We start from the raw sequence: 56709 nt of genomic DNA on the forward strand, positions 1-56709 counted from the left end.
AGGAGCACGGGCGCGGGCACGATCCATTACAGCTACGCGCTGGTGGACAATAACTCGGGCGATGACACCACGGCCCGCGGTGCGGTGGAGGTCAGGGAAGCCGATGGCGATGCGTCGGCGGCCAGCGCTCTGCTGATCGACCGTGTCGACGATGTGCCCGTGGCGCGAGCCGACACCGACAGCCTGGCCGTGGGCCAGTACACGGCCGAGACGGGCAACGTGCTCACGGGCGTGGGCACGACGAACACGAACGCCAGTGGCGTGGACACGCAAGGCGCCGACGGGGCGAAGGTCAGCGCGGTGGCGAGCAGCAACATGCCGGCGCACGCGGCCACGACCGATGCCTCCGGCGCTCTGGTGATAGATGGACAGTACGGGGTGCTGACGATCGGTGCCGATGGAGCCTACAGCTATGCGCGAACGGCGGGCACGACCGGCGGAGTGAAGGATGTCTTCGCTTACACGCTGACAGATGGCGACGGGGATGAGACCGGCGCGACGCTGACGATCGATCTGGGCGTTGCGGCGCCGACGGTCGATACGATTCCGGCGGCGGGTGCGGCCGGCGCGGTGGTGGCCGAGGCGGGGCTGGCTTCCCGGGGTCCCGAAGCGGCGGGCGCGGATGGGGACGCGGACTCGGAGAAGACCTCCGGGACGATCAGCGTTACGGCCGGGGACGGCGTGGGCTCGGTGGGTCTGGGCGGCCACGCGCTGAGCGCGGATGCGGCGCACCCGACGAGCTTTGACGATGGCGCGCAGGGCAAGGTGAGTGCGTACTACGCGTACGACAGGAGCACGGGCGCGGGCACGATCCATTACAGCTACGCGCTGGTGGACAATACCTCGGGCGATGACACCACGGCCCGCTTTGCGGTGGAGGTCAGGGACGCCGATGGCGATGCGTCGGCGGCCAGCGCTCTGGTGATCGACATTGTCGACGATGTGCCCGTGGCGCGTGCCGATACCGACAGCGTGGTTGAAGGAGGGAAAGTCACTGGCAATGTGCTGACCGACGGAACAGCAGATGTGTTCGGTGCCGATGGCAAAGACACCAGTGGCGGCGTGGTGGGCGTACGCGCGGGAAGCGATACGAGTACCGCGGCGGCAGGCGGCCTTGGTGGTACGGGAATCGCGGGTGCCTACGGCACATTGATTCTGAATGCCGACGGCGGCTATACGTACAAGTCCTCGAGCAACGCAGTGACGGCCGATGCGGTCGATACCTTTGTGTATACCATTCGTGACGGCGATGGTGATCTGTCGACGGCGACGCTCAAGATCGATGTGAGTGATGTGACGCTGACAGCCGATACCACGCACAACAAGGGAACGGTCGATGAGGCGGGGCTGGATACAACGACCGATACGGGTGATCTGGGCCATGGAACAGTGACGGGCTCGAATCCGGTCAGCACGGCGGAGACTGTGACGGGTCAGCTGGCGGTCAGCGGGACGGATGTGACGTATACCCCGATGACGCAGACGACGAGCTACGGGATGTTCGAACTGAAGGCCGATGGCAGCTGGACGTATACGCTGACCCATCCGTACAGTACGAATCCGGTGGCCAACGATGGCGCCAATGTGAGCAATGGCGTGGAAAATTTCACCTATACGGCCAAGGACGCCGGCGGGAATACGGTGAATGGCACGGTTCAGATCAGCATCAAGGATGATGTGCCGGTCCATCATCCCAATGCGGTGAGCGAGTTGGACGTTCCTGTCAGTACGGTGAGTGTGGGGGGGCTGGAAGCCGGCTTTGTCAATTGGCAGCTGGCGAACAACGGAACCTTGCGTCAAGCGATCAATAATGACAGCGATCCCGGGATTGATCAGATCATCTGGGGAGGTGGTGCGACGGCGAATACCTCAGGTTATTCCTTTGTGGATAATGAGAATCTTCGTCAGGCGGATACCAATCTTCTGGATACGACCTTCAAGCTGGGGATGTTCACTCACGATAACCATCAGACGTCTAGTCCGCTATTGAAAACGGTCGATCTTCAGGTTTCCATTCACGTAAAGATCGATGGCGTTGATCATGTCGTTCAGCAGACGATCAAACTGAAGCATACGGAGACCCCTGCTCAGCCGGACAACAGTGATGACGATATCATCGAAATCACCAACCTGACGGACGTACAGACCTTTACGGTGGGCGATCAAACCTATCAGCTGAGCATCAAGGGATTCCTGGATTCGAACGGCAATCTGGTTTCAACGATCCATACGAAGGAAAATCAGGCAAACTCGTTTGAGTTGTATGCGTCGGTCTCCTCTGTGGATGCGCTGCCCAAGGTCGAAGGAGAGCTCTTCGACCAGAGTTCCGACGTGACGACATGGCAGTATGGTGCCGATGGCGCCGGATCGGTGGTCTGGGAAAATGGCGTGGCGGGCGCCGGCGGCTCGACAGTGATCACGAACCAGTACGGGACCCTGACGGTTGGCGCCGATGGCCATTATGTGTTCGAGATGAGTCGGGAGGCCCGCGATGAATTCCCGATCGGTCAAAAAACACTGACCTACAACTACACCGTCACGGATTCTGATGGCGATACTCAGGTCGGACATATCGAAATCGACCTGAACGGCTACAAGAATATTCCGACCGTGCCGGTGGTCGAACATGAGGCTGACAACACGCTGCTGGCCAACGAGGCCAATCTGACGACCACCGCGGATACGGGGATCAATGTCAACAAGGATGTGTCCGGCGCCACGATGACCATTACGGGGGCGGATCAGGCCAATCTGAATGGCGCGGCGGTGATGGCCAGTGTCAAGATCGATGGCACACCGCAAACGACGACGCTGACCTCCGGCGGTCATGCCCTGATGTATCAGCAGGATGCGGCAACGGGCAAGCTGTACGCGGTCTATCAGGACGACCCCACGCACAAGGTATTCGAAGTGTCGGGGTCGGCGGCGGACGGCACCTACGCTGTGCATATGTTCCAGGCGCTGGATCCGGTGGTGTCGTCGAGCACGACCGTGCCGGGGACGAGCGGGACAAGCACTTTCTCGTTTGATGTAAACGGCAGCTGGATGAGCACCAGTGCGACTGTGGACGATCTTTCGCTGACGCTGACGGGCTTCATCGACAAGACGGGTGCCGATGGTGTCAAGAACAGTGGTGATCCGGCCGCAGAGGTCGTGGTGAGTGTCAACCAGGAATATGGTATCGGGATTGACAATCCGAACATGGCCAATGGCGATAATGATCGGCTTTTCCTCGAGAATAATATTAAGACGAACGCGGAGTCGGATGGTCCTTATGGTGAAAAGCTGCAGATGAATTTCGGCAGCACTGCCGGTAAACATGTGACCGAGGTGAACATCACGCTGAATAAATTCGGCAGCCACACGGAGGGGGTGAAATTTTATGTGTTTTATAAAAATGCCCCCATGCATGTGGAAGAGCACCACGGCTTGAGTGATTCGCCTGAGGGTAATCCCATGCATGGAGTGACCACCCAGAGTTTCAAGCTGACGGCGCCCGCCGGAGATGAAATCACCCATATTGTCGTAGGTTCTGTGGAAAATGGCGCCAGCCGGTTCTCGGTGGATGAAAAGATCGGCGTCAAGTGGCATACCGACGCCTATACCGTCCCCCATACGGTCGATCAGGACAGCCTGACCCTGCCGCTGGGCGCCACGGTGACGGACGGCACCGGGGACCAGGTTTCGACGAATTTCGATGTGTCGATCGATAACTCATCCAGCCAGAGCAATACCCTGCATGGCACGGACGACAACAGCGCGCTTTATGGCGGCCAGGGTTCCGATACCCTGTTGGGCGGTGCGAGTGGCGATCATCTGTATGGTGGGGCCGGCAACGACTTCCTGACCGGCGGCGCGGGCGATGACGTATTCGTATGGAAACTGGGCGACCAGGCCGCCTCGGGGCAGCCTGCGACGGTGGATCATGTGACCGACTTCGGTGTCGGCAACGGAGATCCGAAGGGCAAGGACACCCTGGATCTGAGCGATCTGCTTCAGAACCATACGGACCCCGATGACCTGACACAGTATCTCCACATCAGCAGTGGTACTGGCGCGGATGCGGGTAAGACCATCATCGACGTGAGCACGAATGGTGACGTGGCCAATGGTCATGATCAGCAGATCGTCATCGACAATGTCGATCTGGCGGCGGGCCAGGGAGGGGATCAGGCGGCATTGATCCAGAGCTTGATCAACGATGGCAAGCTGAAGGTGGATCACAGTTAATCCAGCCGGCCTGGTTTGTTCCGCGCTTCGGGGATCTCCCCGGAGCGCGGCGTGCGATGGCAAAGCATTGTGCGGGGGGTGATGTCTTGGACTTTTCCTTCAGGGCCTCGATGCACGTGCGATCAAAGACATGCTTACGTGTTATCCATAAAAGTTTTGCATCTCCTCTTTATTTGCGTCTCATCCCGTATCAAAATCAGGGCATGCCCCATTGCCAATCGATCGCTGTCAGCGCGCGATTCCTGACATCAGGGCTGACAGCGCTGATCCTGTGTCTGGCTCTGGCCTGGGAGTCGGTGTCTGCGGTCACGTTCGATCCGGACAGGCTGGCCGCCTACGCGCGCCGGCATTACGGAGGCCGGGCCGGTCGCGCCGTGGCGTCCTGGCAGGCTCTGCTGGTGAGGGCGGCACGGTTGAGCGAACAGGAAAAACTGCGCATGGTCAATGGTTTCTGGAACAGAGCGCTGGTCGGCGGAGAGGATATTTCCATCCGGGGGCGGCCGGATTACTGGGCCACCCCGCTGCAGTCCCTGGCCAAGGGTGCAGGGGATTGCGAGGACTATGTCATCGGCAAGTATTTTTCCCTGTTGTACCTGGGAGTGTCACCTGAAAAGCTCCGGTTCATCTATGTGCGTGCGCGGATTGGCGGCCAGAGTATTGCTCATATGATCCTGGGCTATTATCCCCAGCCGCAGGCGACGCCGCTGGTGCTCGGCAGCCTGGTGGACCGGGTCCAGTCCGCGCGTGACCGGCCCGATCTCACGCCGGTGTTCAGTTTCAATGCGCAGGGGGTGTATGTGCCGGGAGGCAAGCGGTCTCCGGTGGAAGGCATCGGCCGTTGGCGGGATCTGTCGTCCCGCATGCGGACCGAAGGTTTTCAGCCGTGATGGAATGAAAGGAGTGTCATGTCTTTGTTGCGACAATTGCTGTTGAGCGTGACGCTGGCGATCCTGGTGATCCTGGCAGGGGCGACCATTTTCAGCATCGATTCGGCGCGCCGGTATCTGGATGCCCAGCTTCAAGGCCAGAGCGATTCAACCGCCACCTCACTGGCCCTGACACTGTCGCAACCGTCCAATCAGGATCCGGCGGTACGGGAACTGCTGCTCTCCGTGCTGTTCGATAGCGGTCAGTTCAGGATGGTCGAGTTTCTGGATCCTTCGGGCCGGATTCTGATCCGCCGAGAGATCGAGGGCGGTCGTGATGGAGCCGTGACGGCACCGGACTGGTTCAGCCATCTGCTGCCCCTGGAACGGCACGAGGCTCAGCGGCAGGTGACCAATGGCTGGTCCCAGCTGGGAATCGTGCGGTTGCAGTCGAATGATGCCTATGCGCGCAATGCGCTGTGGATCGGCACGTCGCGGATCGTGATGCTGACGCTCGGCGCCGGCATTCTGTGGGGATTGTTCGTGTTCGCCCTGATGCGCTGGCTGCGCCGGGCGCTGAAAGACGATGTGACGGCGCGCGTCCAGGCCATGGCGCAGGGGGCTTCCGGAGGCGATCTGCCGCCGGTGCGTCATCCTGCGATGGCGGAATTGCGCGAGGTCACCCGGATCATTGCACGGACACACGAGCGCGTGCGAGCGACGGCGGTGGAGCATCAGTCGCGGATCGAGTCGCTGGAACTCGAACTGAACCAGGATGCCGTGACGGGGCTGGCCAACCGGAAATATTTCATCAATGAGTTCCGGCGGTTGCTGGAGCAGTCCTCTCCCGGCCAGGGAGAAGCGGGGCATGTGATGCTGTTTCGCCAGTGCGATCTGCGGTTGATCAACCAGAACATGAGCCGCCCGGTCGTGGACCAGTGGCTGCGCAATGTGGGCCAACTGGTGATGGAGGTTCTGCATGAGCGGCTGGGGCCGCAGGCCTGGCTGGCGCGCTTGAACGGGTCGGATTTCGTGTTCATCCTGCCGATGATGCCCGGCCCGGCGGCGGTGCGTGTCGCGCAGGCGGTGGGCGAGATTTTGCAGGCTCAGCGTCTGCAGCTGGGGCAGGCGGGGCTGTGCCGCTGGCGTATGGTGCTGACGGACTTTGAGCCGGGAGAAGGGTTCAGCGATGTGCTGTCGCGCCTGGACGAGGCTTTGATGCGAGCCGAGAGCGCCGGCCATACCGATGTGGAATATTTGCCGGATGAGGCATTGCGCGGCATGACTGGTGGCCGGGGTGGCGGCGAGCAGGCCTGGCGAACCTTGCTGCGCAATGCGCTGGACGAGGGCTGGTTCGCCCTGGCGACCCAGCGGGATCCTTTACCGACGGCAGAGGACCGCACGCTTGGCCTGCTCGCCTTGCACGAGCCTGGCGCTTCGGAGCCATTGTCGGGTTATCTGTTCATGCCGCCCGCCGTGCGCCTGGGGCTGTCGTCGGCCTGTGATGTTCAGGCGGTGAGTCTGGGGCTGGGGTGGTTGCGCGCCCATCCGGGCGATCTGGTGCTGCGCGCGTCTCTGGCCTCGATTCTGCACGAGGAATTCCGTGCGGAGGTTGCCGGCCTGCTGGCGGGAACGCCGGACCAGAGCGCCCGTTTGTTGATCGAGCTGGATTCCTATGGTCTGGTGGCGCATCAGGCGCAGGTGGTGGCATTTGCCGCCATGCTGCGCAAGCACGGAGTGCGCCTGGGTCTGCGTCGTTTCGCGGAGCAGCCCGAGGCGCTGTTGTACCTGCATGAACTCAGGCCGGAGTACCTCTGTGTGTCAGGGAATCTGCTGGCCGCCCAGACCGACAGTCCGGGTGCCCGCCGCCTGTTGATCGCCGTCCAGGAAACCGCTCGGGAGATTGGCGCGTCGGTGGACCTGGCCGCCAGGCCGTAGACTATAATCCTCCGCTTGCGCCACGGCCACAACCGATTGCGGATGCGCCCATTCTGGTGGCATCTTCCTCGACACGCCTCCGTAGTTAAATGGATATAACTTTCCCCTCCTAAGGGAAGATTGCAGGTTCGATTCCTGCCGGAGGCGCCATCTTTTCAGTCCTCTGCTCCCAACGCCACGGACACGGCTTTCGCGCTCAGCGGGCCGGTCAGAATGTCCGGCGTCACACTGATCAGGTAGCCGCGTCGTCCTCCGTTCAGGTAGACCGTTGCGTAGTCCAGCAGGCTGGCCTCGACCCAGACCGGCATGTGCTTGCGCGTGGCAAAGGGCGAGGTGCCGCCCACCTGGTAGCCTGAATGACGCTGCGCGGTGTCCGGCGCGCAGGGCGTGATTTTCTTGGCGCCGGTCTGGCGGGCCAGATTCTTGGTGGACACTTCGCGGTCGCCATGCATGAGCACCACCAGTGGCCGGGCCTGTTCGTCTTCCATGATCAGGGTCTTGGCGACCTGATGCAGGGGAATGCCCAGCTGACGCGCCGCTTCGCGCGCACCGCCATGGTCGATGTAATCATAAGGATGCTCGCCAAACGGGATTTTCTGCTGTCGCAGCCAATGGGTGGCGGGTGTCTCGGAGGTGTGCCTGGTCTTGGGCATGGAGGATCCTTGCGGGGGCGGGTCTCATGCGCGCGGATGGTGCTGCGCGTGCAGGGTCTTGAGACGCTCGCGGGCAACGTGGGTATAGATCTGGGTCGTAGAGATGTCGGCGTGACCCAGCAGTATCTGCACGACGCGCAGATCGGCGCCGTGATTCAGCAGATGGGTGGCAAAGGCATGGCGCAGAACGTGGGGTGACAGGGGGACATGGATGTCGGCCTGCAACGCGTATTTGCGGATCAGCAGCCAGAAGGCCTGGCGCGTCATGGCGGCGCCACGGCTGGTGACGAACAGGGCGTCACAGGAGCGTGCCCCCAGGATGTCTGGCCGGCTTTCACGCAGATGGCGTTCGATCCAGTGCAGGGCCTCCGCGCCCAGGGGGACCAGCCGGTCCTTGCCGCCCTTGCCCATGACGACGCGGACTACCCCGTCGCTCAGACTCAGGTCCTGGACGGCCAGGCCGACCAGCTCACTGACGCGCAGGCCGGTAGCGTACAACGTCTCCAGCATGGCCCGGTCACGCAGGCCCAGCGTGGAGCCGACGTCCGGCGCGGACAGCAACGCCTCGACCTGGGCCTCGGACAGGGTCTTGGGGAAACGCGCGGGTTGACGGGCGCTGCGCAGACCCAGGCAGGGGTCTTCGGCGCACAGGCCGCGCCGCAGCGCCCACAGGAAGAAGCGCCGCAAGGCGGCCAGGCGGCGATTGGCCGTGCTGGCCTTGGTCTGTCGGTGCTGTGCGGCCAGCCAGGCCTGGATATCCTCCTGGCGGGCCGCCTCCGGCGGACGGTCGTGCGTGGCGCGCAGCCAGCCGCCGAAGGCGCTCAGATCGCGTCGGTAGGCCGCCAGCGTATTGTCCGCCAGCCCGTCCTCCAGCCACAGGGCGTCCAGGAAGGCGTCGATCGTCGGAAAGGATGAGGGCTGCGCCATGTCCGCAGAGGCTTGCGTGGTGGGGATGCGAGGATTTTACTCGCCCGCGCCGGGACGGACCGGTGCGCGCTGATGAGCGCTGGAGAAGGCGGCGTTTGCTCGAGGTCAATCATTGTGCAGTGGCTATAGCGAAATATACCTATATATATTACGATGATCACCTCATCCGTTTATCCATGTCTCCGAACTTTGGGAACGGGCGGTCCATGATGAAAACCAAGGAGTACTGCATGAAGATTCGTACCTGGGTAGTTGCGTGCGCCCTGTCCTGCGTGGTGATGCCGGCCGTGGCCGGTGAAGTCCTGGTGTCGGCTGCCGCCAGTCTGACCAATGCGTTCAAGGAGCTTGCGACGCAGTATGAGGCGGCCCAGCCGGGTACCAAGGTCTTGACGACTTTTGGTTCGTCTGACGTCGTGCTGCGCCAGATCATCGAAGGCGCGCCAGCAGACGTATTCGCGTCGGCCGACCAGAAGGCCATGGACAAGGCCGAGGCCGCCAAGACCGTGGACCCCGCCACCCGGGTGAATTTCGCCCGCAACGAGGTCGTGCTGGTGGTGCCGGTCGACAATCCCCAGGGGATTGCGTCCCTGGCCGATCTGGACAAGCCGGGTGTCAAGCGCATTGCCTTGGGCAATCCGGCCTCCGTGCCGGTGGGCCGCTATACCAAAGCGGCCCTGGAAAAGGCCGGCGCCTGGGAGAAGGTCAAGGCGCATGAAATCCTGGGTCAGAACGTGCGCCAGGTGCTCAGCTATGTCGAGCGGGGCGAGGTCGATGCAGGCTTTGTCTATGCGACCGACGCCGCGATCATGAAAGACAAGGTCAAGGTCATCCAGGCCATCGAGACGCCGGTGCCGGTCGCCTATCCGATTGCTCTGGTGCAGCGTGACGGCCGTGCGTCCGAGGCGACCGGTTTCCTCGAATTCGTGCTGTCTGCCAAAGGTCAGGCCGTGCTGGCGCGTTACGGGTTCTCCAAGCCCTGATCCGATCGATCGATGAGCGATATCTGGATTCCGCTGCTGTTGTCCCTGAAGGTCGCCGGGTGGGCGACCGTGCTGGCGACGCTCGGCGGAATCGCCGTGGCCTGGGGCCTGTCACGCTGGTCCTCGCGCTGGTGCGACGTGGTCGATGCATTCCTGACCCTGCCCATGGTGCTGCCTCCCACAGTGACCGGCTATTACCTGCTGGTGTTGTTCGGCCGGCGCGGCTGGCTGGGTGAATGGCTGCAGTCGCATGGAATCGAGCTGGTCTTTACCTGGCAGGGCGCCGTGGTGGCGGCTGCCGTGGTGGCCTTCCCGATGGTGCTCAAGGCTGCGCGCGCGGCTTTTCTGGATGTGGATCACCGTCTGGAACAGGCCGCCGCAGTGCTGGGTGTCTCACCCGCTGCGGTGTTCTTTCGGGTCAGTCTGCCGTTGGCGACACGCGGCATCCTGGCCGGGGTGCTGCTGGCGTTTGCGCGCGCATTGGGAGAGTTCGGCGCCACGCTGATGGTGGCTGGCAATATTCCGGGCCGCACACAGACATTGTCGATCGCCATCTACGAGGCGGTTCAGGCCGGCAACGACGATACGGCCAATATCCTGGTGCTGGTCACTTCAGCGACCTGTATCGCCATTCTGTGCCTGGCCTCCTGGCTGGTGCCCGGCGGGCGTGGCGGCCGGTCGGCTCGCCGGAGCGCGTCATGAGTCTTTCCGTCGATATCCGTTGCCGGGTCGGTGGTGCCGACGGTTTTCTGCTTCAGCCGCGCTGGCGGACCGACGCCCGGCGGGTGGCATTGTTCGGGCCATCGGGGTCAGGCAAGAGCCTGACGATGCAGGCCATCGCCGGGTTGCTGCGTCCCGACCAGGGCCGTATCGAAGTGGCCGGGCGGGTGCTGTTCGATGCCGAGACCGGAGTGGATGTGCCTCCGCGGGATCGGCGGCTGGCCTATCTGTTTCAGGACTATGCGTTGTTTCCCCATCTGACCGTGCGCCAGAACATCGGCTTTGGCCTGCGGCGGGGCTGGCTGAATCTGCACGGTCGCCGCGATCTGCCTGCGCAGGCGCAACGTTGGGTCGGCGCTTTTGACTTGTCCTCGTTGCTGGATCGCTATCCGGCCGAATTGTCCGGCGGCCAGCGCCAGCGCGTGGCGCTGGCGCGGGCGTTGTCCACCGATCCGGGACTGCTGCTGCTGGATGAGCCTTTGTCGGCCCTGGATGCCGATCTGCGGGTGCGCATGCGTGAAGAACTGGCGCAATTGCAGCGCGACATCGATATCCCCACAGTCCTGATCACGCATGATCAGGCCGACGTTCAGTCGCTGGCCGACGAGGTGTTTCGCATCGCCCACGGAGAGATCCAGGGCGAGGCCGGGCGGGTTGCCCGGGCCTGAGGCCGTTGTCCCCGGTCTTTGGGCCATTCAGCACATTGCATGCGTCAATCCATCGTGCCGATCAGGATGTCGGTCGCCTGAAAGCTGGCCACAGCCTGGTCTCCAGGGGCGAGCGCATCGTTCGGGACATTCGGGGCCGCCAACCCGGTGATGCGGATCCTGGGACCGACATCCAGGCTGATTTCCGCCAGGGTGCCATCGTCCGCGCGGTGGCCGATACGGCCCGCCCAGTGATTCATGCCGTCAGGAACCGTGGCGGTTGTCGCCGGTGAGGCTGGGTGGGACGCCCTGGCCACACGGGCGCCCTTGACCGCACGGGTCTCCCCGGCGGGTGCCATGCCGGATGCCGGCGGCTGGATACGGACAGCCTGGGCCTTGAGGAAGGCCAGGGCGCGCCGGCCTTTGGCCAGCCCCAGACGCTCGGTGCTGGCATGAGTGAGTGTGGCGACCAGGGATACGCCTTCGCTCAGATCCAGCCGGATGCGGTCGTTGATGCGGCCGGATTCGAGGGCGCCGATGGTGCCCTCGTAGCGATTGCGGGCCGAAGTCTGCAGCGCCATGCTGTGCAGCAGGTCCAGGTGCCGGGTGCCGTCGGGGCCGAAACGGGCCAGTGTTTCCATGAAACGCTGATGCTCCGCCTGGGCGGCCTGGTACCAGGCGACGAGTTTGCGTGCCCGGTCGGTGAGATGGGCCCCGCCGCCGCGCTTGCCGCCGGTGACGCGCTCGACCAGCAGGTCGCCGGACAGGCTGTTCATCATGTCCACGGCATCCCAGGCTGCCTTGTAGCTGAGTCCCACCTTGCGGGCCGCCGCGCTGATCGAGCCCTCGGTGCCGATGGCGGCCAGCAGCGCCATGCGCCGCTCCGACCCCCAGCTCTGGTCGCCGCTGCGCAGGCTCAGGGTGGTGCTCAGTTCGAGGGGGGGGGGCGTGTTTGGCATGGAGGGGAGTGTATGCGGTGCGGGGGCCCGGCGTCGAGACTGGCCACGTAGCCATCGATTGCGCTTGACCAGCGGGGGACCCAGCCACTGGCCCGCAGCCGCGCGTTCGACAGGCGCCTGCCATCGGGGGGGCGGTCCGCCCGGGCGGGTATCGGCCCTCCTGCGATCTGCGCCAGTGTGTCGTACAGCACGGTTGTCGGCAACGGATGGTCATCCGTGCCGATGTAGCAGGGCAGCAGGGCGGTCAGGCTCAGCAGATGAGCGCAGGCCCGGGCCGCGTCGTCAATATGGATCCGGTTGGCCCAGTGCCCCGGGCCATCCGGCGCGGTGATGCGTCCGGCCCGCAGGTCGTCCACCAGCCGCAGCCGCCCGGGGCCGTACAGCCCCGACAGGCGCAGCGCGGCGCCGCGACCGGGCAGCCGGGCCTGCAGCAGGGCCTCGGCCTGCAGCATGGTCTCGCCGCGAAAATCCTCCGGACAAGTCGGCGTGTCCTCGTTCACCTCTTGATCGGCTGTGTCCGGCCCCCAGACCGCGGTTGAATCGACCAGGATGCCGCGTTGCAGCTGGTCCGCGCCGGGCAGGGCGGCCAGCAGGGTCTGGAGACCGTGTGGATAGGCGCAGGCATAGGCCTCGGGGGTCCGGACGTCGGGCGTGGGGGCGTACAAGAGGTGCGTGATGACGCCGGGTGCCGTTGGAGAAGCCAGAGCCCGGGCCAGGGTGTCGGCACGGTTCAGGTCGGCTTGCAGCCAGTGAATCCGGTCGTCGTCGGGGGGGATGTTCATGGGCCGTCGCCTCAGGCCGATGCAGGCCCAGTGCTGCGGGTCCAGCGCGTGTGCCGTCCGGATGCACAGGTCGCCCCCGATGAGCAGCAGGGTATTGGCTTGCACCAGCGCCTCGCCCATGCCTTATCCGAGGCGCCTCGGGGCCGGCCGGACAGTCGATGGACGCTGGCCCAGCGGTTCCCTAATAGAATGGCTGTATTTCGTCATTCGTACAGTCTATCCCATGAGCGATTCCTTTCCCTTGCGCCGCCGCCACCCCGATGAACTGATCGTGGGCCTGGTCTCCGTGTCCGACCGTGCCTCGTCCGGGGTTTACCAGGACCAGGGCCTCCCCGCTCTGAGCGATTGGCTGGCGTCCGCGTTGACGCAGCCGCCGCAGGTCGTCACGCGGCTGATTCCGGATGAGCGGGCAGGCATCGCGACCGTCTTGCGCGAGCTGGTGGATGAGGCGCGCTGTGATCTTGTGCTGACGACCGGCGGAACCGGGCCGGCGCGACGCGATGTGACGCCGGAGGCCACGCTGGATGTGGCGACGCGCGAGATGCCCGGGTTCGGCGAACAGATGCGCCAGGTCAGCCTGAAATTCGTGCCCACGGCCATTCTGTCGCGTCAGGTGGCAGTGATCCGCGAACTGACCGATCACGCCGCGTTGATCATCAATCTGCCCGGACAGCCCAAAGCCATCCGGGAAACCCTGGAAGGCCTGCGTGATGATGGGGGGGCCGTCCTGGTGCCTGGCATTTTTGCGGCCGTGCCCTATTGTCTGGATCTGATCGGCGGTCCGTATGTCGAGACCCGCGACGAGATCGTCAAGGCTTTCCGGCCCAAGTCCGCACGGCGGCCGGCGTCCTGATGGGCATGCGCGAACTGGGGCAGGAACCGTCCGGGGTGTGAGCTTCGGGCGTGTGGCGCTTTTGTGTCTGTGTCACCCCCGCGCGTCAGCAGCGATTCTCGTTCCGCCTTAAAATCCTGTCATCCGTTTCTTCCACCATACCATTCTTCACTGGAGGTCCTGTCATGGCCCTGGTTTCCATGCGTCAACTCCTCGATCACGCGGCCGAGCACGGCTACGGGATCCCTGCGTTCAACGTCAACAATCTGGAACAGGTCCAGGCCATCATGGAGGCGGCCGCGCAGACGGACAGCCCCGTGATCATGCAGGCGTCGGCCGGCGCGCGCAAATACGCGGGCGAGGGGTTCCTCAAATACCTGATTCAGGCGGCGGTCGAGTCCTATCCGCACATTCCGGTGGTCATGCACCAGGATCACGGCCAGTCGCCCGATGTCTGCCGCGGCGCCATCGAGCTGGGTTTTTCCAGCGTCATGATGGACGGTTCCCTGATGGCTGACGGCAAGACGATCTCTTCCTATGAATACAACCTGGATGTCACCCAGCAGGTGGTCGCCATGGCGCACAAGCTGGGCATCACCGTGGAAGGCGAACTGGGCTGCCTGGGCTCGCTGGAAACCATGAAGGGCGACAAGGAAGATGGCCACGGCGCCGAGGGCACCATGACCCGCGAGCAGTTGCTGACCGATCCGGAGCAGGCCGCTGATTTCGTCAAGCGGTCCCAGCTGGATGCCTTGGCCATCGCGGTGGGCACCAGCCACGGCGCCTACAAGTTCACCCGCAAGCCCACGGGGGACATCCTGTCGGTGCAGCGCATCAAGGAAATCCATGCGCGTCTGCCCAATACGCATCTGGTGATGCATGGCAGTTCCAGCGTACCCCAGGAATTGCTGGCAGAAATTCGCGAGTTCGGCGGCGACATGAAGGAAACCTACGGCGTTCCGGTGGAGGAACTGCAGGAAGCCATCAAATTCGGCGTGCGCAAGGTCAACATCGATACCGACATCCGTCTGGCCATGACGGGCGCCATTCGCCGCTTCATGGCGGAGAACCCCGCCAAGTTCGATCCGCGTGAATACCTGAAACCGGCCCGCGAAGCCGCCAAGAAGGTCTGCCTGGCACGCTACGAGCAATTCGGCACGGCCGGACACGCCTCCAGGATCAAGGCGACTCCGTTGCCCGACATGGCCGCGCGTTACGCGTCGGGTGAACTCAAGCAACTGGTGAAATGAAACCAATGAAGGCGTTGCTCCAATCTTCCATCGAGTCGCTGCCCCTGCTGGGGCGCGGCAAGGTCCGCGACATGTATGCCGTGGGCGAGGACAAGCTGCTGATCGTCGCCACCGACCGGATCTCGGCCTTCGATGTAATCCTCGACGATCCGATTCCCGGCAAGGGCCAGGTCCTGACCGCCCTGACCGAGTTCTGGCTGGGGCGTCTGGGAGGGCTGATCCCCACGCATGCCACCGGCATTGCGCCGGAGGATGTGGTCGCTCCCGGTGAACGGGATCAGGTGGCGGGGCGCGCCATGGTGGTCAAGCGCCTGGAACCCATTCTGGTCGAGGCGGTCGCGCGCGGTTATCTGATCGGCTCCGGCTGGAAGGACTACCAGGCCACCGGCGCAGTCTGCGGCATCGGCTTGCCGTCTGGGTTGCGTCAGGCCGAGCGGCTGCCGGAGCCGATCTTCACTCCTGCGGCCAAGGCCGAATTCGGCCAGCATGACGAAAACGTCGATTTCGGCTACGTCGTGGCCCAGGTGGGCGCCGACCTGGCGGCCGAATTGCGCCGCGTCACGCTGGCCCTGTATGCGAAGGCCGCCGAGTACGCGCGTGGGCAGGGAATCCTGATTGCCGACACCAAGTTCGAGTTTGGTCTGGACGCGCGCGGCACACTGCATCTGATGGACGAAGTCCTGACGCCGGATTCCTCGCGCTTCTGGCCGGCGGACGGCTACGCTGTGGGCATCAGCCCGCCGTCCTTCGACAAGCAGTTCGTGCGCGACTGGCTGGAAACCCAGGACTGGGACAAGACCGCGCCCGCGCCCCGCCTGCCCGCCGGGGTGCTGGACCGCACGGCCGCCAAATACCGCGAGGCCCTGGATCGTCTGACCCAGGGGGCGACATGAACGCGCCGGGCCGCCCCAAGCGTGAATTCCCCCTCGGGGGGACGGCGCGCAGCGCCAAGGGGGCAACATGAACGCGCCGGGCCCGTTGGTCGGCCTGATCATGGGCTCGTCCAGTGACTGGGATGTGATGCGTCACGCGGCGGCGGTGTTCGATGAATTCGGCATTCCCCACGAGGCGCGTGTCGTGTCCGCGCATCGCATGCCGCTGGACATGGTCGAATACGGCGCCCAGGCGATGGGGCGCGGTCTGCGCGCCATCGTGGCGGGCGCGGGTGGCGCGGCGCACCTGCCCGGCATGATGGCGGCGCTGACGCCAGTGCCGGTCTTTGGCGTGCCCGTGCCTTCACGCTACCTGCGTGGCGAGGACTCCCTGTTGTCCATCGTGCAGATGCCCCGTGGCGTACCCGTGGGAACCTTCGCCATCGGCGAAGCAGGCGCGGCCAATGCCGCGCTGCACGTCGTCGCCAACCTGGCCATGACCGATCCCGAGCTGTTGCGCAAATTGCAGGACTATCGCGCCCGCCAGACCGACACCGCGCGCGCCATGGTCGTGCCGCCGGAGACGACATGAGCGCGCCGGAGGATGCCGCCTCGACTGCGGCGGCCTGGGGGACGGCCCCGTTGCCTCAGGGCGCCTGGCTGGGCGTTCTGGGGGGCGGGCAACTGGGCCGCATGTTCTGTCAGGCGGCCCAGACACTGGGCTACCGGGTCGCCGTGCTGGATCCTGCCGAGTCCTGTCCGGCGGGCATGGTTGCCGACGAGCACGTTCGCGCCGCTTATGACGATGTGGCCGGGCTCGATCGTCTGGCACAGCGCTGTGCCGCCGTGACCACGGAGTTCGAAAATGTTCCCGCCGACAGCCTGCGCCACTTGGCGCGGACCCGGACCATGGCGCCTTCAGGCGATGCCGTGGCAGTGGCTCAGGACCGGCTGGCGGAAAAATCCTATATCCAGGCTGCCGGCGTGCCGGTGGCTCCCCATGCCGCGATTGGCTCCATGGCGGATGTGGAGGGCTGTCCCGATGCCTTGTTTCCAGGCATCCTCAAGACGGTTCGCCTGGGTTATGACGGCAAGGGCCAGGTCCGTGTGGCCTCGCGCGACGAGGCCCGCCAGGCTTTCGGCACACTGCGTGGCGTGCCGTGTGTCCTGGAGGCCCTGCAACCTCTCGAGGACGAGATTTCGGTGGTGGTGGCGCGTGACTTGCGCGGCCGTGCCGTCAGTTATCCCCCCTCGCGCAATACCCACCGGGACGGCATTCTCGCGTTGTCGATCGTCGATGGCGCTGTCGCCTCCGATATTGCGGATCAGGCGCGAGGCTATGCATTGTCCCTGGCCGATCACCTGGACTATCAGGGTGTCCTGTGCGTGGAGTTCTTCGTGTTGAGCGATGGACGCGTGATGGCCAACGAGATGGCGCCGCGCCCGCACAACAGCGGTCACTACACCCAGGATGGCTGCCTGATCAGTCAGTTCGAACAGCAGGCGCGCATCATGGTCGGGCTGCCCTTGGGCGGCACGGACCTCCTGCGGCCCACCGCCATGCTCAATCTGCTCGGGGATGTGTGGTTCGACGCGCAGGGCCGTCAGCGTGAGCCCGACTGGGCGGGCCTGCTGGCCGTGCCGGGAACCCGGCTGCATCTGTACGCCAAATCCGAGGCGCGCCGCGCCCGAAAAATGGGCCATGTGAACGTTCTCGCGGACGATGCGGCACAATTGCGTGAACGCATTGCCCGGGTGTCCGCCGTCCTGGGCCTGCCTGATGTCTGATCCGAGAGCGGATGCGAGTCCCGTAGAGGCCGGTCCCGATCAGATCCTGGAGGCCGCGCAACGACTGGCGCAGGGGCGACTGGTCGCCTTTCCGACCGAGACTGTCTACGGTCTGGGGGGGGATGCGGAAAATCCAGAAGCCATCGCGCGCATCTATGCGGCCAAGCGGCGACCGGCCGATCATCCTGTCATCGTCCATCTGGCACCGGACACGGACCCGGGCTACTGGGCGAGGTCGATCCCGCCGCAGGCGAGACAATTGATGGCGGCTTTCTGGCCGGGACCGCTGACCTTGATTCTGCCGCGTGCGGCGCACATCCCGGACGCGGTCAGCGGCGGCCAGGACAGCATCGGGCTGCGCTGCCCGTCGCATCCGGTGGCGCAGCGGCTGCTGTACGCCTTCGCGGTGCTCAAGTCGAATGGCTCCGGCGGCGTGGCGGCGCCGTCGGCCAATCTGTTCGGTCAGGTTTCGCCCACGCGAGCGGATCACGTGCGTGGCGCATTCTCTCATCTGGACAGACATGCACTGATGATCCTGGAAGGCGGCGCCTCCGAAGTCGGCATCGAGTCCACGATCCTGGATCTGTCCCGTCTGGATCGGGGGGTGGGCCCCGTCTTGCTGCGGCCCGGACATGTGACGGCGACACAGATTGCCGAGGTGCTGGGTGTGGCGCCCGCTCTGCCCGATGGGGCGGCGCCCCGGGTCTCCGGTTCGCTCAAGGCGCACTACGCGCCCCGCACGCCCGTGGCGGTGGTGGCGGCGGAAACGCTGGCTGGCTGGACCCGAGGCGAAATGGCACCTGTTGTCTCCGGCCGTCGTGTGGTGGCGGTCGTGCTGGGTGCCGAGCCTGGCGCGGCACCGGACGGGGTGGACTGGATCGTCCTCCCGGTCGATCCCGTGATCTATGCGCGCCGGCTGTACGCCCTGTTGCGGGAGCTCGATGATGCCGGCTATGAACGCATCCTGTTGCAGCGTCCCCCGGCCGGACCTGCCTGGCAGGGCGTCAATGACCGGATTTCCCGGGCGGCGGCGGCGTTCGACTGACGATTTCCGCTTCGGATCGCCGTGATTCCCGCCTCGGGCGGCCGCCGCGACCCTGTCGCCTTGGTTCGTTCCTGGCGTTACACTGTCGGCCTGTCGCGCCGGGATGTCCCCGGTCCGATTCTGAACCGGCCCCGAGGGCCGGGCGCCGCTTTCCGGAGCATGATCCCATGAAATTCAAGGAATTCGAACCCGGCCAGGTGATTCATCACGGCCCGGTCACCGTGGACGAGGCCGACATGCTGGCGTTTGCGCGCGCCTACGATCCTCAATGGTTTCATGTCGATGCCGAACGTGCCCGGGACGGTCGCTGGGGAGGGCTGATCGCCAGTGGCTGGATGACGTGCGGATTGGCCATGCGTATGGCCTGCGAGGCGGTCCTGCATGATTCGGAATCCTTTGGCTCACCAGGGCTGGAGCGGCTGCGCTGGATGTTTCCGGTTCGGGCCGGTGACCGGCTGCGCCTGGAGGCCACGATCGATTCCAGCCGGGTGTCATCCACCCGGAGCGACCTGGGTATCGTCCGCTGGACCTGGTGTCTGTTCAATCAGGATGATGCGCAGGTGCTTGAGGTCGAAGTCACCAGCCTGTTCGATCTGGGCGCGGCGTAGGTCGCAGCGGCGGCGGTTCCAGCAACGCGCCCTGGTCAGCGGAACACCACAGTACGCCGTCCGTTCAACAGGATGCGGTGCTCGACGTGCCAGCGTACGGCGCGCGACAGCACTACGGATTCGATATCGCTGCCGATGCCGGCCAGCTCTCCGGGGCCCATGGCGTGGTCCACGCGTTCGATATCCTGCTCGATGATGGGGCCCTCGTCCAGGTCCTCGGTCACGTAGTGTGCCGTGGCTCCGATGAGCTTCACGCCGCGCTCATGCGCCTGGTAGTAGGGGCGCGCGCCCTTGAATCCGGGGAGAAAACTATGATGGATATTGATGGCGCGGCCTTCCAGGGCGCGGCACAGCGCCGGCGACAGGATCTGCATGTAACGCGCCAGCACGACCAGATCGACCTGCTCGCGTTCGACCAAGGCCAGGATCAGGGCTTCCTGTGCGGCGCGGGTGTCGGCCGTGACCGGCAGGTGATGAAAAGGCAGGCCGTGTGATTCGACCAGCGCCTGAAAATCGGTGTGGTTCGATGCCACGCCGACGACTTCGGCAGGCATCTGTCCGCTGCGCACCCTGAACAGCAGGTCGTTCAGGCAATGCCCCTGACGGCTGACCAGCAACAGCATTCTGGATTTGCAGGTGACATCGTGGAACCGGCATTGCATTTCGAAGCGCTCGGCGATGCTGGAGAAATCATCCGTCAGCGCCGCAATCGGTTCAGCGGCGGGCAGCGCGAAATGGACGCGCAGGAAGAATTGTGATGAATCGGTGTCGCCGAATTGCTGCGCGTGAACGATGTTGCCGTGATGCGTCAGCAGCCAGCCGCTGACGGTATGAACAATGCCCATGCGATCGGGGCAGGAAAGGGTCAGGATATAGTCGTGCATGCGTGTGAACAGGCGCTAGTTGCGGGAAAGCGGTTCGCTGCCTGGCGTGAGGTCGAAATCGCCGGCATGGTAGATCAGCGGCGACAGCAGTTGGCGGTGGCAATGCTCCACCTGACCGACGAAGATCACGTGATCGCCCGCCTCATGGTGCTGGGTGTTGTGGCATTCGAACCAGGCAGCGCAGCGGGTGTCTGCCAGCATCAGTGTCCCGTTGGGGGTGCGTTCCAGATCGAGGCCGGCAAAGCGTTCGGCCTGTGGGCCATTGGCGAATCGTCGGGCCAGATCCACCTGGCCGGCCGACAGCACATGGATGACGTAGCGGTCCAGCGACTTGAAGGCACGCAGCGATGCGGCTGCATGCGTCAGCGTCCACAGCACCATGGGCGGGTCCAGCGAGACTGAACTGAAGGAGCTGATCGTCAGGCCCAGCGGGGTGCCGGTGCCGGGGTGTTCTGCCGTAATGACGGTGACACCGGTCGGGAACCTGCCCAGCGCCGAACGGAAGTACAGGGCAGGGAAGTCGGCGGTCGTGGGCCGTGAGCGCATGGCGCCTTCAGGGGGCGATGCGATCGAGTACCCAGTCGCCTTCGGCATCGCGCGCGTAGACCAGCCGATCGTGCAGACGGGAGGGGCGACCTTGCCAGAATTCGAAGTGGGTGGCTTCCAGGCGGTAGCCGCCCCAGTGAGGCGGCCGGGCCGGGTCGTCGCCCAGCGTGCGGCCCAGCTCGGCCACGCGTTCGGCCAGCGCCTCATGGGTGAGCGGGCGGCTCTGGGGCGAGGCCCAGGCGCCGATGCGCGATCCCAGAGGACGGCTGGCATAGTAGGCGTCCGACTCGGCGGGGGCCACTGGGCTGACGGGGCCTTCGATGCGGACTTGACGTTCCAGTTCGGGCCAGAAGAACAGCAACCCGGCCTGGGGGTTGGTGCTCAGTTCCAGGCCCTTGCGGGACTCGTAATTGGTGTAGAACACGAAACCCCGGGCGTCGAACTCCTTGAGCAGGACGATGCGTGCCGAGGGACGGCCCGCGGTGTCCGCTGTGGCCAGGCTCATGGCGGTTGGCTCGCGGACCTCGCTGTGCAGGGCCTGCTGGAACCACTGGTCGAACTGCGTGTACGGGTCGGAGGCCGCAGCGGACTCGAGCAATTCGAATTTTTGATAGGTCTGGCGGATATCTGCGATGGACATGATGATCGGGTTGAGGAAGTGCGTCAGGAGGGGAGGCGCAGTGAACGCGCGATGGCGCTCAGGCGGCGATCGGTGATGCCGGCGGCATCCAGGGCGTCGGCGGTTTGCAGCACGTATTCGGTACAGGGGCCATAGCGCCCGTGTCCCTGGCGGACGATGGCGACGATCTGCTCGATGGGCAGGCCGGTCACGTAGCCTTCGTCGCTGCGATCCATGGTGAAGACCAGGCTGCTGACCGGACCGGATTCGGTATGACAGTTCAACCAGCGGGGGATGTAGGATGCGCTGGGCATTTCCCGCTGCCACAGCGTATCCAGAATGGCCGGTACGCGGGAACCGGCAATCCGGTAGACGGTGCCTTCACACGAACCGCCCAGGTCCAGGCCGAAAACCAGGCCCGGCTGTTCGGGGGTGCCACGATTGATGCGTGACCACAGACACAGCGCGCGATGATAGCCATGAATGCGCGCGCGACGGGCCTCCAGGTGATCGAATTCCGGTCGCCAGATGAGCGACCCATAGCCGAATACCCACAGGTCGGAACGACCATCCCAGTTTTGCAGGGTCTGGTTGATGGACGCCTGATGCCAGGCCGCGTCTCGCAGATGGAAGGCTTCCGGCGGAGGCGGAATCTGGTCGGCGCGTGCGGCGGGCGTGTTCACGAGGGATGGTTGGCCTGAGAGGGAGGGACAGCTTGTATTGTAGAGGACTTGCGCGGACAGGGTAGGGGCGCGTCACAGCGGGGGCGGGGCCGGGCTAAAATCAGCGTTTTCCTGTTCGTTCACCGTCGTGATGCCCGATCTGTCTGCCGAGTCCCTCGATGCCGATATTGCGCGCCGTTTTGGCGGCCTGGATCGCCTGTATGGCGAAGGCGCGGGGCGGGCGCTGGCCGACTTGCGTGTGGTGGTGGCCGGTATTGGCGGCGTGGGCGCCTGGTGCGCCGAGGCGCTGGCCCGCTCGGGCGTGGGCACGCTGACGCTGGTGGACCTGGATCACGTGGCTGAATCCAATATCAACCGGCAAGTCCATGCGCTGGGCAGTACCTTGGGCCAGGCCAAGGTTGCCGCCATGGCGGACCGTATCCGCGATATCAATCCGGGATGCCATGTCGAATGTGTCGATGATTTCATCGGCCAGGACAATGTGGAGGCCATTCTGTCGTGCCCGCCGGGCGTGTTGCTGGACTGCACCGATCAGGTCAAGGCCAAGATCGCCATGATCCTGCAGGCCCGGCGGGCGGATTGGTCCGTGCTGGTGTGCGGCGGGGCCGGCGGCAAGACGGATCCTCTGGCGCTGCGGGCCGGGGATCTCTCGATGGCGACACACGATGCCCTTTTGGGACGGGTGCGCCAGGAATTGCGACAGCGCCATGGCTATCCCAAGGGCGGGGCGGCAGGGGGCAAACCGCGCCGCAGGGTGCCGCGCATGGGGGTGCGTTGTCTGTGGTTCGACCAGCCGGTCGTGTTGCCCCGGGCCTGGACGCAAGCAGGCACGGGTGAGGCTGACGCCGCCGTCACCGGTGAGCAGGGCGCTTCCGCTCCGGCCGCCGCGCCGCAAGGGTTGTCTTGCGCGGGCTACGGTTCAGCCGTGACCATCACCGCCTCCATGGGGATGGTGGCGGCTGATTGGGCGGTGCGCCAGGGGTTGGCGGGGATGCGGTGATTCGGGGTTCCATGCCGTCATTATCCAGGTCGTCGTTTTTTTCGGCGAGCCTTCGTGGCTGCGGTGGACGATAGTGCGGGTGTGACCATTCTGGCATCCAGCCAGCCGCGCAGGGCGTTCGAGATGCGGAGCGCTGGCGCCTGGCGCAGATCGGACAGCTCCAGCCGGGCTTCGCGTACGATCCCTTCATCGAGCAACGCCTGGCGACGTACGCCGGGTAGCAGGCCGTTGTCCAGCGGTGGGGTCAGCCAGGCCCCGTCCTCGTTTCTGATATAGATGGTGCTGCGGCTGCCCTCGCAGAGGCAGCCTTCATCATTGCCGAAGATCAGGTCGAAACAGTCCGGGTGAGCTTGCAGCCAGTGCTGGGCTGCCGCGAACCAGGGGCGGTGGGTGGTTTTGTGGCGCAACCAGGGCGTCGCGGCATTCAGCGTGGCGTCTGGTCCCAGGACATCCACCGCCAGGGCGATGCACACCGGGTCCGGAGTCGGCGGCAAAGGGGCGGATTCCAGAGACAATCCGCCGTCAGCCGCCAGCAGCAGACGCAGGCGATGCGGCCTGCTGCGCGGGAGTGCCTGAATCTGTTCGGTCAGCCAGCCATCCAGAGCCTTTGTATCGAGCGGGTAGCGCAGGACCCGGGCCGAAGCCAGGAACCGTGCTCGATGGCCGGGCCAGAGTGCGATGCGACCCCGCTCCAGTCGCATGGTTTCGATCAGCCCGGGCGCGATGCGTCGGATCTCCGCCGTCCCGGGGGCTGGGCCGGCCGCGCCGGACAGGCTCAGTCCGGATTCAGGATGCGGGCTTTCCACAGGCATTCCTCCCATTCATCGGCGGCCTGGGAATCGTACACGATGCCGCCGCCCACACCGAATTCCGCCTGTCCATCGCGCAATTCGATGGTGCGGATGGCGACGTTGAGCGAAAAATCCCCGTCCGGTGCCAGCCAACCCACACTGCCGCAGTAGATGCCGCGGCGGCGCGCCTCCAGCGTCCGGATTGCCCGCATGGCGGCGATCTTTGGCGCCCCGGTCACCGAACCGCAGGGAAACAGGGCACGCAGCACGTCGGCCAGCGGGATGTCCGGCGCCTTGGCCTCGATGGTGGAGGTCATCGTCCAGACCGAAGGGTAGGCCTCCAGGCTGAACAAGGCTGGGACATGCACGCTGCCGGGCACGGCGATGCGACCCAGGTCGTTGCGCAGCAGATCCACGATCATCAGGTTCTCGGCGCGGTTCTTGGCGCAGCGTTGCAGGGTCTCGGCGGCCTGCCGGTCACGAGCGGGATCGGCATGGCGCGGTGCGGTGCCTTTCATCGGCCGTACCCGCAGCTGGTCTCCTTCGCGGGCCACGAACAGTTCGGGCGACATCGACAGCACCCAGCGGTCGCCGTCGCGGATGCAGGCCGCGTGGGCAATGGGGTGCTGGCCCGACAAGTGGGCGTAGACATGTACCGGGTCCAGCCCGGCTGGCCAGTCCAGGTGCAGCGGCAGGGTGTAGTTGATCTGGTAATAGTCGCCCTGGGCGATACCGGCGCGGATGATGTCGATGGCCTGGGCGTGGTGATCGCGGGAGATGGCGGGCCGAGGGCGCGGATGCCAGGGCGGCATGTGGTGCCGGCCTCGGGAGGCCGGACCGGTTGCGTTTCGCGGTCCGTCGGATCGCCGTTCGGCGCCGGCGTGAATCAGTGCCGTCATGCGGGGAAGGCGATCATGCTGCTCGTGATCGACCGCATCGGCCGTCTCCGGCCCGAACCATTCGCCCAGCTCGTAGTCCAGCAGCAGCGCGATCCAGCGGCCCGCCCGCCGGGCGGTCTCGATGGCATCCCAGGCGGCAGGAAGCTCGGCGCGGCGATGCACCGTGATGCGCGCTACCGGGTCGAGCAGTCGCAGTGACTCGCCCGTCAGCTGATTCTCGAACAGGCAATGCGTGGCGCGGCCTTCGTGCCGCGTGAACCCGTGTTCATGCCTGGAACTGCCCGGCGTGCTCATGCCAGGAATTCTGCCAGGATGCGGCCGGTATGCGTGTCGCCTGCGCGGAGTTGTTCCGGACTGCCTTGGGCCACGACGCGGCCGCCCTGATCACCGCCTTCGGGGCCCAGATCGACGATCCAGTCGGCCTCGGCGATGATGTCCAGATTGTGTTCGATGACCACCACGGTATGACCCGCGTCCGCCAGACGGTGCAGCACACGGATCAGTTTTTCCACATCCGCCGTCGACAGGCCGACAGTGGGCTCGTCCAGCACATACAGCGTGTGAGGGATGCGCGAGGCGCGGCCGGTGCGCAGCACCCCCTCATCCAGATGCGCCTTGGTGAGTTCCGTGACCAGCTTGATGCGTTGGGCCTCACCGCCGGACAGCGTGGGCGAAGGCTGGCCCAGCGTCAGGTAGCCCAGGCCCACGTCCTGCATCAGTTGCAGTGCGCGCGCGATCCGGCGATGTGCGGAAAAATGGCCGATGGCATCATCGACTTCCATGCGCAGGACATCGCCCGCACTGCGTCCGTTCCATTGCACGCCCAGCGTTTCCTGGTTGAAGCGAGCGCCGTGACAGGCGTCGCACGGGACTTTCACATCCGGCAGGAAACTCATCTCGATGGTCCGCATGCCCTGGCCTTCGCATTCGGGGCAGCGGCCATCACCGGTATTGAAGGAAAAGCGCGAGCCCGTCCAGCCGCGCAGTCGTGATTCCCGCGTGCCCGCGTAGAGTTTGCGAATATCGTCCCAGAAGCCGACGTACGTGGCGGGGCAGGAGCGCGGGGTTTTGCCGATGGGCGTCTGGTCGACTTCCAGCACCCGGTCGACGGCTTCCCAGCCCCGGATCGTCCGGCAGCCCAGCCAGGCCCCGGGGTTGAGCCGGTTGCCGACCCGTTGGGCCAGATTGTCCAGCAGCACGTCGCGCGCCAGCGTCGATTTGCCTGAGCCCGACACACCGGTGATGACGTTCAGCCGCCCCAGGGGGATGCGGGCATTCGCCTGGCGCAGGTTGTGTCGTGTGGCATCCACGATCTCCAGGCTGGGCGTGGCCGCATCGACGACGCGCCGGCCGTTCATGGGGTGGACCAGAGGCTCTCTCAGGTAACGCCCGGTGATCGACGCCGGGTTGCGGGTGATTTCCTCGACCGTGCCCTGGGCCACGACCATGCCGCCTCGTATACCAGCGCCCGGTCCGATATCGATCACGTGACCGGCGCGGCGGATGGTGTCCTCGTCGTGCTCGACCACGACCAGGGTGTTGCCGTTGCCTTCCAGCCGGGCCAATGCATCCAGCAGGATGCGGTTGTCGCGCGGGTGCAGGCCGATCGTGGGCTCGTCCAGGACGTAGCAGACCCCCTGCAGATTCGAACCCAGCTGTGCCGCCAGACGGATGCGCTGGGCCTCGCCGCCGGACAGGGTGGGCGCTGCGCGATCCAGGGCCAGGTAACCCAGCCCTACGTCCATCATGAAATCCAGACGGCCGCGAATCTCAGTGAGGATATCGCGGGCGATCTCGGCTTCGCGGCCCTGGGCGGCCAGGCCCAGAAAGAAGCGTTGCGCGTCGCTGACGGGCATCGAGGCCAGTTGTGCGATCGAGCGGTCACGCCAGCGGAAGGCGCGGGCCACACGGTTCAGCCGCTGACCCTGGCATTGAGTGCAGGGCTGCGGCAGGCCGGTGGTCTCGTCCAGCCAGACGGATTCCTCGCCGGTCTGGTCTTCGGTAAAGCCTGTGAGTTGCAGGCCGGTGCCGAAGCAGCCGGGACACCAGCCATGACGCGAATTGTATGAAAACAGCCGCGGGTCGGGCTCCGGGAAACTGGTGCCGCAGTTGGGGCAGGCGCGTTTGATGGAAAAAGTCAGCAGTCGTGGATCCGGTGCCAGGCCAGCGGCGCGGCGGGCCTCGATCGTGGCCGGGCCGGGGGCGGTCAGGCCGGCCAGCACGCGGAAGCTGCCATGACCCAGCGCCAGGGCGCCGCGCACGGCATCGCGCAGACCCGCCTCGTTGCGGGCGTCCACGATCAGGTCGCTGACAGGCAGTTCGATGGTGTGTTCCTGGTAGCGGTCCAGGCGCGGCCAGGGGCTGACCGGAGTGAAGACGCCGTCCACGCGCAGGTGCGTGTGACCATGCGAGGCTGCCCATTTCGCCAGATCGGTGTAATAGCCCTTGCGCGCCACCACCAGCGGGGCCAGCAGGCCGATATGCTGGCCCGCATGGTCGCGCAGCAGTTGCGCCACGATCTGTTCCGGCGTCTGGGGCGCGACGGGGATGTCGCAGTCGGGGCACATCTGGGTGCCCAGGCGCACATACAGCAGGCGCAGGAAATGGTGGATCTCTGTCATGGTGGCCACGGTGGACTTGCGTCCGCCGCGGCTGGTGCGCTGTTCGATGGCCACGGTGGGCGGAATGCCATAGATTGCATCCACGTCCGGTTTGCCTGCCGGCTGCACGATGGCGCGGGCGTAGGCGTTCAGGGATTCCAGGTAGCGCCGCTGGCCCTCATTGAACAGGATATCGAAGGCCAGGGTGGATTTGCCCGATCCTGATACGCCGGTAATGACGGTGAAGGCGTCGCGTGGAATGCTGACATCGATGCCTTTCAGGTTGTGCTCGCGGGCATTCAGGATATGGATGTCGGGACTGGCGGATACGGGTGTCGCATGCGCGGCAGGCTCTCGCAGGATGAGCGCAGAGCCGTTGGCGGCCTCCGCTTGCGGGTGTTTTCCGTTCTGTGCTTCGTAAGGATTTGAGGTATCGGGAGCGGTCCGGTGTTCCGGCGAGATCTGCCGCACATAATCGGCCAGTGCCTGGCCGGTGTGGGAATCCGGGTGGCGCATCAGATCTTCCGGGGTGCCTTCGGCCATGATGCGCCCGCCCTGGTCGCCGCCTTCCGGGCCCAGATCCACGATCCAGTCGGCTGCGCGGATCACATCCAGGTTGTGCTCGATGATCAGCAGGGAGTGGCCCGCCGCCAGCAGTTTGCGAAAGGCCCGCATCAAACGGGCAATATCGTCGAAATGCAGCCCGGTGGTGGGTTCGTCGAACAACAGCAGACTGCCCTTGAGCGCGCCTTGGGGCGCGCGTGAACGCGCGGCCTCGGCCAGGTGGCCGGCCAGTTTCAGGCGCTGGGCTTCACCGCCCGACAGTGTGGGCACCGGCTGGCCCAGGCGTACGTATTCGAGGCCGACATCGGCCAGAGGCGCCAGCCCCCATTGCACGTCGCGCAGCCCCTTGAAGAAGTCCAGCGCCTCGCTCACGGTCATGTCCAGGACCTCGTCGATCGAGGCGCTGCGGCCCAGGTGTTCGATGCGAACCTCCAGGACCTGGGGACGGAATCGGTGACCGTCGCAGTCCGGACAGCGCAGGTACACATCCGACAGGAATTGCATTTCCACATGCTCGAAGCCGGTACCGCCGCAACCAGGGCAGCGGCCATCGCCCGTGTTGAAACTGAAGGTGCCGGCCGTGTAGCCGCGTTCCTGCGACAGAGCGGCGGCGGCGAACAGTTTGCGGATGGCGTCGAAGGCGCCGACATAGCTGGCGGGGTTGGAACGCGCCGTCTTGCCGATGGGCGTCTGGTCCACCATCACGACGTCGGCAATTCTTTCGGCGCCCAGCAAGGCGGCATATTCTCCGGGGGCTTCGGTAGAACGGCCGAGATGTTTCAGCAGCGCAGGGTAGAGCACGTCCTGCACCAGTGTGGATTTGCCTGATCCGGACACGCCGGTCAGGCAGACCAGCCGCCCCAGCGGCAAGGAAAAATCGACGCGCTGCAAGTTGTTGGCGCAAACGCCTTGCAGCAGCAGGCGTGGGGTGCCGTCCTGAACTTGCAGGGGGCGAGGAGGCTCGATGCGCATCCGGCCACTGAAATAGCGGCCCGTCAGCGTATCGGCGATGGTCAGTTCGTCCGGTGAGCCATCGAAGACGATCTGCCCGCCGCGTTCGCCCGGACCCGGACCGATGTCGAGGATGCGGTCGGCAGCGATCATGACCTGGGGGTCGTGCTCGACCACCACCAGGGTGTTGCCATGATCGCGCAGCCGGTGCATGACCTGAACGATCCGGTGGATGTCGCGCGGATGCAGACCAATGGACGGCTCATCGAGCACGAAAAGCGTATTGACCAGAGAGGTGCCCAACGCTGTGGTCAGGTTGATGCGCTGGACCTCGCCGCCCGACAAGGTGCGGCTCTGGCGATCCAGCGACAGGTAGCCCAGACCGACGTCGCAGAGGAAACGCAGCCGTGCGCGGACTTCGTCCAGCAGCTCGGTCAACGCCTCGTCCAGCGAGCGCCCGAGCTCGATCCTGTCAAACCAGTCGCGCACACGCTCGATGGGCAGGCGCATCAGGTCGTGCAGGCCCAGGCCGGGGAGGGCCGCCAGCTGTTCAGGTGTCCAGCCCGCATGCACGGGCAGGAAGCGCGGCGTGCCGGGGATCGGGGCGTGATCCTGCCCCAGGCGCCACAACGTGGCATCGGGCTTGAGCCGTGCCCCCTTGCAGTGCGGACATGGTGTGTAGCTGCGGTATTTCGACAGCAGCACCCGCACATGCATCTTGTAGGCGCGCGACTCCAGCCAGTCGAAAAAGCGTTGGGCGCCATACCATTGATGTTTCCACGCGGCACGGCCGCCTTTCCAGTCGGACGCGCCGCCAATCACCCAGTCGCGCTCCGCAGGCGTCAGGTCGCGCCAGGGCGTGTCCAGCCGGACGCCGGCCTTGGGGGCGTAGCGCTCCATCTCGACCTGGCATTCCTTGTAGCTGGTGGTCTGCCAGGGCTTGATCGCGCCGTCGCGCAGGCTGCGTGTCTCGTCCGGCACGACCAGGCCGTAGTCGATGCCCATGACCCTGCCGAAGCCGCGACAATGTTCGCAAGCGCCCAGCGGGGAGTTGAACGAAAAGGTGCTGGGCAGCGGGGTACTGTAGTCGATGTCGCATTGCGCGCAATGCAGGCCTGCGCTGAAGCGCCAGTCTTGTTCTTTGTCTTGGTCGTCGAACAGCGCATGGACAGTGATCCGGCCATTGCCCTGGCGCAGGGCGGTTTCCAGCGCTTCGTCCACACGCGCCGGCTCGGCATTGGCCAGCCGGAAGCGATCCTGCACGACATGCAGCACGCGCCGGCTGGCGTCGCTTGCCTTGCGCGTCGCGCCTGTCTGCTGATCGGCGGTTCCGGCGGCTGGGTCATCCTGACGGTGAATCCGGGTATAGCCTTGTTGTTCGAGGAATCCGCGCACCTCGTCTTCGGTGAAATTGGCGGGCACCGAGACGGGAAAGGTGATCACCAGCCGCGGATCGCGCGCTGCGCACAGGCCATCCAGTTGACACCGGATGCCGGCAGGATCGTCGCGCGTCACCAGGCGCGCGCACTGGCGGCAGTGCAGGTGGCCGGCGCGGGCGTAGAGCAGTTTCAGGTGATCGTTCAATTCCGTCATGGTGCCCACGGTGCTGCGTGAATTGCGCACCGGGTTGATCTGGTCGATGGCAATGGCCGGGAGGATGCCTTCGATGCGATCGACCTGGGGCTTGTCCATGCGATCCAGAAACTGGCGCGCATAGGGCGAGAAGGTTTCCACGTAACGCCGCTGGCCTTCGGCGTACAGCGTATCGAAAGCCAGTGAGCTCTTGCCGGAGCCGGACACGCCGGTGACCACCAGAAGTTTTCCGGTGTCGACCGTCAAGTCCAGGTTTTTCAGGTTGTTCTGGCGGGCGCCAAAAATGCGGATGGGTGCGTTCATCCCGCCATCATAATCCGGCCGCAAGTGTTGTTGCCGTGCGCGGCCCGCCGTTGTGTCGGCGGGCCGCGCACGGCGGGCAATCGCATGCGGATTCCCGGATTCGGGGAAAACTTTGCTAAAATGGCACGTTTTGCTTTCAAGCCCGCCTTACACCAGGAGATTTACATGGCAGAAATCAAACGCACGCGGCGCAACACCCTGGAGCGCCGTTGCCTTGGCAAGGCTTTCAAGCGTCTTTTCGTGCGCTCGCCCAAGGGTGTCTTCAAGATGCTCGAAAAGGTCAAACGCGCCTGAACGTCTGACGCCATCGGCCGTATTGTTTATATACAATTCGGCATCAGGGAAACCACGGACCTGCTGGTTCGTGGTTTTTTTTTGCAGCTATCATGAGTTCGTAAATTGGAAACAAGAAGGAGCCTTCTTGCATGGCTTGCTGGCGCCATCTGTTCTCCGTCATCACTCCTACCTACAACCGCGCGCGCACGCTGGATCGTGTTTATCATTCACTGCGGGAGCAGTCCTTTCAGGATTTCGAATGGGTAGTCGTGGATGACGGCTCGACGGATGCCACCCGGACCCTGATCCAGGGGTGGCAGCAGGAATCCAGCTTTCCGATCCGTTACGTCTGGCAATCCAATCAACATAAGAAAACAGCCTTCAACAACGGGGTGCGTCATGCCCAGGGCGAATGGCTGGTGGCCATCGACAGCGACGACGAGCTCGACCCCAATGCCCTCTATCACATGGCGGGGGTCTGGGAGCAGATCCCTCATGCCCAGCGTGGACGCACTGTGGCGATCACGGGGCTGTGCGCGCGTCCGGATGGCCGGATCGTGGGCGACATGTATCCCCGGGATGTCATGGACGTGTCCTCGCTGGACATGACCTTTCGCTATCACGTCCGGGGTGAAAAATTCGGCTGCTTGCGCACGGATGTGCTGCGTCAATTCCCTTTTCCCGAGGACATTCCCGGTTTTGTCCCCGAAAGTCTGGTCTGGCGAGCCATTGCCCGGGCCGGCTATCTGACCCGTTTCGTCAATCAGGTGTTCCGCGTGTATCACGACGAGGCGGGCAGTCTGTCCCAAGAAGGACGGTCGGCCGAGAGCGGCCGTCATGCGCTGGGTCTGTGGCTGCTGGCGCATGACACGGTGGAACATTGTCTGGGCTGGTTCCGCTATCAGCCAGCCTCCTTTTTCGGGGCGGCGATCCGCTACACTCGTTTTGGGCTGCACTTGCGCGCGCAGCGTGTGGCTCGTCCCGCCGGGCGGTGCCTGAGCCACTGGGAATCGCGCCTGCTGGTGGCGGCCATGTGGCCGGCCGGGGTCGCGATGTATGTGCGTGACCGTTTTCGTGACGCGACGATGCGGGGCAAGCATCCGATGGCGACCTGACGCCACTCATGGGTGTGGCATCTCTCCCCATGTCGCGGCTTGCATGCCCCCCCCGATTCGCCCGGACACGGGTCAGTCCGCAGGGACTGACCCGTGTCCGGGCTCATCCCGTAGCTCGAAAGGGAGGAGGTCTGTCAGGGTGTCGGTCCAGGCGACTTCTTCGCCCTGGGCATCAACCTTGATGTAGCGGACGCCTTCCAGGTCGGAAAGCTGAATGGCCCAGAGAAACTCGCAATCCAGAGCCTGACCATCGCTCAGGTCCAGTCCTCCGGTATTGCCCAGGAACCGGGCTCCGGGGCCGCCCGCCTGAACGCGCGGCCGGTCGTCGGCCTCGCCCGCCGGGCCCAGCGGCAGGGCGAACAGCGCCCATTCATAACCGTCCTCGGGTTCGGACACGATTTCCGCGATGACGGGTTTGCCGAGATAGGCGCACAGCGCATCGGCTGTGCGGCCCAGCAGGTCGGTTTCAGTGGGGGTGAATGCGAGAGGCAGGGGCATGGCAGGCAAGAGATCGGGGTCGCGGATGGTTGTCATTGTACGGTCCGGCCTACAATCAGCACTTTACGTGGCCGAATTCTTTGGCCCGTCTTTTCACGATTGAGACATGGCACAGTACGTCTATTCCATGAACCGGGTCGGCAAGATCGTGCCGCCCAAGCGTCAAATCCTGCGGGATATCTCGCTGTCTTTCTTTCCTGGCGCCAAGATCGGCGTCCTGGGCCTGAATGGCTCGGGCAAGTCCACGCTGCTGAAAATCATGGCGGGGGTGGACAAGGACATCGAGGGTGAAGCCGTTCCCATGGCCGACCTGCGCATCGGTTATCTGCCGCAGGAGCCTCAGCTGGATCCCGAGCATACGGTCCGTCAGGCGGTCGAGGCCGGGCTGGGCGAAGTGTTCGAGGCCCGCAAGCGGCTGGACGAGGTCTATGCCGCCTATGCCGAGCCTGATGCCGATTTCGATGCGCTGGCCGCCGAACAGGCCGAGCTGGAGGCGGTCATTGCGGCCGCCGCGACCAGTGGCAGCGACGATATCGAGACCCGGATGGAGATTGCCGCCGACGCCCTGCGCCTGCCTCCCTGGGACGCGGGGGTCGGCCGGCTGTCCGGAGGGGAGAAGCGCCGTGTCGCCCTGTGCCGTCTGCTGCTGTCCAAACCCGACATGCTGCTGCTCGACGAGCCGACCAATCACCTGGATGCCGAATCGGTCGAATGGCTGGAGGTGTTCCTGCGCCAGTTCCCCGGCACTGTGGTCGCGGTGACCCACGACCGCTATTTCCTGGATAACGCGGCCGAATGGATCCTCGAACTGGACCGTGGTCACGGCATTCCCTGGAAAGGCAACTACAGCTCTTGGCTGGAACAGAAAGAAGACCGCCTCAAACAGGAAGAGGCAGCCGAATCCGCCCGCCAGCGCACCATCCAGAAAGAACTGGAATGGGTGCGGCAGAATCCCAAGGGCAGGCAGGCCAAGGCCAAGGCGCGTCTGGCGCGTTTCGAGGAACTGTCTTCACATGAATACCAGAAACGCAACGAGACTCAGGAGATCTTCATCCCCGTGGCCGAACGCCTGGGCAACGAGGTCATCGAGTTCCGTCATGTGACCAAATCATTTGGTGATCGCCTGCTGATCGATGATCTCGATTTCCGGGTGCCGGCCGGCGCCATCGTCGGCATCATCGGCCCCAATGGCGCTGGTAAATCGACCTTGTTCCGCATGATCGCGGGTCAGGAAACGCCGGACGCCGGCGAGGTCGTTCTGGGCCAGACGGTCAAACTGGCCTATGTGGATCAGTCGCGTGACGCGCTGCCGGACGACAAGACCGTTTTCGACGCGGTCTCCGACGGCGCCGATCTGCTGACTGTGGGCCGTTTCGAGATGCCGGCGCGCGCCTACCTGGGCCGTTTCAATTTCAAGGGAGGCGACCAGAACAAGCATGTCGGCAAGCTGTCCGGTGGCGAGCGCGGCCGCCTGCACCTGGCCAAGACGCTGATTGCGGGCGGCAATGTCCTGTTGCTGGACGAGCCGTCCAATGATCTGGATGTGGAAACGCTGCGCGCGTTGGAAGATGCGCTGCTCGAGTTCGCCGGCTGCGTGCTGGTGATCAGCCACGACCGTTGGTTCCTGGATCGTATCGCCACGCATATCCTGGCGTTCGAGGGCGATTCCAAAGCCGTGTTCTTCGACGGCAATTATCAGGAATACGAGGCCGACAAGAAGGCGCGTCTGGGCGAGGAGGCCGCCCGGCCACATCGATTGCGCTACAAGGCGCTGAAATAGGAGATCCGCCATGCCCGCAACCGCTCCCGCGCTGAGGGCGCACGACAGCTTGCTGCTGGTGGTGGACATGCAGGAAAAGCTGTTGCCCGCCATTTGCGAAACTGAGGCCTTGCGCGGCCGGGTCGCGCGCCTGGCTCAGGCCGCGCGCCTGATGTCGGTGCCTGTCTGGGCCACCGAGCACTGGCCTGGCAAGATCGGCGCCACCCATCCCGACCTGCGGGCGCATATCGACCGGGTCGTGTCCAAGACCCATTTCGATGCCTGCCGCGAGGCTGGTTTCCTGGCCGGCTGGCCGACAGGCCGGACGCGGGTGTTGTTGACAGGCACTGAAGCGCATATCTGTGTGTTACAGACAGGGTTGGGGCTGGCTCAGGCCGGTTTCCAGCCAGTGCTGGTGGCTGACGGCACGGGTTCGCGTCGCATGTCGGACTGGTCGGCTGCCTGCGAACGCTGGCGCCATCATGGTCTGGAGATCGTTACATCGGAAATGGCGATCTATGAATGGCTCGAAACACCGGCGCATCCCGCGTTTCGGGACGTCCTGGCTCTCGTGAAGTAGGGCGTCGCCTGCCGCGTGAGGCGCTCGCCTCCAGCGGTCCGACTGTTACAAGATTAAAGTATCGATATCATGACTCACAGTTTTTCCTGCGGTGGTTGCTTATAAAGAACGTCAAGATGCCGGCAAGGCATGGATCATGAAGCAACATGCAAGAAGGAGAATCATGATGACGATCAGGACACTCGGAAGAATCGGTGCAGCGCTGATGCTGGCGACCGCCATGGCAGGATGTTCGTCCTGGGACAGCATGAGCCATCGTCAGAAGGCTGCCGTCACGGGGGCTGGCGTAGGCGGTGTGGCGGGAGCGGTCATTTCCGATGGCGGTGTGCTTGGCACAGTGGGCGGCGCGGCCATTGGCGGCGTCATTGGAGATCAAATCGGCAAGAATCGCTGATCGCCGGGACCGGCGCGCTTCGTTCCGGCCGCGCGACGCAAAAAAGGGCTCGTTCATGTCACGGGCCCTTCTTGCGTCTGTATCGTGCAACGAGTGGGTGAATGCGCCATTACACCGGCCAGACCCGCCATGATCCTGTGCGTCGGCCGTCCCTGAAAATTATTTTCAGCTCAAAGGATAGTATGATGATGACGACCGGGAGACGGGCTTCATGATGCTTTCCAGTCAGCTGTTGAAATGGAAGGCGGGGGTTCCAAAATTGTGGCAGTCGATCTTCGAAAGATTCGAGTTTGATTCTTCGGACGAACTGTCTGTTGCGCAGGTCGGTGCATTCAAGCAGCGTGTGCCGGTGCTCTACACCATGCTGATAATAAATACGTTTTTATTATCATTCACGCATTATGAGGATGCCTCCCCTGTTCTGACGATACTGATTCCGTCGATTCTCATCCTCATCATGGTCTGCAGGGGGATCTATTGGTACCGCCTGGACATTGCGACCGTCAACCGCGATCGTGCCCGGATCCTGATCCGCGATACCACCATTCTTTCCGGCGTTTTCGCCGCCGTTCTGCTGTTCTGGGCGCTGGCCATGTACGAGCATGGCATCAATTTCGATCCCCAGGGCCAGATCACGACGCACGGCCAGGTCGTTCTTTATGTCGGCCTGACGTTTATCTGCTGCATCTCGCTGCTCATGCATGCCCGGGCGGCAGCGCTGCTGATTTCCGTGCTCATGATTCCGCCTTTCTGTCTGTTTCTGATATGGAATGGCTCGCTGATCGAAGTGGTGGTGTCGATCAATCTGGCGCTCATCGCTCTGGTGATGCTGTTTGTCATGATGGTGTTTGCCCATGATTTCAGGCAGCTTGTCAATTCCAGAGGTGAGCTGCGCCGAATGCATGAGCATCAGGCGCAACTTGCAGCCACCGACGCATTGACCGGGCTGAACAACCGGCGGCATTTCTACAATGCCTTGGAACACATCGTTCAGGAGCGAAGGCCGTTCGCGGTGGCGATGGTCGACCTGGATCGGTTCAAGCAGATCAATGATGCGCATGGACACTCGATCGGCGATGAGGTGCTTCGCCAGATCGCATTGCGCATGACCAGCGTCAGTCAGGGCGCCATTTCCGTCGCGCGCGTGGGAGGGGACGAGTTTGCGATGCTGTTCACCGGACTGGAGACGGAGGCGCTTTGCCGGGTCGGAGACCGGATCGTGGACATCTGCAAGCGCCCTTTGACCGTTCATAATCTCACCGTGAGTGTGGGCGCTTCTGTCGGGCTCAACGAGGTCGTTCTTGCGGAACTCCACGAGGCGCCGAACATTCATGTCGAGCGTGCCGATTATGCGCTGTTTCATGCGAAGCAGGCGGGCCGGGGGTGCGTCGAGCTTTTCACCCCCGAACATGAGCAGGCGATACGCCGCTCGGGGCTCGTCGAACAAGCGCTGAAGGCGGCCGATCTGGATGCGGAACTCTTCATGCTGTTTCAGCCGATCGCGCTGGCCAAGAGCTTGAAGCTGAACGGCTTCGAGGCGCTTGTGCGATGGAACAGTCCGGTGCTTGGATTGGTCAGTCCCGGTGAGTTCATCCCGATCGCAGAACGATGCGGCATGATCCACGAGGTCACGCGCGTGGTGCTCAAGAAATCACTGGGTCAGATCCATCTGTGGCCCGTGCCGGTCAGGCTGAAAGTCAATCTGTCGATGCATGATCTCAGGTCTCCCGAGCAGATGCATGCCCTCCTTGCGATCCTGGAGCAGGAGCAGGTCGATGGGGCGCGGCTGACCTTCGAGATTACCGAGACCGCCTTCAGCGAAAACATCGAGACGATGCTCGATGGGCTGACATTGCTCCGGACGACGGGCGCGAGTATCGCGATCGACGATTTTGGAACCGGCTATTCAAGCCTGAGTTCCATCCATCACATTCGTCCCGATCTGATCAAGATCGATCGCAGCTTTGTCGAGATGCTGTTTCATGACGATTGCGGGTATGCCCTGATCAAGACCATCATCGAGATGTGCCAGAACCTCGGTGCCCGGTCTCTGGCCGAAGGGATCGAGCTCGAGGGGCAGATTCATGTCCTGACGCAGCTCGGTTGCGACGAGCTGCAGGGGTATTGGTTCTCGAAACCCGTCACGGCGGAGCAGGCCTTGCAGATTGCGCTGTCGGGGACTGTCACGCTGACCTCGTCATCTTGACTTCAAACAGGCTTTTCTCTTAAATTCAAACGACTGTTTGAATTTTGATTCGATCCCTTAAAAATTTCATTCCTCAAAAAGGACGGGCCTGGCGCAGGTTCCTGTCGGGGACCGCCCGGATGCCTTGCGACCACGCTTTTGGAGACTGGAGATGCCTGATTACAAAGCCCCCCTGCGCGACATGCTTTTCGTGCGTGACGAGGTCCTGAACTACCCCGCCCACTACCAGGCGCTGCCCGGCTGCGAGGAAGCGACGCCCGACATGGTCGGCGCTGTCCTGGAGGAGGGGGCCAGATTCTGCGAGCAGGTGCTGGCGCCGCTGAACGCCGTGGGTGACCGCGAGGGCTGCGTCTGGTCGGCCGCAGGCGTCAGCACCCCGGCGGGCTTCAAGGAGGCCTATGCGCAGTACATCGCGGGCGGGTGGCCCGCGCTTGCGCATGACGCGGCCCATGGCGGTCAGGGGCTGCCGGAATCCCTGGGCATGGCCATCAGCGAGCTGATGGGCGAGGCCAATTGGGCCTGGGGCATGTATCCCGGCCTGTCCCATGGCGCCATGAATACCCTGCAGGCGCATGGCACACCGGAACAGCAGACGACCTACCTGGAACCGCTGGTCTCGGGCCGGTGGACGGGCACCATGTGCCTGACCGAACCGCATTGCGGCACCGACCTGGGCCTGTTGCGCACCCGGGCCGAGCCTCAGACCGGGGGCGGCTACAAGATCACCGGCACCAAGATCTTCATTTCCGCAGGTGAACACGACATGGCGGAAAACATCGTTCACATCGTGCTGGCCCGGCTGCCGGACGCGCCCGCCGGAACCAAGGGAATTTCCCTGTTCATCGTGCCCAAGTTCCTCAGCGACGGCCAGGGTGGCTTGGGCGCGCGCAATGGCGTGACCTGCGGCTCGATCGAGCACAAGATGGGCATTCATGGCAATGCCACCTGCGTGATGAATTTCGACGACGCCACGGGGTTCCTGATCGGGCCGGCCAACAAGGGCCTGAACTGCATGTTCACCTTCATGAATACTGCCCGGCTGGGAACCGCGATCCAGGGGCTGGCGCATGCCGAGGTGGCGCTCCAGGGGGCTTCGGCCTATGCCTGCGAACGGTTGCAGATGCGGGCGCTGAGCGGCCCGAAATGCCCGGATCAGCCGGCCGACCCCATCATCGTGCACCCCGACGTGCGCCGCATGCTGTTGACGATCAAGGCCTTTGCCGAAGGCAACCGCGCGTTGCTGTACTACGCCGCGCAGCAGGTGGATATCGTGCAGCGCAGTCAGGATGCGGCGGCGCGCGAGCACGCCGACCAGTTGCTGGGTTTTCTGACGCCGATCGCCAAGGCCTTCATGACGGAAACCGGCTTCGAGGCGGCGAATCTGGGGGTTCAGGTTTTTGGCGGGCATGGCTATGTCTCCGAGCACGGGATGGAGCAGAATGTGCGCGACAGCCGCATCTCGATGCTGTACGAGGGCACGACCGGCGTCCAGGCGCTCGATCTCCTGGGGCGCAAGGTGCTGCTGACCCAGGGCGGGTCGCTGCGCATGTTTACACGGATCGTGCACAAATTCTGCAAGGCCAACAGCGATGATCGTGCGCTGGCTGAACTGGTGAGGCCACTGGCCGAGCTGAACAAGGAGTGGGGTGACCTGACCCTGAAGATCGGGACGAAGGCCATGACCGATCGCGAGGCCGTGGGGGCCGCGTCCGTGGACTACCTGATGTATTCGGGGTATGTGACGCTGGCTTATTTCTGGGCCGATATGGCGCGTGTGGCTGTCGAAAAGCTGGCGGCGGGCGAGGGCGACAAGGCTTTCTACCAGGCCAAGCTGCAGACCGCACAGTTCTATTTTGCCCGCATCTTGCCCAGGACGCGCGCGCATGTGGCGGCCATCGAGGCGGGGCCCGAGGTGCTGATGGCGCTGCCGGCGGAGGACTTTGCGCTGGGGCGTTGAGCCGGACCTGTTCGCGCGGATCGAGGCGACGGGGCCGGGACGGCCGGTGGACGACGCCATTTATGACTGAAACAGGCCCGTTCGCGGGGGCGCGGCGCAGTACACTCTGGGCTGCCCGTTTTCCCTCGTCACCTTTCTCCCATGATCCTGACACTACTGAATATCGTCCTGCCCGTTTTCTTCGTGTCAGTCCTGGGTTTCGTCTTCGGGCGCCGGCAGACGCGCGCGCCGGACATGGGGTTCATCAACTACGCCAATGTGATGGTGTTCTGTCCGGCGCTGGTGTTTTCCGCGCTGCTGGACAATCCGGTCGATCTGGTGCGTGGCTGGCCGCTGATGGCCGCCGGGGTGCTGATCATCCTGGTGCCCGGTCTGCTGCTGGCGCTGGTGCGGTGCCCGGGCGTGTCCCGTCCTGCCTTTCTGGTGCCGGGGATGTTCCGCAACACGGGCAACATCGGCATTCCGCTGATGATGCTGGCCTATGGCAAGGAACTGCTGGGCGACATCGTCGTGCTGTTCGTATTGTCGAGCCTGCTGCATTTTTCGCTGGGGCTGTTCATGCTGTCGCGCGGCGGCAGCCGTTGGCTGTGGCTGCGCAACCCGAATATTTGGGCCGCCCTGCTGGGGGTGCTGCTGGCGCCGCACCGGGAGTGGATTCCGCCGTTCGTGCTGACGACGATGGAGCTGACCGGCCAGATCGCCATTCCGCTGATGCTGTTCGGCCTTGGGGTGCGTCTGTCCCAGGACCGGATCGAGCAACTGGGTCTGGCGCTGCGGATCAACGTCCTGTACCTGCTGGCCGGCTTGCTGACGCTGCCGATTGTGTTGTGGCTGCTGCCGCTGACGCCGGAATGGTCGCGGATGGTGACCCTGTCGGTGATGCTGCCGCCGGCCGTGCTGAATTATCTGCTGTGCGAGCAATACCGGGTGGAACCCAGAACCGTGGCCAGCGTCGTGTTGCTGGGCAACGTGCTTTCGGTCGCGACGATCCCGCTGGTCGTCTGGGCCACGCTGACCTGGATCTGAGCGCAGTGCCGACTGCTCGCCGGACCTGACGCGACACAGGCGTCCACGGCGGCACCGTCTGGCCGGCGGCCGCTCCGGCCCCTGTGGGGGCAGCGCGCTCAGTTGCGCGCTTCGGCCTGCGGCATCTCGATCTTGACTTCCAGGACCTCCAGCGAGTCCTGACGATCCAGATTGACCTTGATGTCCTTGGGGTTGATCTGAACGTATTTTGAAATCACCGCGATCAGTTCCTTCTGCATCTGCGGCAGGAAATCGGGCGCGTTGCGGCCGCTTCCGCGTTCGTTGATCAGAATGAGCTGCAGACGGTCCTTGGCGATGCTGGCCGAGGTTTTTTTCTGTCCGCGCAGGAAATCCAGAAACGACATGCTTATTTACCCCCGAACAGACGCTTGAACAGGCCTGGTTTTTCATAGTCCACGAAACGCAAGGGCTTTTCCTCGCCCAGATAGCGGGCGACCACGTCCTTGTAGGCCTGTGCGACGTCGGAGTCCCGGATATGGATGGCCGGGACCCCCTGGTTGGATGCTTGCAGCACGGTTTCCGATTCAGGGATCACGCCGATCAGGCGGATGCGCAGGATGTCCTCGATGTCGCTGAGGGACAGCATTTCGCCTTCGGCCACGCGTTTGGGGTTGTAGCGGGTCAGCAGCAGGTGTTCCTTGATCGGCTCGTCGCCCTGTTCGGCGCGACGGGACTTGGCTGACAGGATGCCCAGAATGCGGTCGGAGTCGCGCACCGAGGAGACCTCGGGATTGGTGACCACCAGCGCGTCATCGGCAAAATAGGATGCCATCACTGCGCCGGTCTCGATCCCGGCGGGCGAGTCGCAGACGATGTATTCGAAATCCATGGCGGCCAGGTCGGTCAGGACCTTTTCCACGCCGTCTCGCGTCAGGGCATCCTTGTCGCGCGTTTGCGACGCGGGCAGAACATACAGATTTTCCAGCTGCTTGTCGCGGATCAGCGCCTGGTGCAGTGTCGCCTCGCCCTGGATGACATTGACGAAATCATAGACGACGCGGCGTTCGCAACCCATGATCAGGTCCAGGTTGCGCAGGCCGACGTCGAAGTCGATCACGACCGTCTTGTGGCCGTGCATGGCCAGGCCGGCTGAGAAGCTCGCACTGGTGGTGGTCTTGCCCACCCCCCCCTTGCCGGAGGTGACTACAACGATGCGCGCCATGGTGACTGTATTCCCCTGTTCGAAAAATTCATGACATCGTAAAGCAAAAATCCCCTGGCAGGCCGACTTGCCGTCCAGGGAGCGTGTCTGGATGTGACCACGTATCCGGGCATGGGATCGATGCCGGTGGATGGTGGCGCACGAAGCGGCCGCCCGCTGCGGGCCGCCCGCTCAATGTCCCCCGCCCAGCAGGGCCCGGATGCGCAGCGTGTCGCCGTCCAGTTCGATCTGGGCGGGCCGGTTGTGCAGTGATTCGGGCAGCCGGGTCTCGACGACCCGGTAGACGCCGGCAATCGCCAGCAGTTCCGGATCGAGCTGGGTGGTCAGGATCATGGCGCGCGGATTGCCGCGCGCGCCGGCCATGGCCTTGCCGCGCAGCGGACCGTAGACGTGGATGTGTCCGTCGGCGATGACTTCGGCCCCCTGGCTGACCATTCCCATGACGATCAGGTCGCCGCCGCGCGCGTAGATGCGCTGGCCGGAGCGCAGCGGGTGACGGATCACCAGGGTCTCGGTTTGCGGTTCGGCGCTGGCGGAGGACGACGTCCTGTGCGTGTCGGCATCGTGGCCGGGGGCGGCCGGGTCGCCACTGCGGGCCGTCGGCTGTTGCGCGGGGGCTTGCGGCATGCTCGGTGGCTGGCTGTCGGTAGCCGGCGTGGCCGCGCGGCCTGGCGCTTGCCGGCCCGTGGAGATGTCCAGGGGAGCCAGGCCGGCCTGGTGGGCCGAAGCCTGCAAGGATTCGGGCGCCCGGACGCCGATGGGGTGCAGGTGATGGCGGCGCAGGGCTTCGGCCAGGGCCTGCCAGTCGGGCGCCTGATCCAGCTCCTGGGCGTCGAGCACCACCGGCTCATTCTCGTAGAAGGCCCCGGCTTCTTTCATGCGCTGATCCAGCGCCTGTGTCAGCTCAGCCGTGTCGGCCGTGTGCAGAACGGCCCGCAGGACATGGAGAGAGGCGCTTTTGAAATCCAGGGCGGCGGCGGTTTTGGCCATGGTTCAGACCCAGGTGTCGCGCAGCGTGACGGCGCGGTTGATCACGGGGCGCTCGGGCGTGGAGTCCTCACGATCCGCGACGAAATAGCCCAGGCGCTCGAATTGCCAGGTCGCGCCGGGCTCGGCCCGTGTGCCTGGTTCCAGCCAGCCGTTCACGATCTTGATGGAGTCGGGATTGATGGCTTGCAGGAAATCCCGGTCGCCGCCGTCCGGATGAGGTTCGGTGAACAGCCGGTCATACAGGCGGATCTCGGCGGGAACGGCATGGGCCGCGCTGACCCAGGTGACCGTGCCTTTGACCTTGACGGCATCGGCGCCCGGTGTGCCGCTGCGCGTGTCAGGCAGGTATTCGGCGTGGACCTCGACGATTTCACCCTGGGGGTTTTTGATGAACCCGGTACAGCGCACGACATAGCCGTATTTCAGCCGCACCAGGTTGCCCGGGAACAGGCGGAAATATTTTTTGGGCGGTTCTTCCCGGAAATCGTCGCGTTCGATCCAGAGTTCGCGTGTGAAGGGGAATGCGCGGCGGGCACCGTCCGGATCGTGCGGATTGAGCGGCGCGGAACAGGGCTCGGCGTGATTTTCCGGAAAGTTGGTGATGACGAGTTTGAGCGGATCGAGCACGGCCACGGCGCGGGGCGCGACAGGATCCAGATCGTCGCGCAGGGCCAACTCCAGGCTGCTGTAGTCGATTCGTGAGTCCGCCTTGGAGACCCCCAGGCGTTCGCAGAACAGGCGGATGGCGCCGGGCGTGTAGCCCCGGCGGCGCAGACCGGCCAGGGTCGGCAGGCGCGGATCGTCCCAGCCGTTGACATGGTTTTCCTCGACCAGCTGACGCAGCTTGCGCTTGCTGGTGACGACGTAGTTGAGGTTCAGGCGCGCGAATTCGTGCTGATGCGGCAGCGGTGCCGCCAGCTCACCCAGTTCGGCCAGGCGTTCCAGGATCCAGTCATAGAAGGGGCGCTGGTCCTCGAATTCGAGGGTGCAGATGCTGTGCGTGATGCCTTCCAGCGCGTCCTCGACCGGATGCGCCCAGGCGTACATGGGGTAGATGCACCAGGCATCGCCGGTCCGGTGGTGGGTCGCATGGCGGATGCGGTAGAGCACCGGGTCGCGCAGATTGATGTTGGGCGAGGCCATGTCGATGCGCGCGCGCAGGGCCATGCGGCCGTCCGGAAATTTGCCGGCGCGCATGTCGCGCAGCAGCGCCAGGGATTCGGCAGCGGGACGGTCGCGCCAGGGAGAATCGGTCCCCGGCTCGGTCAGCGTGCCGCGGGTGGCGCGCATTTCGTCGGCGGACTGCTCGTCCACATAGGCATGGCCGGCCTGAACGAGGGTCTCGGCGCAGCGGTACAGGGTCTCGAAATAGTCGCTGGCATAGAAACAGTGTTCCACGCCGTGTTGCGTCCAGTCGAAGCCCAGCCAGCGCACCATCTCGATGATGGCGTGGACGTATTCGTTTTCTTCTTTTTCGGGGTTGGTGTCGTCGAAGCGCAGGTGGCAGATGCCTTGGTAATCGCGCGCCAGGCCAAAATTCAGGCAGATGCTCTTGGCATGGCCGATATGCAAGTAGCCGTTGGGCTCGGGCGGAAAGCGGGTGCGGATGCGGGCGGGATCGGGCGCGCCAGCCCGGCGGACCTCCGCCGGGCTGGGCGGAAGCGCCCATTGCCTGTCCTGGTAGCGACCGGATTTCAGGTCGTTGTCGATGAGAGTGCGCAGGAAATTCGAGGCAGGCGCGGAATCGGTGGTCATGGTGCGGGGGTGGACTGGCCTCTGGGGCTGTTATGGGCAAAAGGATGAACCCGTCATTTTGCCATGCTCGTCCAGGGCGGGGAAACGCGCTCCGACATGCAAAGTGGGCTCATCTATACGGGGGTTCAGATAAACTAGCGCACATTATGACGCAAACCGCATGGGTTCTGTCGCTTTCCCAGTTTTACCTGAGCTTGGGATTCGGACTGTTTTTCCTGGCGCTTGAACTGGGGCTGGCCTGGATTTTGTTCGGCTTTCGCCTGTTCGCCGGCCGCAGCCAGGCGGCGTTGCTCGCCTATCGTTTCTGGGTGCGGGTGTTCGCCCTGTCCCTGATCCTCGGGTTTGCCGCCAGCCTGCCGCTGCTGCTGCAGTTGGGTACGCTGTGGCCGGGCTTCATGGATCGAGCCGGAGAGGTCGCGGGCCCGCTGGTGGGCATGGCGGTGCTGACGGCTTTCATCTTCAAATCCTGCTTTCTGGGCGCCATGCTGTATGGACAGCGTTCTCTGTCCGACCGGATGCATGCGCTGATCGTGGGCGCGGTGGCCGTGGGCACGTCGCTCACGGTCTGGTGGATCATGGTGTTGCTGGCCTGGCTGCAGTGGCCGGTTGGCGCGGTCCTGAACGAAGGCCGCTACCAGGTGGCGCACTGGCTGGATATGCTGGGCGGGATCGCGCCCGTGCTGTTCGGGGTGATGCTGGTCGGTGGCCTGCTGCTCGTGGCGACGCTGATGCTGGCCGTGACCGCCTTGCGCACCCGGGACCGTCCCAGCGATGCGGGGGATCGCATCGTCTACGCCTGGGGGCTGCGGCTGGTGCTGCTGTCCCTGATCGTGCAGGCGCTCCTGGTTGCCGTGCTGGGGCGCCAGTTGCTGCCGCTGCAGCCGGCGCGTGTCGCCGCTGTCGTGCCGCAATGGAACAGTGGTCCGCCCGAGCGTCCATCCCTGGAACTCTGGCCCGCTGACGCCCGGGGCGGCGAGGCGTGGCGATCGACGCAGCTCTCGGACTGGCCGGACTGGGCAGGGTTGCCGGCGGCTGGCCCGCTGCGGGGATTGAACGATCTGAAGGGCATGCATCCTCCTTTGCTGATCACCTACCTGTCGGCGCGGTTGGCCGTTGTGTTGACCGGCGTGCTGGCCTTGCTGGCCGGCCGGGCATGGTGGCGAGGGCGTCGTCTGGGCTACGAGCCCGACAACCTGTCGCGCGCCGGGCGCATCGGCTTGCGCGCGCTGGCCTGGCTGGCCGTGCTCCTGCAGGTGACGGGCTGGGGACACCTGCTGGTCGGCAATCTGCCGTATGCCATTCAAGGCACGGTCTCGCTGCGTGAGATCGGCACGGATACGGGCGAGGCGGCTCTTGCCGCCGTTCTGGGCCTGCAACTCGTGGTCTATGGTGCGCTGGCCACGGGCTTTTATCAGCTGCTGCGACACACCACCCGCTTTGGCGTGGTGCCGGTGGCCCGTCGTCGGGGGCGCGCATGATCGATTCTCTGGCAGCCTTGCTGGGCCTGGGCGCCCAGGATCCGGCCTTCTGGATCCCCCTGGCGCTGATGATCGTGTTTTTCGGCATCCTCATGGCCGGCGTGCTGCTCGATGGTTTCGACATCGGTGTGGGCTGTGTGTCCCTGGTGGCGCCGTCCGCCCTGCGGCCGCGCATGCTGTCCTTGCTGAGCCCCTGGCGCGATGCCAATGAATTCTGGATATTCCTCGGCGTCGGCCTGTTCGCGGTGGCTTTTCCCCTAGCCTGGCCCCAGACCCTGGGACGCCTGTATCTGCCGCTGTCGTTGCTGGCCCTGGGCACGATGCTGCGCTCCGTGTGCTTTGAATGGCGTCTGCGGGCGCCTGCTGCGCATCAAGGACGCTGGCAGTTCGGCTTCGGCGTGGGCGCCGTGTTGGTCGCGTTTTCCCATGGCTTCATCCTGGCGCGGGTGGCGGTGGCGTATCAGCCGGGCGGGGGCTACACGGGCTTCGCGATCCTGATGGGCGGCTGCGCCGTGGCGGTGTACAGCCTGCTGGGCGCGGCCTGGCTGATGATGCGCGAGGCGGGCGAACTGCGCGTGCGCGCCGTGAGCTGGGCCCGGCGCACGTTGCGGTGGGGGGCCGTGGGCACTGTGGGGGTGTCGGTCGTGCTGGATTTTTCCAATGCCGGGGTCTTCCTGAAATGGGGCGATGGCCTGCACTGGCTGGCGGTCGCGCTGGTCTGGGGCACGCTGCTGGTGTGCTTCGTGGTGACGGAAATGACACTGCAGCGGATGATCAACCACAGCTACCGCGCTTCGGCGCTGCCCTATGCGCTCGTCATGACCATTGTCCTGATCATGCTGGGCGGTCTCGCCTACAGCTTCTTCCCCTACCTGGTGCTCGACGAGATCACGTTATGGGATGCTGCCGCGCCGGTGGCCACGCTGCGTCTGGCCCTGTCGGCCACCGTGATCGCATTGCCGGTGGCGCTGATCTTCAATTTCTGGGTGTACTGGCGCATGCTGGGACGTTCCCGCCCCCCCAGCCCTCCGGACTTCAGGCCCTAGGCGATGCCCGGGCCGGATCTGCATCTGCGGGCGGATGGCGCGGTTGCCGTGCTGTGCTGGGCGGCCCTGGCCGGTGTGGGCGGCGCGGTGGTGACGATCGCCTTTCATGCCGGCATCCAGGCGATCCAGTGGCTGTTCGCCGGACACTCGGGGGCCATCACCCAGGTGATGCGAGAACTGCCCTGGTGGCTGCGGCTCATGACGCCGGTCGTCGGCGGCCTGTGCGCGGGCGGATTGCTCGTGGCAGCCCGCCGCGTTTCGCGTGACGCGCATTCCGATTACATGGAGGCCGTGGCCATCGGGGATGGGCGGATGTCCGTGCGCCAGGGGGTCTTGCGGTCTTTGTCTTCGCTGTGCACGGTCGCCACGGGAGGCTCCATTGGTCGCGAGGGCGCGATGGTGCACCTGGCCGCCCTGTGGGCGTCCGTCCTGGGGCGGTTGCTGCGCGCCGGCACGGCGCGCCTGCGCTTGCTGGTGGCCTGTGGCGCGGCGGCCGGGGTGTCCGCCGCCTATGGCGCCCCGATTGCCGGCGCGGTCTTCGTGGGCGAGATCATTCTCGGCTCCATGTCCTTCCAGAATTTCGGTCCGCTGCTGGTGGCGGCCGCCGTGTCGAATCTGGTCATGCGGCTCAGCGGCCATTACATGGCGCTTTATGCCATGCCGGATCTCGAGGCCGTCTCGGCCGATCTGCTGTTGCCCAGCCTGGCCCTGGGCATTCTGGCCGGTGTGGGGGCGCCCCAGTTTCTGCGCTGCATTCATGGGGTGAAATCGCTGTTCGGCCGCACCGGCCTGCCGCTGCCCTTGCGTCTGACCCTGGGCGGTTTGCTGCTGGGCGGCGTGCTGGTCTTCATGCCGCAGATGGCAGGCAATGGCTACAGCGTGGTGACGTCCCTGCTGCACCAGCCCCAGGCATGGCAGGTCGTGCTGTCGATTCTGTTGCTCAAGGTGCTGGCGACGGCGCTGACGGCAGGGTCGGGCGCCGTGGGCGGGGTGTTCACCCCGACCCTGTTCGTCGGCGCGGCCCTGGGCACCTTGTTCGCCCAGGGACTGGGGGTCGTCTGGCCCACGCTGGCCGGTCATGGAGCCGTCCTGGCGCTGGTGGGCATGGGCGCTTTTCTGGCCGCGGCGACCAGCGCGCCTTTCATGGCGATCCTGATGATTTTCGAGATGACGCTCAGCTACCAGATGGTGCTGCCGCTGGTGCTGGCCTGCGTGGCGGCGTATTTCGTGTCGCGCGGCCTGGCTCAGGCGGTGATGTACCAGGTGACCCTGCATCATGAGGACAATCAGGAGCTGCGCCAGGAGCTGCGCCATGCCCGGCTGGACAGCCTGATGCGGCCGGCCGAAACCGTGATCCGCACCGATGCGCCGGTGCGGCGCGCGCAGGAGATGTTCCTGGACTACCCGGTCAAATATCTGTATGTGACCGACGCCGAGGGGGCCTGGCAGGGGGTGATTGCCCAGCAGGACCTGACCCGCATGATGCTGGCCGAGACCGACGTGCAATCCAAGACCTGCGGGGAGGTGCTGCGCCTGGAGTTCGTCAAGCCCCTGTATCCCGACCTGAGTCTGGACGAGGCCCAGTCGCAGTTCAGCGCCTTTCAGGGGGAACGGCTGCCGGTGATCAGTCGTGACCGGCCCGCCCGGCTGCTGGGGGTGGTCTACAAATCCGACCTGCTGGAGCGCTATTCGCAATTGAAGCGCGCACTGGACGGGGAAGCGGATTTTGTGCTGTCGCCGCGCCGGGGACGGTCGTGATGGCCGGCGGCATGATGGTGATGGCATAATCCCGATACTGGATATCAACACAGTCTTTTCATGGCCATCCAAGCAGATTCCCTCTCGGCTCGTCCGCCCGAACCCCGTCTGGTGACGCCGGATGTGGCTTCGCGCGCCGAGGACTCCGTCGAACGCGCCCTGCGGCCCAGGTCCCTGGGGGACTACGTCGGCCAGCAGCGGGTGCGCGAACAGCTCGACATCTTCATCGCGGCGGCCCGGCAGCGCGGCGAATCCCTGGATCACGTGCTGTTGTTCGGCCCGCCGGGCCTGGGCAAGACCACGCTGGCGCACATCGTGGCCCATGAGATGGGCGTGCAGTTGCGTCAGACTTCCGGCCCGGTGCTGGAGCGCCCCGGCGACCTGGCCGCCATGCTGACCAATCTCGAGCGCAACGACGTCCTGTTCATCGACGAGATCCATCGCCTGTCTCCGGTCGTCGAGGAAATCCTCTATCCCGCGCTGGAGGATTTCCAGATCGACATCCTGATCGGCGAGGGGCCCGCCGCCCGCAGCGTCAAGATCGATCTGCAGCCCTTCACCCTGGTGGGGGCGACCACCCGCGCCGGCATGCTGACCAATCCTCTGCGCGACCGGTTCGGCATCGTCTCGCGGCTGGAGTTCTATTCGGCCGACGAACTGGCTCATATCGTGCGGCGCAGCGCCGGGCTGCTGGGGGCGGATGCCACCGATGACGGCGCGGCCGAAATCGCCCGTCGTTCGCGCGGCACGCCGCGTATCGCCAACCGGCTGCTGCGCCGGGTACGCGATTACGCCGATGTGCGGGCGGGCGGGCGCATCGACACCGGCACGGCGCAGGCGGCGCTGGCCATGCTCGAGGTGGATCCCCAGGGGCTTGACCTGATGGATCGCAAGCTGCTCGAGGCCATCGTCCACAAATTCGACGGCGGCCCCGTGGGCGTGGACAGTCTGGCCGCCGCCATTGGCGAGGAGCGCGACACCATCGAGGATGTCATCGAGCCCTACCTGATCCAGCACGGTTACTTGCAGCGCACCCCGCGCGGCCGCATGGCCACGCGTCGCTGCTGGCAGCACCTGGGGCTGAAGGCCCCTGCGGCCGGGGGTGGCGAACCGGAGCTGTTCTAGGCCGCCCGCGCGAGGGCCGCCGCATGCGTGCCTCGAGGATTCAGCCCGCCAGCCGTTGGCTCGCCCGTGTGCGGTGCGCGACAAGCTGGGCCAGGATCAGCAGCCCGCCGCCGGCCAGCGCAAAAATCCAGGTGTCCTGGCCGTGATCGGCCACCCAGGCCGCCGCGATCACGCCCACGGACTGCCCCAGGAACAGCACACAGGCGAACAGAGACATGGCCATCCCGCGCGCGCCAGGCGCCATCTGTGTGGCCTGGGTTTGCAGGGTGTTGTGCAGGCCGTAGAACCCGAAACCGGCCAGCGCGCAGGCCAGCGGGGTCAAGACCAGGCTGGGGGCATAGGCAAAAGACACGAAGCCCACGCACAGCAGCAGGCCGCCCAGGCGCGCCAGGCCGGGTTCGCCGAGGCGTTTGACCAGGCGCGCGGCCAGGCGCGCATAGACGAAGCCGCCGATGCCGTAACAGGCCGCGATGCCGCCCGCCATGGCCAGGGAGACGTCGTGGTGGCGTTGCAGGAGGCTGGGAATGAAGGCCAGGGCGCCAAAGGCCAGCGCGCCTTCGATGGTGGTCACGGTCAGGATCGAGCGGGCCGTGGACGAGGCCAGGATCTCTCGCAGCGCCTGTCGCGGGGGCAGCGCGGCTGTCGTCGATCGAGGCAGCCGCGCACCTGCGAGGGCGGTTCTCAGCAGCAGGCTGCCGGCTCCCAGGAAGGCCACCGCCAGCGCCATAAAGGTATAGCGCCAGTCGGCCCATTCGGCGATCAGGCCGCTGAGCCATTGCCCGGCCAGCACACCGGTCACGCTGGCGCTCACCAGGCGGGCCAGCGCGGTCTGGCGGGTTTCGTAGGGCACGTTGTCGCCGATCCACGCCATGGCCAGCGGAAAGATCCCGGCGGCGCTGGCGCCCGACAGGATACGGGCCGTGACCAGCCCGTCCAGACTCATGGCCGTGAAGGCGAGGCTGTTGCCGATGACGCAGGCCAGGGCGCACAGGGAGATGATCCGCAGCTTGCCGTAGCGGTCACCCAGCGGGCCGAAGCACAACTGGAAGATGCCGTAGGCAATGGCGAACGTGAACACGGTCCGGGCGGCCTCGCCGGTGCTGACGGAGAATTCCGCGCCGATCGCGGGCAGCAAGGTGTCGCAGGCCCGCATCGAGGCGATGCTGGCGAAACAGCAGGCGCTCAGCAGCCAGGTGGTGGCGGCTTGCGGGGCGGGATTCGGCGCGGAGGAGGCGGTATCGATAAGGATCGTCCTGGGCCATCGGGGTCTGACGACAAGTGACGCAGGCCCTGGCCGGACGGGCCTCAGTCGCGGATCTGGCCGACGCAGGCGATCACGTCGGGGCCGTAGGTTTCCAGCTTGCGTGCGCCCACGCCGCTGATGCTGGCCAGGGCATCCAGGCTGTCCGGATTGCGCAGGGCGATCTCGCGCAGCGTGGCATCATGAAAGATCACGTAAGCCGGTACATTATGCTCGCGCGCCGTGCGTCCGCGCCAGGCGCGCAAGTGCTCGAAGCGGGCCAGGGCGTCGGGCGGGAGGGCATCCAGCTGTGCTGCCGTGGTGGTGCGGTGACGGCTGGGCTTGACGCGTTTCGTGGCGACCGGACGCAGCATCAGGGTGCGTTCGCCCTTGAGCACGGCGCGGCTGGCATCGGTCAGCGCCAGCGTGCCGTAGCCTTCCAGATCGACGGTCAGCAGGCCCAGCGCCAGCGCCTGACGCAGAATGCCTCGCCAGGCGTCCACCGACAGATTTTCCCCCACGCCAAAGACACTGAGCGCATCGTGCCCGTGCTGTTTGACCCGATCCGTCATTTGGCCGCGCAGGATGTCGATCAGGTGGCCGCCGCCGAAACGCTGGCCGCGTTCGCGCCACAGGCGGTAGACGGCCGACAGCAGTTTCTGCATGGCGACCGTGCCATCCCAGGCGGCGGGAGGTTCCTGGCAGGTGTCGCAGTTGCCGCAGGGAGCGATGGCCTGTCCGAAATAAGCCAGCAGGTCCTGGCGCCGGCAGGTGACGGTCTCGCACAGGGCCAGCATGGCATCGAGCTGGTGTCTCTGGCGGCGCTGATGCAGGGAATTTCCCTCGGAATCATCGATCATGCGCCGCTGTTGCACCACGTCCTGCAGGCCATAGGCCAGCCAGGCATCCGCGGGCAGGCCGTCGCGGCCGGCGCGTCCGGTTTCCTGGTAGTAGCCCTCGATGGATTTGGGCAGGTCGATATGCGCGACGAAACGCACGTCGGGTTTGTTGACGCCCATGCCAAAGGCGATGGTGGCGACCATGACGACGCCGTCCTCGCGCAGGAACCGGGCCTGGTGTTCGGCGCGGGTCCGGGCATCCAGCCCGGCATGGTAGGGCAGGGCCGCAATGCCGTTGCGGGACAGGAATTCCGCCGTCTGTTCGACCCGCGAGCGCGACAGGGCGTAGACGATGCCGCATTCCCCGGCGTGCTCGGCGCGGATGAAGTCGAGCAACTGGCGCCGCACCTCGTGTTTTTCGATGATGCTGTAGCGGATGTTGGGTCGGTCGAAACTGGCAATGAAGTGCGGAGCCTCGTCCAGCGACAGGCAGGCGACGATGTCGGCGCGCGTGGCGGCTGTGGCCGTGGCGGTCAGGGCGACACGCGGCACGTCGGGCCAGCGCTCGGCCAGCAATTTCAGCTCCTGATATTCGGGGCGGAAGTCGTGGCCCCATTGCGATACGCAGTGGGCCTCATCGATGGCAAACAGGGCGATGCATCCGGCATTCAGCAGATCCAGGCAGCGTGGGGTCAGCAGGCGTTCCGGCGCGACGTACAGCAGATCCAGTTCGCCGCGCACGAAGGCCCGCTCGACTTCGCGGGCCTGTCCGAGGGTTTGCGACGAGTTCAGGAAGGCGGCGCGCACGCCGAGTTCCAGCAGGGCATCGACCTGGTCCTGCATCAGGGCGATCAGCGGCGAGATGACGATGCCCGTGCCCGGGCGCACCAGGGCGGGAATCTGGTAGCACAGCGACTTGCCGCCGCCCGTGGGCATCAGCACCAGAGCGTCGCTGCCGCCGATGATGTGCTCGATGATGGCCTGCTGTTCTCCCCGGAAGGCGTCATAGCCGAATACCTCGCGCAGGGCATCCAGGGCGGTGGCGTGGCGCGGCGGCTGCCCGGACGGTCGCGGGTCGGCGTGCCCGCGCCGGGCGGTGGGCGACGAGGTCGGCACGGGCTGGCCATCCTCGTCCCGGAAAGGGATCAGATCATCACCATGCATGGGGGACAGGCCTAGCCCCGCGCCAGGATCTTCAGCGCCTGACGGATGCCTTCGGACACATTCAGACCTTCGGGCAGCGCGGTCATGGCGCGGCGGGCTTCGGCGGCAGAATAGCCCAGGGCCTGAAGCGCATTGAGCACGTCGCTGCCGCTCGTGTCGGCCGGCGCGCCGCCCGGGCGTGTCGGCCCCGAGGCGGCGCCGAGTTTGTCGCGCAATTCCAGCAACAGGCGTTCGGCGGTCTTCTTGCCGATGCCGGGCACCTTGACCAGGCGGCCGGAGTCCTGCCGCTCGACCGCATCGGCCAGATCTTCCACGCTCAGGCCCGACAGCATGGCCAGGGCCGTGCGCGCGCCGATGCCGCTGACCTTGATCAGCGCCCGGAAGGCGCTGCGTTCGGCCGGCGTGGCAAAGCCGTAGAGCACATGCGCATCTTCGCGGATCGCCAGGTGGGTGTGCAGGGTCACGTTCTGCCCGACGGGGGGCAGCTTGTAGAGCGTGCTCATGGGCACGTCGATTTCGTAGCCCAGACCGCCCGTCTGGACGCAGACGGTGGGAGGGGACAGCTCGATCAGGGTTCCGGTGATGCGGCCGATCATGGCAGGCTCCGTCGTTCCGGGTGAATGCGGGCAGCGGACCGCATGAAAGAGAGAATGTTCATCAGGACACCAGGCGGCCGGTGCGCAGGCGTCGCCGGCCCGTGGTCAGGGTCTCCGGCGCCAACGTCTGCAGCCGTCCGGCCAGCGGGGCGCAGTGGGCATGGCAGATGGCGCAGGCCAGGGCATCGGCGGCATCGGCGGCGGGCTCGCCGTCGAGCGACAGCAGGTGGCGCACCATGGTCTGGATCTGCTCCTTGGAGGCGCGACCGGTGCCGACCACGGCTTTCTTGATCTGCAATGCAGTGTATTCATGGACGTCCAGGCCGCAATCAGCCAGGGCGCACAGGGCGGCGCCGCGGGCCTGGCCCAGCAGCAGGGTCGAGGCGGGATTGGCGTTGAGGAAGACTTTTTCTAGCGCCGCCTGATCCGGCCGCGCATCGCGGGCGACTTCGCGCAGATTGTCCAGAATGACCTTGAGGCGTCCATGCAGGGGCAGGGCGGGCGGCACGACGATCGTGCCGCTGGCCACGTAACGCAGCCGCGCTCCCTGGGCTTCGATGACGCCGAAACCCGTGCGCCTGAGCCCTGGATCGACCCCCAGAATGATCATGGCTGTCCCGGGCTCAGTGACGGAAATGACGCGTGCCGGTGAAGACCATGGCGATGCCGCGCTCATCGGCGGCCGCGATGACTTCATCATCCCGGATGCTGCCGCCCGGCTGGATGACGCAGGTCGCGCCAGCGTCGGCCACCACGTCCAGACCGTCCCGGAACGGGAAGAAGGCGTCCGATGCGACGGCGGAACCCCGCAGCGTCAGGCCGGCCTTTTCGGCCTTGATGGAGGCGATGCGGGCCGAGTCGATGCGGCTCATCTGGCCGGCGCCCACGCCCAGGGTCATGCCCTGGCCGCAGAACACGATGGCATTGGACTTGACGAACTGAGCGACGTTCCAGGCGAACAGCAGGTCGCGCATCTGCTCTGCGCTGGGTGTCAGTCGTGTGACGACGCGCACATCGGCTTCGGTGGCCTGCAGATGGTCCGGGTCCTGCGCCAGCCAGCCGCCGCCGACGCGCTTCAGGTCGAAGGGGTTGTGAGCGGCGCCCAGCGGGACTTCGAGCACGCGGACGTTTTTCTTGGCGGCCAGCAGGTTCAGCGCGGCGCCGGTGTAGGCGGGCGCGATCAGGACTTCCAGGAATTGCTCGCTCACGGCCTGCGCGGCGGCCTCGTCGACCGTGGTGTTGAAGGCGATGATGCCGCCGAAGGCCGACGTCGGGTCGGTCCTGAAGGCCTGACGATAGGCCGCCAGGGCATCGGCGCCCAGGGCCACGCCGCAAGGGTTGGCGTGCTTGACGATGACGCAGGCGCCCGTCTGGAAGCTGCGCACGCATTCCCAGGCCGCGTCGGCATCGGCGATGTTGTTGTAGGACAGTTCCTTGCCCTGGATCTGGCGGTAGCCCGCCAGCAGGCCCTTGCCCACCCGCATGTCGCGATAGAAGGCGGCACCCTGGTGCGGGTTTTCGCCGTAGCGCAAGGGCTGTTCGCGGTGCATCTGCACGGTCAGCACACGCGGCCATGCCTCGCGTTGCGGCACCTCGGCGGGCGCGGGTTCGCGCGTCGCCAGGCTGCTGAGATAGCTGGCAATGGCGCCGTCATAGGCGGCGGTGTGGGCGTAGACCTTGGCGGCCAGTTCCAGACGCAGACCATAGGACGGCAGTCCGGCCGGGCTGTCCAGGTCGGCCAGGACGCGGGGATAGTCGGCTGGATCGATCACGACGGTGACACCACCACCATCGGGCGATCCGTGGTTCTTTGCCGCCGAGCGCAACATGGCCGGGCCGCCGATGTCGATGTTTTCGATGGCGTCGGCCAGGATGCAGTCGGGCCGTGCGATGGTCTGCTGGAAGGGATACAGATTGACCACCAGCAGATCGATGGGCGGGATGTCCTGTTCTTCCAGCGTGCGCAGGTGGGCTGGATCGTCGCGGCGTGCCAGCAGGCCGCCGTGGATGCGTGGATGCAGGGTCTTGACCCGGCCGTCCAGGATTTCCGGTGAACCGGTGTGGTTGGCGACTTCGGTGACCTGGAGGCCGGCGTCGGCCAGCAGGCGGGCGGTGCCCCCTGTCGACAGGAGGGCGACGCCGCGCTGGGTGAGGGCCTGGGCGAATTCGACGATGCCCGATTTATCGGACACAGAGATCAGAGCGGTCTTGAGGGTCATCTCGGCAATGGTGAAAGAAAGGAGAAGAGGAGGGCGTGAAACAGTGGCATCCGGGATCTGTCCGCGCGATTCGATAGGCCGGGTGTATGCCGTGTGGACACGTGCTACGCCTGGATCTGGTGCGCCTGGAGTTTTTTGCGCAGGGTGCCGCGCGTGATGCCGAGCATGTCGGCCGCGCGTGTCTGGTTGCCCCCGGTGCGCTCCAGCGCGACTTCCAGGACGGTACGCTCGACGCACAGGCCGACCATGGACAGCATGTCGTGCGGGGTGGCGTCGCCCAGATCCTCGAAATAGCGTTCGAGCTGTTCGCGGACGGCGTGTTCCAGGGGGGTGGTGGTACTCATGTCGGGTCGATCGGAAAATCAATGATGAAAAGGCGTGGTCTCCAGGACCGCATCCGCAGGGCGTTCGTCGAACCAGCGCCGCAGGGCGTCCGATTGTAGCGCCGTGCTGTCGAGCGCCATGATGCGTGGCAACAGCGTGTCTGCGTCCGGCAGGTTCGCCAGATACCAGCCGATGTGCTTGCGGACGCTGCGCACACCGGTGCGTTCGCCATAGAAAGCATAGTGGTCGTCCAGGTGGCCCAGCAAATGTTCGCGCAGTTCGCCATAGGTAGGCGGTGGCAGGCGGGTCCCATGCGCCAGGTAATGGGCGATCTCGCGAAAGATCCAGGGCCGCCCCTGGGCGGCACGGCCGACCATGATGGCGTCGGCTCCAGTGTAATCCAGGACGAGGCGGGCCTTTTCCGGGGAATCGATGTCGCCGTTGGCGATCAGCGGAATGCGGATCGCCTGGCGGACTTCGCGCAGGGTGTCATATTCTGCCTGCCCGGTGTACAGGTCGCAGCGGGTGCGCCCGTGCAGCGTCAGGGCGGCAATGCCGCAGTCCTCCGCCAGCCGGGCGATGCGCACGGCGTTGCGGGTGTTGCGGTCCCAGCCCGTGCGGGTCTTCAGTGTTACCGGCACGTCCAGTGGT

The 56709-nt window shown here is 65.0% G+C and carries 49 protein-coding genes and 1 tRNA gene (1 of these 50 only partly in view); 27 read left to right on the forward strand and 23 right to left on the reverse strand.

Annotated elements, in window-relative coordinates; genetic code table 11:
- Positions 1–42 precede the first annotated feature (42 nt).
- The 4 genes from ACK5JE_RS00400 to ACK5JE_RS00415 all read left to right on the forward strand — a co-directional run bounded on the left by ACK5JE_RS00400 (position 43) and on the right by ACK5JE_RS00415 (position 7184).
- Positions 43–4230 carry a beta strand repeat-containing protein gene (locus ACK5JE_RS00400; RefSeq protein ID WP_416799742.1) on the forward strand — a complete coding sequence of 1396 codons (4188 nt, stop codon included), beginning with the start codon at positions 43–45 and terminating at the stop codon, positions 4228–4230.
- Positions 4231–4433: 203 nt separating this feature from the next.
- The gene (locus ACK5JE_RS00405) at positions 4434–5117 is read left to right on the forward strand and encodes a transglutaminase-like cysteine peptidase (RefSeq protein WP_416799743.1); all 684 of its coding nucleotides are present in this window, start codon (positions 4434–4436) and stop codon (positions 5115–5117) included.
- Positions 5118–5135: 18 nt separating this feature from the next.
- The gene (locus tag ACK5JE_RS00410) at positions 5136–7034 is read left to right on the forward strand and encodes a LapD/MoxY N-terminal periplasmic domain-containing protein (protein WP_416799744.1); all 1899 of its coding nucleotides are present in this window, start codon (positions 5136–5138) and stop codon (positions 7032–7034) included.
- A gap of 75 nt (positions 7035–7109) precedes the next feature.
- A tRNA-Arg gene (locus tag ACK5JE_RS00415) sits at positions 7110–7184 on the forward strand.
- A 5-nt stretch (positions 7185–7189) separates the two neighbouring features.
- Here ACK5JE_RS00415 and ACK5JE_RS00420 read toward each other — a convergent pair.
- Positions 7190–7687 carry an aminoacyl-tRNA deacylase gene (locus ACK5JE_RS00420; RefSeq protein WP_416799745.1) on the reverse strand — a complete coding sequence of 166 codons (498 nt, stop codon included), beginning with the start codon at positions 7685–7687 and terminating at the stop codon, positions 7190–7192.
- A gap of 24 nt (positions 7688–7711) precedes the next feature.
- Positions 7712–8614: a site-specific tyrosine recombinase XerD gene (xerD, locus tag ACK5JE_RS00425; RefSeq protein ID WP_416799746.1), complete on the reverse strand. Its 903-nt coding sequence runs from the start codon at positions 8612–8614 to the stop codon at positions 7712–7714.
- Between the two features lie 230 nt (positions 8615–8844).
- On the opposite strand from xerD, the gene modA reads away from it, so the two are divergent.
- The 3 genes from modA to ACK5JE_RS00440 are packed head-to-tail and all read left to right on the forward strand — an operon-like array spanning position 8845 to position 10982.
- Positions 8845–9594, forward strand: coding sequence for a molybdate ABC transporter substrate-binding protein (gene modA / locus ACK5JE_RS00430; protein ID WP_416799747.1), 750 nt, complete (start codon positions 8845–8847; stop codon positions 9592–9594).
- A gap of 12 nt (positions 9595–9606) precedes the next feature.
- Positions 9607–10296 carry a molybdate ABC transporter permease subunit gene (gene modB, locus ACK5JE_RS00435; RefSeq protein WP_416799748.1) on the forward strand — a complete coding sequence of 230 codons (690 nt, stop codon included), beginning with the start codon at positions 9607–9609 and terminating at the stop codon, positions 10294–10296.
- Entirely contained in the window at positions 10293–10982 is a 690-nt protein-coding gene (locus tag ACK5JE_RS00440) for an ABC transporter ATP-binding protein (RefSeq protein WP_416799749.1), read from the forward strand. Before modB ends, ACK5JE_RS00440 begins: the two co-directional genes overlap by 4 nt.
- 44 nt (positions 10983–11026) lie before the next feature.
- Here ACK5JE_RS00440 and ACK5JE_RS00445 read toward each other — a convergent pair whose 3' ends face one another.
- Together ACK5JE_RS00445 and ACK5JE_RS00450 are read right to left on the reverse strand one after the other, a co-directional pair.
- The gene (locus ACK5JE_RS00445) at positions 11027–11920 is read right to left on the reverse strand and encodes a TOBE domain-containing protein (protein ID WP_416799750.1); all 894 of its coding nucleotides are present in this window, start codon (positions 11918–11920) and stop codon (positions 11027–11029) included.
- Positions 11890–12822, reverse strand: coding sequence for an NAD-dependent epimerase/dehydratase family protein (locus ACK5JE_RS00450; protein WP_416799751.1), 933 nt, complete (start codon positions 12820–12822; stop codon positions 11890–11892). The genes ACK5JE_RS00445 and ACK5JE_RS00450 overlap by 31 nt, the downstream gene beginning before the upstream one ends.
- Positions 12823–12925: 103 nt before the next feature.
- On the opposite strand from ACK5JE_RS00450, the gene mog reads away from it, so the two are divergent.
- The 7 genes from mog to ACK5JE_RS00485 all read left to right on the forward strand — a co-directional run bounded on the left by mog (position 12926) and on the right by ACK5JE_RS00485 (position 19097).
- Positions 12926–13555, forward strand: a complete 630-nt coding sequence (gene mog / locus ACK5JE_RS00455; RefSeq protein WP_416799752.1) for a molybdopterin adenylyltransferase — start codon at positions 12926–12928, stop codon at positions 13553–13555.
- A 164-nt stretch (positions 13556–13719) separates the two neighbouring features.
- Entirely contained in the window at positions 13720–14784 is a 1065-nt protein-coding gene (gene fba, locus ACK5JE_RS00460; protein WP_416799753.1) for a class II fructose-bisphosphate aldolase, read from the forward strand.
- Between the two features lie 5 nt (positions 14785–14789).
- A complete protein-coding gene (locus ACK5JE_RS00465) occupies positions 14790–15677 on the forward strand; it encodes a phosphoribosylaminoimidazolesuccinocarboxamide synthase (protein ID WP_416799754.1) in 888 nt (295 codons plus the stop codon).
- A gap of 67 nt (positions 15678–15744) precedes the next feature.
- A complete protein-coding gene (purE, locus tag ACK5JE_RS00470) occupies positions 15745–16248 on the forward strand; it encodes a 5-(carboxyamino)imidazole ribonucleotide mutase (protein WP_416799755.1) in 504 nt (167 codons plus the stop codon).
- Complete coding sequence (locus ACK5JE_RS00475; RefSeq protein ID WP_416799756.1) at positions 16245–17444, forward strand: 5-(carboxyamino)imidazole ribonucleotide synthase; 1200 nt, start codon at positions 16245–16247, stop codon at positions 17442–17444. The genes purE and ACK5JE_RS00475 overlap by 4 nt, the downstream gene beginning before the upstream one ends.
- On the forward strand, positions 17437–18489 hold the full coding sequence (locus ACK5JE_RS00480; protein WP_416799757.1) for an L-threonylcarbamoyladenylate synthase: 1053 nt from the start codon (positions 17437–17439) through the stop codon (positions 18487–18489). Before ACK5JE_RS00475 ends, ACK5JE_RS00480 begins: the two co-directional genes overlap by 8 nt.
- 167 nt (positions 18490–18656) lie before the next feature.
- A complete protein-coding gene (locus ACK5JE_RS00485) occupies positions 18657–19097 on the forward strand; it encodes a MaoC family dehydratase (RefSeq protein ID WP_416799758.1) in 441 nt (146 codons plus the stop codon).
- A 35-nt stretch (positions 19098–19132) separates the two neighbouring features.
- On the opposite strand, the gene purU is transcribed toward ACK5JE_RS00485, so the two are convergent.
- Genes purU through ACK5JE_RS00505 form a run of 4 tightly spaced genes read right to left on the reverse strand, consistent with a single transcriptional unit; the run spans position 19133 to position 21829 of the window.
- Positions 19133–19981 carry a formyltetrahydrofolate deformylase gene (purU, locus tag ACK5JE_RS00490; RefSeq protein ID WP_416799759.1) on the reverse strand — a complete coding sequence of 283 codons (849 nt, stop codon included), beginning with the start codon at positions 19979–19981 and terminating at the stop codon, positions 19133–19135.
- Positions 19982–19996: 15 nt separating this feature from the next.
- Complete coding sequence (locus ACK5JE_RS00495) at positions 19997–20527, reverse strand: flavin reductase family protein (protein ID WP_416799760.1); 531 nt, start codon at positions 20525–20527, stop codon at positions 19997–19999.
- A gap of 7 nt (positions 20528–20534) precedes the next feature.
- Positions 20535–21167 (reverse strand): pyridoxamine 5'-phosphate oxidase, encoded by a 633-nt coding sequence (gene pdxH / locus ACK5JE_RS00500; protein WP_416799761.1) that lies wholly within the window; start codon positions 21165–21167, stop codon positions 20535–20537.
- A gap of 23 nt (positions 21168–21190) precedes the next feature.
- Positions 21191–21829, reverse strand: coding sequence for a gamma-glutamylcyclotransferase (locus tag ACK5JE_RS00505; RefSeq protein WP_416799762.1), 639 nt, complete (start codon positions 21827–21829; stop codon positions 21191–21193).
- Between the two features lie 130 nt (positions 21830–21959).
- Here ACK5JE_RS00505 and ACK5JE_RS00510 point away from each other — a divergent pair, with 130 nt between their 5' ends.
- Positions 21960–22829 carry a ThiF family adenylyltransferase gene (locus ACK5JE_RS00510; protein ID WP_416799763.1) on the forward strand — a complete coding sequence of 290 codons (870 nt, stop codon included), beginning with the start codon at positions 21960–21962 and terminating at the stop codon, positions 22827–22829.
- Between the two features lie 20 nt (positions 22830–22849).
- Here ACK5JE_RS00510 and ACK5JE_RS00515 read toward each other — a convergent pair whose 3' ends face one another.
- The 3 genes from ACK5JE_RS00515 to uvrA are packed head-to-tail and all read right to left on the reverse strand — an operon-like array spanning position 22850 to position 30530.
- Positions 22850–23641 carry an aminotransferase class IV gene (locus ACK5JE_RS00515; RefSeq protein WP_416799764.1) on the reverse strand — a complete coding sequence of 264 codons (792 nt, stop codon included), beginning with the start codon at positions 23639–23641 and terminating at the stop codon, positions 22850–22852.
- Positions 23605–24813, reverse strand: a complete 1209-nt coding sequence (locus ACK5JE_RS00520; protein WP_416799765.1) for an aminodeoxychorismate synthase component I — start codon at positions 24811–24813, stop codon at positions 23605–23607. The genes ACK5JE_RS00515 and ACK5JE_RS00520 overlap by 37 nt, the downstream gene beginning before the upstream one ends.
- Complete coding sequence (uvrA, locus tag ACK5JE_RS00525; protein ID WP_416799766.1) at positions 24810–30530, reverse strand: excinuclease ABC subunit UvrA; 5721 nt, start codon at positions 30528–30530, stop codon at positions 24810–24812. The genes ACK5JE_RS00520 and uvrA overlap by 4 nt, the downstream gene beginning before the upstream one ends.
- A 165-nt stretch (positions 30531–30695) precedes the next feature.
- On the opposite strand from uvrA, the gene ACK5JE_RS00530 reads away from it, so the two are divergent.
- Both ACK5JE_RS00530 and ACK5JE_RS00535 read left to right on the forward strand, forming a co-directional pair.
- Positions 30696–30824 (forward strand): hypothetical protein, encoded by a 129-nt coding sequence (locus ACK5JE_RS00530; protein ID WP_257791477.1) that lies wholly within the window; start codon positions 30696–30698, stop codon positions 30822–30824.
- A gap of 131 nt (positions 30825–30955) precedes the next feature.
- A complete protein-coding gene (locus ACK5JE_RS00535) occupies positions 30956–31921 on the forward strand; it encodes a glycosyltransferase family 2 protein (RefSeq protein WP_416799767.1) in 966 nt (321 codons plus the stop codon).
- A gap of 72 nt (positions 31922–31993) precedes the next feature.
- Here the strand turns inward: ACK5JE_RS00535 and ACK5JE_RS00540 are convergent, their stop codons facing one another.
- Entirely contained in the window at positions 31994–32455 is a 462-nt protein-coding gene (locus ACK5JE_RS00540; RefSeq protein WP_416799768.1) for a hypothetical protein, read from the reverse strand.
- Between the two features lie 70 nt (positions 32456–32525).
- Here ACK5JE_RS00540 and ettA point away from each other — a divergent pair, with 70 nt between their 5' ends.
- The 6 genes from ettA (at position 32526) to ACK5JE_RS00570 (ending at position 40341) form a co-directional block, all read left to right on the forward strand.
- The gene (gene ettA / locus ACK5JE_RS00545) at positions 32526–34199 is read left to right on the forward strand and encodes an energy-dependent translational throttle protein EttA (protein ID WP_416799769.1); all 1674 of its coding nucleotides are present in this window, start codon (positions 32526–32528) and stop codon (positions 34197–34199) included.
- Between the two features lie 10 nt (positions 34200–34209).
- Positions 34210–34758 (forward strand): isochorismatase family protein, encoded by a 549-nt coding sequence (locus ACK5JE_RS00550; protein ID WP_416799770.1) that lies wholly within the window; start codon positions 34210–34212, stop codon positions 34756–34758.
- A 166-nt stretch (positions 34759–34924) separates the two neighbouring features.
- Positions 34925–35152, forward strand: a complete 228-nt coding sequence (locus tag ACK5JE_RS00555; protein ID WP_416799807.1) for a glycine zipper 2TM domain-containing protein — start codon at positions 34925–34927, stop codon at positions 35150–35152.
- A 211-nt stretch (positions 35153–35363) separates the two neighbouring features.
- The gene (locus tag ACK5JE_RS00560) at positions 35364–37358 is read left to right on the forward strand and encodes a putative bifunctional diguanylate cyclase/phosphodiesterase (protein WP_416799771.1); all 1995 of its coding nucleotides are present in this window, start codon (positions 35364–35366) and stop codon (positions 37356–37358) included.
- 151 nt (positions 37359–37509) lie between these two features.
- Positions 37510–39315 carry an acyl-CoA dehydrogenase C-terminal domain-containing protein gene (locus tag ACK5JE_RS00565; RefSeq protein ID WP_416799772.1) on the forward strand — a complete coding sequence of 602 codons (1806 nt, stop codon included), beginning with the start codon at positions 37510–37512 and terminating at the stop codon, positions 39313–39315.
- A gap of 141 nt (positions 39316–39456) precedes the next feature.
- Entirely contained in the window at positions 39457–40341 is an 885-nt protein-coding gene (locus ACK5JE_RS00570) for an AEC family transporter (protein WP_416799773.1), read from the forward strand.
- 98 nt (positions 40342–40439) lie between these two features.
- Here the strand turns inward: ACK5JE_RS00570 and minE are convergent, their stop codons facing one another.
- From minE to ACK5JE_RS00590, 4 genes are all read right to left on the reverse strand, one after another.
- Entirely contained in the window at positions 40440–40706 is a 267-nt protein-coding gene (minE, locus tag ACK5JE_RS00575) for a cell division topological specificity factor MinE (protein ID WP_416799774.1), read from the reverse strand.
- A gap of 2 nt (positions 40707–40708) precedes the next feature.
- Positions 40709–41524: a septum site-determining protein MinD gene (gene minD, locus ACK5JE_RS00580; protein WP_416799775.1), complete on the reverse strand. Its 816-nt coding sequence runs from the start codon at positions 41522–41524 to the stop codon at positions 40709–40711.
- A gap of 171 nt (positions 41525–41695) precedes the next feature.
- Positions 41696–42514, reverse strand: coding sequence for a septum site-determining protein MinC (gene minC / locus ACK5JE_RS00585; RefSeq protein ID WP_416799776.1), 819 nt, complete (start codon positions 42512–42514; stop codon positions 41696–41698).
- A gap of 3 nt (positions 42515–42517) precedes the next feature.
- On the reverse strand, positions 42518–44269 hold the full coding sequence (locus ACK5JE_RS00590) for a glutamine--tRNA ligase/YqeY domain fusion protein (RefSeq protein WP_416799777.1): 1752 nt from the start codon (positions 44267–44269) through the stop codon (positions 42518–42520).
- Positions 44270–44415: 146 nt separating this feature from the next.
- Between ACK5JE_RS00590 and ACK5JE_RS00595 the strand changes: the two genes are divergently transcribed.
- The 4 genes from ACK5JE_RS00595 to ruvB are packed head-to-tail and all read left to right on the forward strand — an operon-like array spanning position 44416 to position 49676.
- Entirely contained in the window at positions 44416–45747 is a 1332-nt protein-coding gene (locus tag ACK5JE_RS00595) for a cytochrome ubiquinol oxidase subunit I (protein WP_416799778.1), read from the forward strand.
- Positions 45744–46793, forward strand: coding sequence for a cytochrome d ubiquinol oxidase subunit II (locus ACK5JE_RS00600; RefSeq protein WP_416799779.1), 1050 nt, complete (start codon positions 45744–45746; stop codon positions 46791–46793). Before ACK5JE_RS00595 ends, ACK5JE_RS00600 begins: the two co-directional genes overlap by 4 nt.
- A gap of 3 nt (positions 46794–46796) precedes the next feature.
- Positions 46797–48551 (forward strand): ClcB-like voltage-gated chloride channel protein, encoded by a 1755-nt coding sequence (locus ACK5JE_RS00605; protein ID WP_416799780.1) that lies wholly within the window; start codon positions 46797–46799, stop codon positions 48549–48551.
- A gap of 60 nt (positions 48552–48611) precedes the next feature.
- On the forward strand, positions 48612–49676 hold the full coding sequence (ruvB, locus tag ACK5JE_RS00610) for a Holliday junction branch migration DNA helicase RuvB (RefSeq protein WP_416799781.1): 1065 nt from the start codon (positions 48612–48614) through the stop codon (positions 49674–49676).
- Positions 49677–49716: 40 nt separating this feature from the next.
- On the opposite strand, the gene ACK5JE_RS00615 is transcribed toward ruvB, so the two are convergent.
- The 7 genes from ACK5JE_RS00615 to dusB all read right to left on the reverse strand — a co-directional run.
- Positions 49717–51006: an MFS transporter gene (locus tag ACK5JE_RS00615; RefSeq protein WP_416799808.1), complete on the reverse strand. Its 1290-nt coding sequence runs from the start codon at positions 51004–51006 to the stop codon at positions 49717–49719.
- Entirely contained in the window at positions 50982–52919 is a 1938-nt protein-coding gene (gene recQ, locus ACK5JE_RS00620) for a DNA helicase RecQ (protein WP_416799782.1), read from the reverse strand. The genes ACK5JE_RS00615 and recQ overlap by 25 nt, the downstream gene beginning before the upstream one ends.
- Before the next feature lie 11 nt (positions 52920–52930).
- On the reverse strand, positions 52931–53515 hold the full coding sequence (gene ruvA / locus ACK5JE_RS00625) for a Holliday junction branch migration protein RuvA (RefSeq protein WP_416799783.1): 585 nt from the start codon (positions 53513–53515) through the stop codon (positions 52931–52933).
- Positions 53516–53576: 61 nt separating this feature from the next.
- A complete protein-coding gene (ruvC, locus tag ACK5JE_RS00630; RefSeq protein ID WP_416799784.1) occupies positions 53577–54125 on the reverse strand; it encodes a crossover junction endodeoxyribonuclease RuvC in 549 nt (182 codons plus the stop codon).
- Positions 54126–54138: 13 nt separating this feature from the next.
- On the reverse strand, positions 54139–55734 hold the full coding sequence (gene purH / locus ACK5JE_RS00635) for a bifunctional phosphoribosylaminoimidazolecarboxamide formyltransferase/IMP cyclohydrolase (protein ID WP_416799785.1): 1596 nt from the start codon (positions 55732–55734) through the stop codon (positions 54139–54141).
- Positions 55735–55838: 104 nt separating this feature from the next.
- Positions 55839–56078 carry a helix-turn-helix domain-containing protein gene (locus tag ACK5JE_RS00640; RefSeq protein WP_416799786.1) on the reverse strand — a complete coding sequence of 80 codons (240 nt, stop codon included), beginning with the start codon at positions 56076–56078 and terminating at the stop codon, positions 55839–55841.
- Between the two features lie 18 nt (positions 56079–56096).
- A protein-coding gene (gene dusB / locus ACK5JE_RS00645) for a tRNA dihydrouridine synthase DusB (protein ID WP_416799787.1) crosses the window boundary here: on the reverse strand, positions 56097–56709 show its 3' portion. 398 nt of this gene lie beyond the right edge of the window; 613 of the gene's 1011 nt are visible here — the last part of the coding sequence; the start codon falls outside the window, past its right edge; the stop codon is at positions 56097–56099.

It is taken from the genome of Castellaniella sp., from assembly GCF_047971665.1.
GTDB lineage: Bacteria > Pseudomonadota > Gammaproteobacteria > Burkholderiales > Burkholderiaceae_B > Castellaniella.

Bases quoted from the DNA above. Each gene is read 5' to 3' on its own strand.
- ACK5JE_RS00475 (WP_416799756.1), top strand. From the start codon at position 16,245: ATGAGCGCGCCGGAGGATGCCGCCTCGACTGCGGCGGCCTGGGGGACG.
- ACK5JE_RS00540 (WP_416799768.1), bottom strand. From the start codon at position 32,455: ATGACAACCATCCGCGACCCCGATCTCTTGCCTGCCATGCCCCTGCCT.
- ACK5JE_RS00590 (WP_416799777.1), bottom strand. From the start codon at position 44,269: ATGACCACCGATTCCGCGCCTGCCTCGAATTTCCTGCGCACTCTCATC.
- minC (WP_416799776.1), bottom strand. From the start codon at position 42,514: ATGGCCAAAACCGCCGCCGCCCTGGATTTCAAAAGCGCCTCTCTCCAT.
- ruvC (WP_416799784.1), bottom strand. From the start codon at position 54,125: ATGATCATTCTGGGGGTCGATCCAGGGCTCAGGCGCACGGGTTTCGGC.
- ACK5JE_RS00445 (WP_416799750.1), bottom strand. From the start codon at position 11,920: ATGCCAAACACGCCCCCCCCCCTCGAACTGAGCACCACCCTGAGCCTG.
- purU (WP_416799759.1), bottom strand. From the start codon at position 19,981: ATGCACGACTATATCCTGACCCTTTCCTGCCCCGATCGCATGGGCATT.
- ACK5JE_RS00495 (WP_416799760.1), bottom strand. From the start codon at position 20,527: ATGCGCTCACGGCCCACGACCGCCGACTTCCCTGCCCTGTACTTCCGT.
- ACK5JE_RS00480 (WP_416799757.1), top strand. From the start codon at position 17,437: ATGTCTGATCCGAGAGCGGATGCGAGTCCCGTAGAGGCCGGTCCCGAT.
- ACK5JE_RS00450 (WP_416799751.1), bottom strand. From the start codon at position 12,822: ATGGGCGAGGCGCTGGTGCAAGCCAATACCCTGCTGCTCATCGGGGGC.
- recQ (WP_416799782.1), bottom strand. From the start codon at position 52,919: ATGCATGGTGATGATCTGATCCCTTTCCGGGACGAGGATGGCCAGCCC.
- ACK5JE_RS00520 (WP_416799765.1), bottom strand. From the start codon at position 24,813: ATGAGCACGCCGGGCAGTTCCAGGCATGAACACGGGTTCACGCGGCAC.
- ACK5JE_RS00535 (WP_416799767.1), top strand. From the start codon at position 30,956: ATGGCTTGCTGGCGCCATCTGTTCTCCGTCATCACTCCTACCTACAAC.
- ACK5JE_RS00405 (WP_416799743.1), top strand. From the start codon at position 4,434: ATGCCCCATTGCCAATCGATCGCTGTCAGCGCGCGATTCCTGACATCA.
- ACK5JE_RS00410 (WP_416799744.1), top strand. From the start codon at position 5,136: ATGTCTTTGTTGCGACAATTGCTGTTGAGCGTGACGCTGGCGATCCTG.
- ettA (WP_416799769.1), top strand. From the start codon at position 32,526: ATGGCACAGTACGTCTATTCCATGAACCGGGTCGGCAAGATCGTGCCG.
- ACK5JE_RS00515 (WP_416799764.1), bottom strand. From the start codon at position 23,641: ATGCCTGTGGAAAGCCCGCATCCTGAATCCGGACTGAGCCTGTCCGGC.
- fba (WP_416799753.1), top strand. From the start codon at position 13,720: ATGGCCCTGGTTTCCATGCGTCAACTCCTCGATCACGCGGCCGAGCAC.
- ACK5JE_RS00530 (WP_257791477.1), top strand. From the start codon at position 30,696: ATGGCAGAAATCAAACGCACGCGGCGCAACACCCTGGAGCGCCGTTGC.
- modB (WP_416799748.1), top strand. From the start codon at position 9,607: ATGAGCGATATCTGGATTCCGCTGCTGTTGTCCCTGAAGGTCGCCGGG.
- ruvA (WP_416799783.1), bottom strand. From the start codon at position 53,515: ATGATCGGCCGCATCACCGGAACCCTGATCGAGCTGTCCCCTCCCACC.
- xerD (WP_416799746.1), bottom strand. From the start codon at position 8,614: ATGGCGCAGCCCTCATCCTTTCCGACGATCGACGCCTTCCTGGACGCC.
- ACK5JE_RS00555 (WP_416799807.1), top strand. From the start codon at position 34,925: ATGACGATCAGGACACTCGGAAGAATCGGTGCAGCGCTGATGCTGGCG.
- uvrA (WP_416799766.1), bottom strand. From the start codon at position 30,530: ATGAACGCACCCATCCGCATTTTTGGCGCCCGCCAGAACAACCTGAAA.
- mog (WP_416799752.1), top strand. From the start codon at position 12,926: ATGAGCGATTCCTTTCCCTTGCGCCGCCGCCACCCCGATGAACTGATC.
- modA (WP_416799747.1), top strand. From the start codon at position 8,845: ATGAAGATTCGTACCTGGGTAGTTGCGTGCGCCCTGTCCTGCGTGGTG.
- ruvB (WP_416799781.1), top strand. From the start codon at position 48,612: ATGGCCATCCAAGCAGATTCCCTCTCGGCTCGTCCGCCCGAACCCCGT.
- ACK5JE_RS00510 (WP_416799763.1), top strand. From the start codon at position 21,960: ATGCCCGATCTGTCTGCCGAGTCCCTCGATGCCGATATTGCGCGCCGT.
- ACK5JE_RS00560 (WP_416799771.1), top strand. From the start codon at position 35,364: ATGATGCTTTCCAGTCAGCTGTTGAAATGGAAGGCGGGGGTTCCAAAA.
- purH (WP_416799785.1), bottom strand. From the start codon at position 55,734: ATGACCCTCAAGACCGCTCTGATCTCTGTGTCCGATAAATCGGGCATC.
- pdxH (WP_416799761.1), bottom strand. From the start codon at position 21,167: ATGTCCATCGCAGATATCCGCCAGACCTATCAAAAATTCGAATTGCTC.
- ACK5JE_RS00605 (WP_416799780.1), top strand. From the start codon at position 46,797: ATGCCCGGGCCGGATCTGCATCTGCGGGCGGATGGCGCGGTTGCCGTG.
- ACK5JE_RS00565 (WP_416799772.1), top strand. From the start codon at position 37,510: ATGCCTGATTACAAAGCCCCCCTGCGCGACATGCTTTTCGTGCGTGAC.
- ACK5JE_RS00465 (WP_416799754.1), top strand. From the start codon at position 14,790: ATGAAGGCGTTGCTCCAATCTTCCATCGAGTCGCTGCCCCTGCTGGGG.
- ACK5JE_RS00600 (WP_416799779.1), top strand. From the start codon at position 45,744: ATGATCGATTCTCTGGCAGCCTTGCTGGGCCTGGGCGCCCAGGATCCG.
- minE (WP_416799774.1), bottom strand. From the start codon at position 40,706: ATGTCGTTTCTGGATTTCCTGCGCGGACAGAAAAAAACCTCGGCCAGC.
- ACK5JE_RS00440 (WP_416799749.1), top strand. From the start codon at position 10,293: ATGAGTCTTTCCGTCGATATCCGTTGCCGGGTCGGTGGTGCCGACGGT.
- minD (WP_416799775.1), bottom strand. From the start codon at position 41,524: ATGGCGCGCATCGTTGTAGTCACCTCCGGCAAGGGGGGGGTGGGCAAG.
- ACK5JE_RS00420 (WP_416799745.1), bottom strand. From the start codon at position 7,687: ATGCCCAAGACCAGGCACACCTCCGAGACACCCGCCACCCATTGGCTG.
- ACK5JE_RS00570 (WP_416799773.1), top strand. From the start codon at position 39,457: ATGATCCTGACACTACTGAATATCGTCCTGCCCGTTTTCTTCGTGTCA.
- ACK5JE_RS00640 (WP_416799786.1), bottom strand. From the start codon at position 56,078: ATGAGTACCACCACCCCCCTGGAACACGCCGTCCGCGAACAGCTCGAA.
- purE (WP_416799755.1), top strand. From the start codon at position 15,745: ATGAACGCGCCGGGCCCGTTGGTCGGCCTGATCATGGGCTCGTCCAGT.
- ACK5JE_RS00485 (WP_416799758.1), top strand. From the start codon at position 18,657: ATGAAATTCAAGGAATTCGAACCCGGCCAGGTGATTCATCACGGCCCG.
- ACK5JE_RS00550 (WP_416799770.1), top strand. From the start codon at position 34,210: ATGCCCGCAACCGCTCCCGCGCTGAGGGCGCACGACAGCTTGCTGCTG.
- ACK5JE_RS00595 (WP_416799778.1), top strand. From the start codon at position 44,416: ATGACGCAAACCGCATGGGTTCTGTCGCTTTCCCAGTTTTACCTGAGC.